Origin of the sequence: Pseudomonas sp. PDM17 (genome assembly GCF_014851985.1) — a bacterium.
In the GTDB taxonomy this organism is placed as follows: domain Bacteria; phylum Pseudomonadota; class Gammaproteobacteria; order Pseudomonadales; family Pseudomonadaceae; genus Pseudomonas.
Map to the genome: position 1 here is coordinate 399,990 of NZ_JACVAT010000006.1, position 54,045 is coordinate 454,034.

Below are 54,045 nucleotides of genomic sequence, written 5' to 3' on the forward strand. Positions count from 1 at the left end.
AGAAGCTCGCCGTCCTGAACCCGTCGCTGGGCACCACCCTGGTGGAAATCGCCGAGGCCACCCCGGCCCAGGTCGACGCCGCCGTGCTGGCCGCCGACGCCGCCTTCGACAGCTGGTCGCAGACTGCGCCGAAGGACCGCTCCCTGCTCCTGCTGGCACTGGCCGACGCTATCGACGCCAACGCCGAGGAACTGGCCCGCCTGGAATCCAACAACTGCGGCAAGCCCTACTCCGCCGCGCTGAACGACGAACTGCCGGCCGTGGCCGACGTGTTCCGCTTCTTCGCCGGCGCCTGCCGCGTGATGCAAGGCTCCGCCGCCGGCGAATACCTGCCGGGTCACACCTCGATGATCCGCCGCGATCCGGTGGGCGTGGTCGCCTCCATTGCGCCGTGGAACTACCCGCTGATGATGGTCGCGTGGAAACTCGGCCCGGCCCTGGCCGCCGGCAACACCGTGGTGCTCAAGCCCTCCGAGCAGACCCCCCTGACCGCCCTGCGCCTGGCCGAACTGATGGCCAGCATCTTCCCCGCCGGCGTGGTCAACCTGGTCTTCGGCCGTGGCCCGAGCGTCGGCGAGCCGCTGACCACCCACCCGAAAGTGCGCATGGTGTCCCTGACCGGCTCCGTCGCCACCGGCAGCCGCATCATCGCCGGCACCGCCGACACCGTGAAGCGCATGCACATGGAACTGGGCGGCAAGGCCCCGGTGCTGATCTTCGACGACGCCGACATCGACGCCGCCGTGGAAGGCATCCGCACCTTCGGCTTCTACAACGCCGGCCAGGATTGCACCGCCGCCTGCCGCATCTACGCGCAGAAGGGCATCTACGCCAAGTTCGTGCAGAAGCTCGGCGAAGCGGTGGCCAGCATCCAGTACGGCGAGCAGGACGACCCGAACACCGAGCTGGGCCCGGTCATCACCGAGCAGCACCTGGAGCGCGTCGTCGGCTTCGTCGAGCGCGCCCGCCAGGTGCCGCACATCGAAGTGGTTACCGGCGGCAAGCGTGCCGACCGCGCAGGCTTCTTCTTCGAACCGACCGTGCTCGCCGGCGCCCGCCAGGACGACGAAGTGGTCCGCCGCGAAATCTTCGGCCCGGTGGTTTCGGTCACCGAGTTCGAGGACGAAGCACAGGCGCTGGCCTGGGCGAACGACTCCGACTACGGCCTGGCCTCCTCGGTGTGGACCAGCGACATCGGTCGCGCCCATCGCCTGTCCGCCCGCCTTCAGTACGGCTGCACCTGGGTCAACACGCACTTCATGCTGACCACCGAGATGCCCCACGGCGGCATGAAGCTGTCCGGCTACGGCAAGGACATGTCCATGTACGGCCTCGAGGACTACACAGCAATCCGCCACGTAATGATCAAACACTGATTGGTAGTACGCCCTGCTGCGCGTCGGCGGAGCTGCGTTGGAAGGTGGTTCGTGCCCAGTCATTTGCTACTCGTAAACTCCTGGGCCCGAACCACCTTCCGCCTTGCTGCGCTCTAGCTCGCTAGGCCCAGTAGTTCAGTGAAAAGCAATCGCCGGACCAAGGTCCGGTGGTTCTGCGGCCCCCGCTCGACCGGGACCGCCGCGCGGCCACGCATGCCGCACTCCCTTCCGGATGGAAGGGCATAACCATGACAGCCCGTGCCCCGGGTCATCACCTTGCAAGGACTTCCCATGACCATCACCCGCCGCGACTTCCTCAACGGCGTTGCCCTCACCATCGGCGCGGGCCTCACCCCGCTGCAACTTCTCCAGGCCGCCCCCTCCGGCCGCTACTACCCGCCCGCCCTCACCGGCATGCGCGGCAGCCATCCCGGCGCGTTCGAGGTCGCGCACCAGATGGGCTGGGAGAAGAAGGTATTCGACACCGATGGCCTGAAGATCGAGGAGCAGTACGACCTGGTGGTGGTCGGCGGCGGCATCAGCGGCCTGTCCGCGGCCTGGTTCTACCGGCAGAAACACCCCAAGGCGCGCGTGCTGATCGTCGAGAACCACGACGACTTCGGCGGCCATGCCAAGCGCAACGAATTCCAGGCCGGCGGGCGGATGATCCTCGGCTACGGCGGCAGCGAAGCCTTCCAGTCGCCCAAGCACCTGTACAGCGACACGGTCAACAACCTGCTCAAGCAGCTCAACGTCGACGTGGACCGTTTCGAGACCGCCTTCGACCGCGACTTCTACCCGAACCTGGGCCTGTCGCGCGGCGTGTTCTTCGACAAGGCCGGCTTCGGCGAAGCGAAGCTGGTGTCCGGCGACCCGACACCGATGGTGGCCGACGACATCGCCCCGGAAAAACTCAACGCCCGCAGCTGGCGCGCGTTCATCTCCGACTTCCCGCTGCCCGAGGCCGACCGCCAGGCGCTGATCGACCTGCACGAGGCGCCGAAGGACTACCTCGCCGGCAAGACCCGCGAGGAGAAGGAAGCGCACCTGGCCAAGACCAGCTACCAGGACTTCCTGCGCAAGGACGTGGGCCTGAGCGAAGCCGCCACCCGCTACTTCCTCAGCCGCACCAACGACTTCTCGGCGCTGAGCATCGACGCCGTTTCCGCCGACTCGGCCTACTCCGTGGGCTTCCCCGGTTTCGGCGCCATGGACCTCTCGCCCATCAGCGAGGAAGCCAAGGCGGAGATGGAAGAGCCGTACATCTACCACTTCCCCGACGGCAACGCCTCGCTGGCGCGCCTGCTGGTGCGTGGCCTGATTCCGGGCGTGGCGCCGGGCAAGGACATGAACGACATCGTCCTGGCCACCTTCGACTACGCCAAGCTGGACCAGCCGAAGAACGCCGTGCGCCTGCGCCTGAACAGCACCGCAGTCAGCGTGAAGAACCGCGATGGCGGCGTGGACGTCGGCTACAGCCGCGCCGGCGCCCTGCATCGCGTGCGCGCCAAGCACTGCGTGCTGGCCTGCTACAACATGATCATCCCCTACATCCTGCGCGACCTCTCCGCCGAGCAGAGCCACGCCCTGGCGCAGAACGTGAAGTTCCCGCTGGTGTACACCAAGGTGGTGATCCGCAACTGGCAGAGCTTCATGAAGCTGGGCGTACACGAGATCTACGCGCCGAGCCAGCCGTACAGCCGCGTGAAGCTGGACTACCCGGTGGACATCGGCGGCTACAGCCACCCGCGCGATCCGAACCAGCCCATCGGCCTGCACATGGTCTACGTGCCCACCAGCCCCAACGCCGGCATGGACGCACGCACCCAGGCCCGCGTCGGCCGCGGCAAGCTCTACGCCATGAGCTTCGAGCAGATGGAAGCGATGATCCGCGACCAATTGCAGGCCATGCTCGGCCCGGCCGGCTTCGACCATCAGAAGGATATCCAGGGGATCACCATCAACCGTTGGTCGCACGGCTATTCGTACTTCTCCAACAGCCTCTTCGATGATGAGGAAGAGAGCGAAAAACTGATGAACCTGGCTCGTACCAAGGTCGGCAACGTCACCATCGCCAACTCCGATGCCGCCTGGGACGCCTATGCCCACGCAGCCATCGACGAGGCCTGGCGCGCGGTGGGCGAACTGGCCTGAAGAATCCGGCGCCGCGTACCGCGCGGCGCCGCACTTAACGGCCGTCCGGCCGACAACCCGCGGGCACGCCCGCAACGGAGGCAAGCATGCGTCACCTCGTCAGAGCGTTCTACCTGCTGTCGCTGTTCACCTTTGCCGGCCTCGTACAGGCAGCAGAGTCGCCCAAACAGATCGTCGATGCCTACATGGCCGCGTGGAACGCCCACGATGCCGAGAAGGCTGCCGGCTACCTGGCCAAGGATGCGGAGTACTTCGACGTCACCGTCGGCACCCCGCAGAAGGGCCGCGATGCCGCGCGCGACAACGTGATCAAGGTGTTCGTGGGGGCCGTTCCGGATCTTACGTGGAAGATGAACGGCAAGCCGATCGTCGACAAGGACGGCATCGCCTTCCAGTGGACGTTCAGCGGCACCAACACCGGCGCCTGGGATGCACAGACCCCGGCGACCAACAAGCCGCTGTCGTTCGACGGTGTGAGCTACGTGAAGGTCAAGGACGGCAAGATCGTCTACCAGGGCGACTACTACGACGCCCTGGGCCTGCACAAGCAGCTCGGCTGGTAAGCGGCATCCGGTAGCGCCTTTGTAGGATGGTGTGGAGCGCAGCGATACCCATGCTGTACGCAAGGAGCGATGGGTATCGCTGCGCTCTACACCATCCTACGACCTGCGCCTGCCACAGATTCGCCTCTCGGGGGTGCGTCTGCCACAACAAGAAAACGATCCTTCGCCTACCTCTGCCCTCCTCCGCCACTGCAGTGTCCCAAGCCATGTCAATCACACTCGAACCACGGCCCGCCAAGGCCGAAGACAGCTCCAGCACCCGCTCCACCATCGACCAGGTCAAGCAGCTGATCGCCGACCTCAATGTGCGCTGGACCGAGATCAGCAAAGTCTCCGAAGTCATCAAGCAGATCGCCAAGAACACCAACCTGGTGGCCCTCAACGCCGCCATCGAAGCCGCCCGCGCCGGGGAAAGCGGGCGCGGCTTCGCGGTGGTCGCCGATGAGGTACGCCGCCTGGCGACCCAGTCGGCCAACGCCACCGCCGACATCGGCAACGTCGTTGCCTCGATCAAGAACGAGAGCGCCCGCGCCCTGGCCGACGTCGAACAGGCCGAGCACTCCAGCCTGCTGGACACCGCCCGCGTGGTGCTCGCCAGCCAGACCCAGCGACTGGAGGCGCGCTTCGCCGTGATGGCCACCGCGCTCTATGGCCTGAAGCATTTCATCCTCGGCATGAAGAGCCGCAACCTCGGCCCGCAGCGTGAGCAGATCGACGCGGTAATGCACGAGTACCTGACCCGCAACCCCGAGCTGCTGGCCTTCGCCTGCGGTTGCGAACCCAATGCCTTCGACGGCCGCGACCGCGAGTTCATCGACGCCCCCGGTCACGACGCCAGCGGGCGCCTCATGGCCTACTGGCACCGCGGCAGCGGCGTGGCCCAGCGCGAATGCCTGGTCGGCTACGACAAGGCCGACGGCAGCGGCGACTGGTACCAGATTCCCCGCGACAAGGGCCGCGACGTGTTCATGGAGCCCTACGAGTACAGCGTCGGCGGCAGCACCGTGCTGATGACCTCGTTCATGTCACCGATGTATTCCAACGGCCGCTTCCTCGGCATCCTGGGCGCCGACTACACCCTGCACCAGCTGCAGGAAAGCCTCGGCAAGCTGAGCCCCATGGGCAACGGCCATTACACGCTGCTGTCCAACGCCGGCATCTATGTCACCCACCCGGACGCCAAGCGTCTGGGCGACAAGGCCGGCGAGCTGCCGCAGGAAGCACGCAACGCCATCGCCCAGGGCCGCTGCTGGGAACAGGTGAAAGGCCGCCGCGTGCAATTGCTGCAACCCATCCGCGTGGGCGACAGCGATGCGCCCTGGGCGCTGATGATGAGCTTCGAGCTGGCGCAGGCCGGCGACTAGGGCATCAACCTGCAGGAGCGCGCCATGCGCGCTCCTGCAGGGGAGTTCGGATCACGTCCGCTCGGGCAACTCGGTGATGTGGATTTCCGTCACCAGCGACGGCTTCACCAGCGGCGTGCGCGACAGCAGCGGGCAGAAGCGCGCCAGCGCGCCGATCAGCTCCCACTGGGTGTCCAGGGATTTCGCCAGCACATCCACATCCGCCAGCACCCGCTGGCCGACACGTTGCAGGTGCGGATCGGGACTATGGCCGAGCTCCACCGACAACTGGGTGATCAGCGTGCTGAGGTTGGACATGTTGCGGGTGGCGAGGGCGAGGATATTCGCCAGCAGGGCGATTTCCGATTGCGGAATGACAGCAGGCGTTGCAGAAGCGTCCATGCGTGCTCCAGTGGTGCTCTGAGGGGTAGTGGCGCAATCCTTGCGCGAGCGCGGTGAGAGTAGCATCACAGCGCCACTGTGCGACAGATATCACATTTCATTTCTTTTCCTGACCTCTCGGTCACACCTCCTGGAGCGGCGCTCCGGAATCTGCCGCAAAGCGCGACCTGATCCTCAAATCCCCACGCCGGCGACGGAAACCACCCAGCGCATTTGAGCCGTGGAAATCGGCTTTCTATGATCCGCGGCCATTTTTCGAACATTGAATGCCTGCTTCTCGTCGTGCACGGCAACACGCTACCAGCACGAGGGCCAGGCCTCTTCTTTACCCCCTTGAAGATGCCGCCCGATGGAATCCACCTCGAAAGCTTCCCGCCCCCATGACACCCGGACGCCTTCGGGTACTGAGCGCGCTGGCTCGGCTCCCGTCGAGCCCCTGAGCTCCTGGGACGGTCCGGGTACCGCGTACACCGTGATGCCGCGCCCTGCGGTTTCTTCACCGCCCCCCGCTCGGCCATCTGCTCAGACCTCGCCGCAGGAGCCACCCCAAGCTATGCCAGCGGCCAGCGCCCCCCGGCGCATACCGGGACCAATCGCGAGCGGGTTGCTGATCGTCGGCGTTGCCGCCTGTGCGCTGCTGGTGGCGCTGTGGAAGGCCGGAGCATTCGACGACACCGTCGTCCCTCCCACAGGCCACGAGGCAAGCCACCGGACTCCTGCGCAAACGCAGCTCACCGACAACCCGGCGGAAAGCACCGTGTCCCTTACCCAGGAGCCCATGGAGGACGAGCCGGAGCTGTCTTCAATCGCTGGCCAACTGCCCGACCCAGCGGCTTATGACCGTCAGATCTCACCCGACACCTTCAGGCAAGCAGCGCCCGCCACGCAGAGCGTTGCAGCACCGCCTCCTGCACCTGCAACCAGCCCCTCTCCAGCAGCGATTCCGGCTCAGAAACACGCGGAGCACAAGCGGCCAGCGCCCGCTTCGTCTGCGATCAAGGAGCAGAAGGCTTCCCCGGTGCTCACCCGCGCCGTGACCATCACCGGCGCGAAACCGGCCAGCCCAACCAAACCGCGCAGCACACTGGCGCCTGTCCCGGTCGGCACGCTGATCGTCGCCGTGCAGCCGTGGGCTGAAGTCTGGATCGACGGCCGCCAGCGCGGCATCAGTCCACCGCTGTTAAAGCTGCAACTGCCACCCGGTATCCACACCGTCGAACTGCGCAACCCCGACCTGCCCAGCTACAGCCAGAAAGTGCAGATAGTCACCGGTCAGTCGGTGACGCTGCAGCACAGCTTCCAGTGAGCGCCGGCAGGCTCCTTTTTCCGTGTACGGACAGCCCCATGAAGACTCTGCACACTCTGTCGGCCCCACTGCTGGTCGCTTTTCTGGCGCTGGCATCAGGCTGCCGAAGCCACCTCGATGTACTGCCTGCGCCACCCGTGAACGACACCCAGGCCAACGCCGAGAGCACATTCGCCGACGGCCTGCGATTGTATGAGACGGGACACTACTACCTGGCCGAGGAACAGTTCCTCTCGCCGCCCCTCTGGGCCGGCGATACCCAGGTACAGCTGAAGGCGCTCAAGTACCTCGCGTTCAGTTACTGCGTCACCGAGCGGCCGATCCAATGCCGCTTCGCCTTCGACCGTGCCCTGCAGATCGACCCGACCTTCCACCTGGGAACCGCCGAAGCGAGCCATCCCCTCTGGGGCCCGGTGTTCGTCCAGGCGGCGCGCCGTTGAACCTTTCCCCCGATCGCGAGCCCCCCATGTCCTTCACTCACTGGTCAGGCCGATTGTGCCTGGCGCTTTCCCTACTGGGCGCACTGCCACTCGCCCAGGCCGCCCCCCATGAAAGCCTGAGCGCTGCCGTCGAGAGTCTCTGGAGCGGCGAACAGGTTTCCATCAGCGTGCTGAGTTCCAGCTTCACCCAGCAGGCGTCGAAGACCGGGACCGAGTACCGCAGCGAGCTGAAGAACGCGCCGGTCTACCTGCAGACCGCCGGGGAGTCCGCCTGGGTAGTCTCGGGCCGGACGCGTTTCAATGCGGTCGCCACGCCCTGGGGCAACTTCCCCCGGCTAGACATGCGCAACGCCCGGCTGCTGGCCATCGACCTGCCGAACAAGCATTACCAGGTACTGGCCAGCCCCGGCGCCGGCCTGTTCGGCGTCGGCGACTGGCAGCGCTATGGGTTTCTCCAGGTGATCGACCTCAGCACGCCGTCCTCCCCTATCCATTACCCGCTCTACACCGACGCCGAGCTGGGTGAGCACGCACTGGGCCGTCTGGCAGACTCCCCGGTGCTCAACTATGCACGCCTGGTACCTGCCAGCCGAGGCGAGAGCGGAGAGATCGACACCTATGAAGTCTCCCTCTACGCACTTGGCCGCAAGGGCCCGGAACGTGTTCTCAGGGGAGGCGTTCCGTTGGCCTACCTGCTCAGGCACGAAGCCGGCGGCTGGAACATCGACAGCGTGGAGCGCACGCCAGTGACGACGGAGCGGGACGAAGAGCATCGCCCGTTCACCACCCCGCTCCGTCCGGCGCTGTTCTCGGCAAAAGGAAGCGATCAGCCGTAAGCCCGCGCGCTGGCGCCTGTCTCATCGGTGGGAGGGAAAGGTAGGGGCACGCGGTGCTGGCCCGCGTGCCCCGCTCGGGCGTCAAACCTGCCCATAGGCCTTGCGCTTGGGCGTACCGCGTTGCGCGGCGCGCAGGTACTGCGCCGGCCACGGCACCTGCTGGCCACCCAGTTCATCGGCGGCATGCAGTGGCCAATAGGGATCGCGCAGCAGTTCGCGGGCCAACAGGATCAGGTCGGCCTGCCCGGTGCGCAGGATGTGCTCGGCCTGCACTGGCTCGGTGATCATGCCCACGGTGCCGCTGGCGACGCCCGCCTCCTTGCGCACCCGCTCGGCGAACTGCGTCTGGTAGCCCGGCCCCACGGGAATTTCGGCGTTCACCGCGGTACCGCCGGAGGACACGTCGATCAGGTCCACGCCCAGGTTCTTCAGGCGGCGCGCCAGCTCCACGGTCTCATCGGGGTTCCAGCCATCCTCCACCCAGTCGGTGGCGGACAGGCGGACGAACAGCGGCAGCTCCTGCGGCCAGACCGCGCGTACGGCTTCGGTGACTTCCAGAAGGAAGCGGATGCGGTTCTCGAAGCAGGTGCCGTACTGATCGCGGCGCTGGTTGGAAAGCGGCGAGAGGAACTGGTGCAACAGGTAGCCGTGGGCGGCATGCACCTCGGCGATCTTGAAGCCGGCGGCCAGGGCGCGCTCGGCGCCGCGCACGAACTGGTGCTTGATGGTAGCCATCTGCTCTTCGCTCAGGGCGATGGGCGCGGTGTGCTGCGGGTCGAAGGCGATGGCCGAGGGCGCCACCGGCGTCCAGCCGCCTTCACTGATCGGCACCGAGCCGTGCTTGCCCAGCCACGGCGCCCAGGTGCTCGCCTTGCGTCCCGCATGGGCCAGCTGCACGCCGGCCACCGCGCCCTGGGATTCGATGAAGCGGGTGATGCGCCGTAGCGGCTCGACCTGCTCGTCATTCCAGATGCCCAGGTCCTCGGCGCTGATCCGCCCTTCCGGGGCGACCGCCGTGGCCTCGACTATCACCAGACCCGCGCCGCCCACGGCGCGGCTGCCCAGGTGCACCAGGTGCCAGTCGTTGGCCAGGCCGTCCTGGGCGGAGTACTGGCACATGGGGGAAACGGCGATGCGGTTGGACAGGGTCAGCTGGCGCAGGGTCAGGGGCTCGAACAACTGGCTCATGGTGGCACTCCCTCTCTGGTCTTCAGATCTTGTCCTACAACTGTAGACCGGGATCGCCTAAGGATAGGCCCAGATGATAGGTGGCTCCGTCGCAGCCGGGCCCCCTGCAAGCGGACGGAAACGCCAGCCCCCTTGTAGGAGCGCGCCATGCGCGCGATCGCGGGCATGGCGTGCTCCTACAGGGAGCATCGCCGCTGTCAGTGCAGCTCGTTGGACTTTCCCATGGCGGCCACGGCGCCGGGGGCCAGGCTGTAGCGCTTGCTCGCGTCGCGTTCGAGCAGGCCGGAGAGGTGCAGCCGACGCAGGGTCTGGCTGACGCAGCTGAGGGAGATGGGCAGGCCCGGCTCCTCCAGGTAGGCGTGCAGTTCGACCGCGGTCGCCTTGCCGCAGATCACCAGCGCATCGAGGATATTCAGCCGTGGCAGGCTGCTGCGCAGGCCGGCGTGCTCCAGCAGTTGCCGGGCCGGGCGCGGCAGACGCGGCTGTGGCGGGGTACTGACCTTCATCGCAACTCTCATGGGCGCACCTCGAAAGACAGTGTGGAAACATGGATCACGCTGTCATAGCGCTTGCCCTCGATGCTGGCGCCGCCATTGACCTGGGCGGAGACCTCCAGCACGTAGCGCGCCGGGAACGGCGTGATCAGGGTCACCGTGGCGTCCGCCGCCGGCTTCAGGCTGCGGGTCCACTGCTCGGAGGTGTACACGTTGACCTGCGAGGCCGGCACCACAGTGCCTTTCCAGTGCAGGGCGAAGGTGTTGCCGCCGGGCGTGGTGGGCACCAGTTCAAGATCATTCTGCGCCCGGGTTTCGGTCCTTCCCTCGCGCGCCTGATAGATGGTCAAAGTGCCACCCTCGGCCCGCTGGGCGGCGACCCGAATGTCGCCCGCCGGAGCGCCGCCGATCTCGAAGGAGTCGATGCCGGCCTGCATTGGCGCGGTCTTGCCCTCACCAAGAACGACGCGGGGGTTCTGCAACTGGGCCACCGGCAGGTGCTCGCCGGGCTGCACTTCGCTGAAATAGCTTCTCGCGCTCTGGCCTGCATTGCGCTCCAGCCACAGGTAGTCCGCGTTGGCCAATGGCGCGCAGCTCAGCGCCAGGGCCAGCAGCACGGGCTGGCGAAGGGAAACGTTCATGCGGGGGATTCTCCTGTCTGGGGCACTACTCGAAAGAAACGTCGCTCGCATCCGTTGCGAATCGATCGCTTTCACATAACAAGACGGATGAGCCGCGAAAAACACGCACAGAAATTGTGTAAAGAAATCGAAAAGGCCGGGAAACCAGCGCCGAAACATTTATTTGCAACTGCACATGGCCGGTTTTTCGATCTCATCCGTCCTTATTCCTAGAACACCGCTGCTCCTTTGGTGTCTTCGCGCCTCGTCGGCCCTGTCCGGCGGGGGGCCTTTTCCTTTGTCCCCTTTTGTGTGGCCGTGATTCCCATGTCCAAGAAATCCCGCTCCAGGCTCTGGTTCCTGGTCCACAGCTGGCTGGCCCTGCCCATCTGGTTCTTCGTGTTCCTGGTGTGCATCACCGGCACCCTGGCCACCGTGAGCCAGGAAATCATCTGGCTCGCCGACCCCTCCGTGCGTGCAAACCCGCCAGACGATGACGCCCAGCGCCTGGGCTACGACCAGGTGCTCGCGGCCATGGCCCAGCAACAACCGCAGGCCGCCGTGCGCATCATCAGCGCGCCCTCCGAAACGCATTTCGCGCTGCGGGTCAGCGTGACCTATCCGGACAGCGCTACCGCCATGCTCTACGTGAACCCCTATACAGGGGTCATCCAGGGCAAGATGCCGCTGTTCGACTTCCGTCAGTTCACCCGCGCGCTGCACGGCTGGTGGCTGGTGCCGTTCAGCCACGGCTTCAGCTGGGGCTGGTACCTGGTCTCGTTGCTCGGCCTGCCGATGCTGGCGTCGCTGGTCACCGGTCTTGTGGTGTACAAGCGCTTCTGGCGCGGCTTCCTCAAACCGACCCTGCGCCTGCGCCAGGGCGCGCGCATCTTCTGGGGCGACATGCACCGGCTGATGGGCATCTGGTCGATCTGGTTCATCGCGGTGATCTCCATCACCGGCACCTGGTTCCTGATCCAGGCGACGCTGTTCGACAACAGCATCTCCATCTCCAGCGAGGGCGTGCCGACCATCATCCAGCGCGACAGCATCCCCGTGAGCGCAGACGGCAAGGCGCCGCCGCGCATCGGCCTGGACGCCGCCGTGCTGGTTGCCCAGCAGCGCATTCCCGGCTTCGAACCGAACTTCTTCCGCCTGCCCTCCAGCGCCTACGACCCGGTGACCATCTTCGGCAAGGCCTGGTATCCGCTGATGTTCGAAAGCGCGCAGGTGAACCCCTATGACGGCAGCGTGGCCTCGACCCGCCTGCTGGGCGACCGCTCGGGCCTGGAGTTCGTCACCGAGTCCATGCGCCCGCTGCACACCGGCGATTTCGGCGGCGTGTGGGTCAAGCTGATCTGGTTCGTGTTCGGCCTGATCCTCAGCATGATGGTACTCAGCGGCCTGATGATCTGGAGCAAGCGCACCTTGATCGCCACCGCCAAGGAACTGAAAAAGCAGAAGGCCCGCGAGCGGATCCGCGTCGCAGCCACCCCGGAGGCCAGCCAATGAGCGGCAACAGCAAGCTGCGCCGCCAGTGGCTGCGCTGGCGATTCCACCTCAGTGCCCTGCTGGTGCTGATCCCGCTGGGCTTCATGCCGCAGTACTTCCATGACGCCAGACTGGACCGCGGTTCGCGCGGCCTGGGCGAGCGCGAGATCGGCGCCGTACAGGTCGGCCCGTGGACCGCGCGCATGGCCGAATGGGAAGTGGGCGAGCCTGAGGACGAAGGCCGCGCCGGCTTCGTCAAGGCATTCACCCTGGTCTTCTGCGACAGCTGTTACCCCCAGGTGAAAGCCGCCTACCTGCGCATCGGCCAACCACGCAGCCTGCGCGCCGCCGGCGGGCTGTTCGCCGGTGCGCGCCACCAGCAGTTCGCCGAGGTCACAATCCCCGCCCGAGTCACCCCGGCCGATGAGCTGTGGCTGACCGTGGAAGGCTGGGACGGCGCCGTGCACCAGGCGCAGATCCCCCTGGACAAAGCCTCGCCCTCGCTGGTGGCCTGGCTGGAAGAGACCCGGAGCAACCGATGAAAGCGATCCTCAAGTTCACTGCGGTGCTGCTCGGCCTGAGCGCCAGCGCCAGCGCCCTGGCCCACGCGCCCTTCTGCGAATGCACGGCACTGGATGCGCAGACCATCCGCTGCGTCGGCGGCTTCACCGACGGCAGCGCCGCGCCGGGCGTGACCCTGGACGTGATGAGCAGCGACAACCAGGTGCTGATCCCCGGCAAGCTGGGCGCGGACTCCAGCCTGACCTTCAAGCGGCCGAGCGGGGATTTCTACATCCTCTTCGACGTCGGGCCGGGGTACATGGTCGAGGTCGATCCGAGGGAGATCAAAGGCATCTGAGCTGCGCTTTTGATCCTGAGAGCATCCAGAGAAACGTCCGCGCACTCCGGACGGCCCCGTTCAGGAGGCCTCGTTGAAGCGCAGTTTCAGGGGTTGAGCGACATGGATGTCGCGAGAGCCGCGATGGGCCAGGGATGGCCCTTCGTGGGGGGACGCCTAGTTCGGGCCCCTGAAACTTCGGTTCAACGAGGGGATTTTTCGCCCCAAGCGAAAAACCGGATGTCCGGGGCAAGACCTTTTGGTTCCTTTTGGGAGGGCGGCTATCCGACGTTTGCCAAAAGGGGCTCGCCCGAGGGGGCGAAACCAGAAGCTCGCGCGTACGCCGAAGCGACGCTGGAATACCGAAGGCGAAGCACCGAAAGCTCCTAACCAGCCCGAGTGAGAGCAGTTGAGCGCGCAGGCTTGAAGCCGGATCAACGCGGCGCGATATGCGCGACCATCAGCTGCACGGTCTCGTTGCCGCGGAACTCGTTGACGTCCAGCTTGTAGGCCACTTCCGCCCAGCGCACGGTAGGGTTCGGCCAGATTTCGCGGTCGATGTTGAAGGCGATGGCGTCCAGTTGCAGCGAGCCGCATTCGGTCTTGAGCACCAGCTTCAGGTGACGTTCGCCGACCACACGCTGCTGGACGATCTGGAAGATGCCGTGGAACAGCGGCTCGGGGAAATGCTGGCCCCAGGGCCCGGCCTGGCGCAGGGCGCGCGCCAGTTCCAGGTGGAACTCCTCGGCGCCCAGCTGGCCGTCGGAGAGCAGGCGGCCGGTGAGGTCTTCTTCATCCAGCTGGCGGCGCACCTCGGCGTCGAAAGCGGCGGCAAAGGCACCGAAGTTCTCCTGCGGCAACGACAGGCCTGCAGCCATGGCGTGGCCACCGAACTTGCTGATCAGCCCCGAATGGCGAGCGGCCACGGCGTCCAGCGCGTCACGGATATGGAAGCCCGGCACCGAACGCGCCGAGCCCTTGAGCGTGCCGTCTCCAGCATCGGCGAAGGCGATGGTCGGACGGTGATAACGCTCCTTCAGGCGCGAAGCGAGAATGCCGATCACGCCCTGGTGCCATTCCGGGTCGAACAGGCACAGGCCGAAGGGCATCTCCTCCACCGGCAGTTCCTTGAGCTGGGCCAGCGCCTCGCGCTGCATGCCCTGCTCGATGGCCTTGCGGTCCTGGTTGAGCTGGTCGAGCTGCACCGCCATGTCGCGGGCGACGCTTTCGTCCTCGCAGAGCAGCAGCTCGATCCCCAGGGACATGTCGTCCAGGCGTCCCGCGGCGTTCAGGCGCGGGCCAAGGATGAAGCCCAGATCCGTGGAGGTGATCCGCCGGCAATCGCGCCCGGCCACTTCCAGCAGCGCACGCAGGCCAGGACGGGCGCGGCCGGCACGGATGCGCGCGAGGCCCTGGTGCACCAGGATGCGGTTGTTGGCATCCAGCGGCACCACGTCGGCGACACTGCCCAGGGACACCAGGTCAAGCAGTTCGGCGAGGTTCGGTTCGGCGATGCCGCGAGCCGCGAACCAGCCGCGCTCACGCAGGCGGGCGCGCAGGGCGAGCATCACGTAGAAGATCACGCCAACGCCGGCCATGGCCTTGCTGGGGAAGTCGCAGCCGGGCTGGTTCGGATTGACGATGGCGTCGGCGGCGGGCAGTTCCGCCCCCGGCAGGTGGTGGTCGGTGACCAGTACGCGCAGGCCGGCGGCCTTGGCAGCGGCGACGCCGTCGATGCTGGAGATGCCGTTGTCCACGGTGACCAGCAATTCCGGGCGTTTCTCCAGTGCCACCGCGACGATTTCCGGGGTCAGGCCGTAACCGTACTCGAAGCGGTTGGGCACCAGGTAATCGACCCATGCCGCGCCGAGCATGCGTAGCGCCAGCACGCCGACGCTGCTGGCGGTGGCGCCGTCGGCGTCGAAGTCACCGACATAGAGAATCCGCTGGCCCTTTTCCAGCGCATCGACCAGCAGCTCCACCGCCGCGTCCACGCCCTTGAGCTGCTGGTACGGGATCAGCCGCGCCAGCCCCTTGTCCAGCTCGGCGGCGCTCTGCACGCCACGGGCGGCGTAGAGACGGGTCAGCAGCGGCGGCAGGTCGCCCAGGTTGGGCAGGGTTGGCGGGAGGGGGCGGGATTCGATGCGCATGGGTGTTCCAGTCGATTCATTCAGGCGCCGATCCCGGCGCCCTGGTTACAGCAGGTACAACGAGCGATCAGCGCTCGCCCATCAGCCATTCCACCTGGAGCTCGTGCTGGCCGCGTTCGTCGGTCACGAAGATGGTTCCTTCGCTGATCATCACGGTCCAGTTGATCGAGCGCGGCAGGTCGCGGGAGATTTCCTCCAGCGCCTCCTGGGGCATGGCGACGACGTTGAGGTTCTTCAGGTGGCGCACCGTGTCGAGCACCTTGGTGGTCCACACGCGCAGGTTGCCGTAGGCGACCAGGGTCAGCTTCTCGCAGCGGCGCGAGCACCAGGTCAGGCGGTCGGCGTCGGGCTGGCCGACTTCGATCCAGTGCAGCACGCGGTCGTCCAGGCTCTTTTCCCAGAGCGAGGGTTCTTCCACGTCCGACAGGCCGCGGCCGAAGGCCAGCTGCTCGTTGTACCAGATGACGTAGGCGAGCAGGCGCACCGCCAGGCGCTCCTCGGTTTCCGAGGGATGGCGGGCGACGGTGAAGCGCAGGGTCTCGTAGACCCCCCGGTCGAGGTCGGTCAGGCTGATATCGGCTTTGTAGGGCGTGGCGGACAGGGCCATGGGGGTTCCCGGCGAATTTTCGAAGGCGGCAAGTCTACCGCGAAAGCACGAGCGCCGTGCCTTATGTCCGTGGACGCCGGTCGGCTCCCGGCTCCGGCGCGGCCAGTTCGATGCGATTGCGGCCCTTGGCCTTGGCGGCGTAGAGCGCCTGGTCGGCCAACGACAGCAGGCGCAGCAGGTCATGCCCGGCCTCACGCGTGGTGGCAATGCCGATGCTGACGCTGAGCTGGCCCTCGGCCATGAACGGCAGTTCGGCGAACTCGCGGCGCACCCGCTCGGCGACCTGGCAGGCGCCTTCGGTATCGGCGGCCACCAGCAGGCAGGCGAACTCTTCCCCACCGATGCGGGCGAACTGGTCGTGCTTGCGCATCCGCGAGGCGGTGATGCGGCTGAACTCCACCAGCACGCGATCGCCGGCAGGATGGCCGAAGGAATCGTTGAGCCGCTTGAAGTTGTCCAGGTCGCAGAGCAGCAACGAGGCCTGTTCGCCGCGCTCGACGCACAGGCGCAGCAGGCGCTCGCCGGTCTCCATGAAGGCACGGCGGTTGCCCACGCCGGTCAGCGGGTCGCTCAGGGCGGCGCTGCGGAACTGCAGCTCGGCGCGCTCCTTGACCATCGCTAGGGTGGCGAAGGCAATACCGATGGCGAACAGCATGGTCTCGAAGACCAGGAAGGTGAAGAAGGTCGAGCCCTGGCCATTGTCCGCCACGCTCTGGAACGGCATGCCGCGATCCACCACCAGACGCACGCCGTAGACCAGCGTGTGGAAGATCAGCAGCGCCAGGGTCGGGCGCAGCTCCACTTCCAGCTTGAGGCGGCTGCGCCAGAGTTCGGCGATGGACGCCAGGCAATAGACGATGGTGATCGCCGTGCTGACCAGCACCCGCGCCGCGAGGGATTCATAGAAGGCCGGGACGAGGCAGAGCAGCGCCCAGACCACCGCGCCTGCGCCGATCAGCGGCCAATTCGGCTTGCGTCCGGCAAACACCCGCATGGCCGTCCAGGTCATGGCCGAACACAGGTGCAGGACAACGTTGCCCAGCAGGATCGCCACCCAGTCGATGCCCATGCCGCGCAAAGTAGCGAGCAAGGTGCCGACGGCTCCCAGCAGCAGCGCGGCGCTCATATAGCCCAGGGTGGGGTCGCGGCGGCCGCTGTGCCAGGCGAAAGCCATCAGCACACCGACCAGGGTCAGCACATATAGGTCGACGACTACCAGCGTCGGCAGGTTCAACGTCATGCAGCCCCCTCGCCACCCGCCTGCGCGCATTCGTCGGGGAATGCCGCCAAGCCAAGGGGCTGTCTGGAAGTGGGCGAGCGCATCACGGTATACCTGTCCGAAAACCGGCGGGCTGAAGTCAGAAACATCCTTGAATGTCGCTACTCTACGCGCGCCAAAGGTCGGCGCAAAGCACCGTTGCCAGGCGTCTGCCCGGCGGCCTGTTCGAAGCGGCGCACAAGCGTTAGAGTCCGGCGATTCCTCTCTGATCGGACAGACCGATGAACAGCACCGCCAAACCCCTCGCCGGCCTCAAGGTCATCGAACTCGGCACCCTGATCGCCGGCCCCTTCGCCTCGCGCTTGTGCGCGGAATTCGGCGCCGAAGTCATCAAGGTCGAGTCGCCCGATGGCGGCGACCCGCTGCGCAAGTGGCGCAAGCTCTACGAAGGCACGTCGCTGTGGTGGTTCGTGCAGGCGCGCAACAAGCGTTCGCTGACCCTGAACCTCAAGCACGAGTCCGGCCGCGAGGTGCTGAAGAAGCTGCTGGCCGAAGCGGACATCCTGATCGAGAACTTCCGCCCCGGCGTGCTGGAGAAGCTCGGCCTGGGCTGGGACGTGATCCACGCGCTGAACCCGAAGCTGGTGATGGTGCGCCTGTCCGGCTTCGGCCAGAGCGGCCCCTACAAGGACCAGCCGGGCTTCGGCGCGGTGGGCGAGTCCATGGGCGGGTTGCGCTACATCACCGGCTTCGAGGACCGCCCGCCGGTGCGCACCGGCATCTCCATCGGCGACTCCATCGCCGCGCTGTGGGGTGTGATCGGCGCGCTGATGGCGCTGCGTCACCGCGAAGTGAACGGCGGCACCGGGCAAGTGGTCGACGTGGCGCTCTATGAGGCGGTATTCGCCATGATGGAATCCATGGTTCCGGAGTTCGACGTATTCGGCTTCATCCGCGAACGCACCGGCAACATCATGCCCGGCATCACCCCCTCCTCCGTGCACACCACGGCCGACGGCAAGCATGTGCAGATCGCCGCCAACGGCGACGCCATCTTCCGCCGCTTCATGACCGCCATCGGCCGCCTCGACCTCGCCGAAGACCCCACCCTGGCCAGCAACGACGGCCGCGACGCACGGCGCGACGAGCTGTACGGCATCATCGACCGCTGGGTGCGCTCCGAATCGCTGGATACCGTGCTCAAGGTGCTCACCGAAGCCGAGGTGCCGGCCAGCCGCATCTTCTCCGCCGAGGACATGTTCGCCGACCCGCAATTCCTCGCGCGGGAGATGTTCCTCTCGGCCAAGCTGCCGGACGGCAAGTCTTTCCGCATGCCGGGGATCGTCCCCAAGCTCTCCGACACTCCCGGCAGCGCCGAGTGGATCGGACCAAAGCTGGGCGAGCATACGGATGAGGTGCTGAGTGGACTGGGTTACGACGCAGCGGCCATCGCGGCGCTGCGCAAGGATGGGGCGGTCTGATTTTTTGCTTCTTGCGGGAGCGGAGCTTCTCCGCGAAATCCCGTCACAGCCGGGGTAGGAGCGCCGGCCTATTGCCGGACCGTGGATAAGAGTCGAAGTCCCGTGCAGGCGGATAACCCGTTCCGGGTTATTCGCCCTACGGGTGGCCCCGACATCGGAGCCGAACCTGTAGGAGCGTGCCATGCACGCGGTCGCGGGCGTGGCCCGCTCCTACAGGGAGCAATAAGGCTCAGCCCGCTTCCTGCTCCGGCTCTTCAGTCTGAGCAATGAACTCCAGCATCTTCTCGCTGCCATCCAGCAGGTCCGCATGGATCGCCTCGCGGGCCGCGGCGCCGTTGCGTTCGCGCAGGGCGCGCAGGACGTCCCAGTGGTGTTCGATGGCCATGCGCTCGCTGAAGTCGGCGTAGGCCTGGGCGATCAGCGGGCCAGTGCGCATCCACAGGCTGTCGAGGAAGGCGCGCAGCAGCGGCATGCCGGCGATATCGGCCAGGGCGAAGTGGAAGGCCTGGTTGAGCTTGAGCGCCAACTCCAGGTCATCGGCGTGGATCGCATCGAGGTTCTCGCGGATGTTGGCTTCCAGCTCGTCCAGTTGCCCGTCGCTCGCGCGCTCGGCGGCGGTCTCGGCGGCCAGGCCTTCGAGCGCCACGCGGATGCTGCGGATTTCCAGGTACTGCTCGCGGGTGAGCAACGGCACGCGGATGTCGCGCGGGGTCTTCAGTACCAGCGCCTGTTCCTTGGCCAGTTGCAGAATGGCGTCGCGCACCGGGGTGACGCTGGTGCCCAGCTGCTGGGCCAGGTCGCGGATACGCAGGCGGTCGTCCGGCTTGAAGCGACCGGTGATCAAAGCCTCGCGCAGCAGCGCGTAGACGCCGCTGCCAAGGTAGGAGTGATTCAGGCCTTCGATCGGGTAGTTCATCGCTTTCTCATCGCGTGCTGCGGCATTTCCGGCGCGCATGATGCGGATTGAGCGCGCTGGATGCCAGCGGGATCACACATGCTGGCCGCCGTTGACGTGGATTTCCGCGCCATTCACGTAGGACGCGCCGCTGGTGCAGAGGAAGTGGATCAGCGAGGCGACCTCCTCCGGCTTGCCCAGGCGGTGCATGGGAATGTCGCGTTCGACGATCAGCTCGGTGCCCGATGACAGTATCGCCGTGTCGATCTCCCCCGGCGCGATGGCGTTGACGCGCACGCCGTGCGGGCCGAAGTCGTGGGCCATCTCGCGGGTCAGCGCCGCCAGCGCGGCCTTCGAGCAGGCGTAGGCGGCACCGGCGAACGGATGCACGCGGGAGCCGGCGATGGAGGTGACGTTGATCACTGAGCCCTTGGCCGCCTTCAGTTCGTCGAACAGCCCGCGCGCCAGCAGCGCCGTGGAGAACAGGTTGACGTTGAACACCTTGAGCCAGGTGCCGTAGTCGCTGCCCAGTACGCCCAGGCGCTCGCCTTCCGGGCCCTTGGGCGAGATGCCGGCGTTGTTCACCAGCGCATGCAGGCTGCCACCGAGCTTCTCGCGGATCATCGGCAGACTGGCCTGCACGCTGTCGATGTCTTCAAGGTCCAGGTGGATGTGGTTGATCAGCCCTTCGGCCCAGGGGCATTCGGCGCTCCAGTCCTGGCGCGAGGCAGTGAACACACGCCAGCCGGCGGCGTTGAAGTGCTTCACCGTGGCATGGCCGATGCCCCGGCTGGCGCCGGTGAGCAGCAGGGTGCGGGTCTGGTTCATGGTGCTTCCCTCTCAAGTCTGAGCCGCTGTCTGCGCCATCCATCGGGGCGCGCGATCTGTGAACATCCGTGAAGCGATGGCGCCAATAAAAACATGATGCATCATGTTTTGGAAGGTGTTTTAATCGGCTCAGCTTGGTCCTACATCGAGCTATCCGAACAACAACAAGAAACGGAGCACATTCCCATGATCGACCTCACCCATTCCGCCCGTTCCTCTCCCTGATGTCCGAGGGCGTATCAGCCGGCCCTTCAGCTTGGCCTGGCGCAGCGCCCCACTCTTGAAGCTGCCCTCTTATTCATGGGCCGGATTGGCCCGCTCAGGAGTCATCGCATGTTCAAGAAAGCCATAGCACTGATGATGCTGGCCGGCGGCGCCGCCCAGCTGCACGCCGAAACACTCACCGTGGTGTCCTTCGGTGGAGACAACAAGGTGGCCCAGGAAAAGGCCTTCTACAAACCCTTCGAGCAGCAGGCCAAGGTCACCGTCCAGGGCGCCGAGTACAACGGCGAGATGGCCAAGATCAAGGTCATGGCCGACACCGGCAAGACCAGCTGGGACGTGGTCGAGGTGGAATCCCCGGAGCTGATGCGCGGTTGCAGCGAAGGCCTGTTCGAGCAGCTCGACTGGTCGAAGCTGGGCAAGCGCGAGGACTTCCTCGACGCCGCCGTGAGCGACTGCGGCGTGGGCATCTTCATCTGGTCCACCGTGCTCACCTACGATGCCAAGAAGCTCGCCAGCGCGCCTACCGGCTGGGCCGATTTCTGGGACGTGAAGAAATTCCCCGGCAAGCGCGGCCTGCGTCGCGGCGCCAAGTTCACCCTGGAGTTCGCCCTGGAAGCCGACGGTGTGAAACAGGCCGACCTGTACAAGGTGCTGGGCACCAAGGAAGGCGTGGACCGGGCGTTCAAGAAGCTCGACGAGATCAAGCCGTACATCCAGTGGTGGGAAGCCGGTGCGCAACCGCTGCAGTGGCTGGCCGCCGGTGACGTGGTGATGACCAGCGCCTACAACGGCCGCGTCGCCACCGCGCAGAAGGAAGGCCGCGACTTCGCCATGCAGTGGGACGGCAGCATCTACGACCTGGACCACTGGGCCATCGTCAAGGGCAGCCCGAAGAAGGAGCTCTCCGAGCAGTTCATCGCGCTGGCCAACAAGCCCGAGCACCAGAAGGTCTTCGCCGAGAACATTCCCTACGGCCCGACCAACAAGAACACCATCCCGCTGATCGACCCGGCCATCGCGCCGAAGCTGCCCACCGCGCCGCAGAACCTGGCAAACGCGCGCGCCATGGACACCGAGTTCTGGATCGACCACGGCGAGGAACTGGAACAGCGCTTCAACGCCTGGGCGAGCAAGTAACACCGGCGACTCCCGCCCGGCCCCGCGCCGGGCGGGAGCAACCACCTCACTGAAACACCGCAATACCGTTGTACCGCTGAACCCCGTTGGACCTGTTATCGCTGCTGGACCTGTTATCTCTGCTGGAGAAGTACCCGTGCCCCTCAATACCGCTCCCGTCCACGACCACCTGCTGGAAGCGGCCCCCGCCCAGGTGAGCGACGCCCAGGCCGCTGCCATCGCCGAGGAATACTTCGGCCAGCACGGCACGCTGCACCGCCTCGCCGGCGAGCGCGACCTGAACTTCCACATCGCCCACGGCCATGGCGACGACCGCCTGCTGAAGCTCTCCCACCCGCTGGAAGACCCGCAGGTCGTGGACTTCCAGACCCGCGCCCTGCTCCGCGTCGAAGCGCAGGACCCGACCCTGGCGGTACAGCGCGTCTACCCCTCGCTGAACGGCGAGCACCAGATTCCCCTGGTCGTCGACGGTCAGCCGATGATTGCCCGGCTGTTCTCCTTCGTCGACGGTGTCCCGCTGCACCGTGTCGCGCAACGCAGCCGTGCCCTGCGCGAGAACCTGGGCGACGACCTGGCCCGCCTGGGCCTGGCGCTCAAGGGTTTCGAGCACCCGGCCACCGCCGGCCACGAACTGCTCTGGGACCTCAAGCACGCCTCGCGCCTGCGCAACCTGCTGGTCTACATCCAGGATCAGGAACAACGCGCTCTGGTCGAGCGCTTCCTCGACAACTTCGAGCGCCACGCCCAGCCCCGCCAGGCGACGCTGCGCGCCCAGGTCATCCACAACGACCTGAACCCGCACAACGTCATCGTCGACGCGCGGCACCCGGACCAGGTGCGCAACATCCTCGACTTCGGCGACATGGTTCACGCCCCTCTGATCAACGACCTCGGCGTCGCCGCCGCCTACCAGGTGGGCGAGCCGGACGCCCCGCTGGCCACCGCCTGCGAGATGATCGCCGCCTACCATCGCCGCTGCCCGCTGCTGGCCGAGGAACAGGAAATTCTCCCCGACCTGATCGCTACGCGGCTGATCATGACCCTGAGCATCACCGCCTGGCGTGCCAGCCTGCACCCCGAGAACCGCGACTACATCCTGCGCAATACCCGCCACGCCTGGCAGAGCCTGCAGGGCCTGGCCGGCCTCAGCCGGGAACAGGCGCAGGAACAGATCGCCGACGCCTGCAATCCCTCCCGCGCGAATCAACAGGAGCCCCGCCCATGACCATGCCCAACGGATTCAGCGCCGCCGACGCCGAGCGCCTGAGCGAACAGGAGCGCCGCCTCATCGAACGCCGCGCGCGCCTGCTCGGCCCGGCCTACCGGCTGTTCTACGAGCGCCCGCTGCACACCGTGCGCGGCGAAGGCGTGTGGCTCTACGACAATCAAGGCAACCGCTACCTCGACGCCTACAACAACGTTGCCTCCATCGGCCACTGCCATCCGCGTGTGGTGCAAGCCATCGCCAGCCAGGCGGCAGTGCTGAACACCCACACGCGCTACCTGCAGGAAGGCATCCTCGACTACGCCGAAGACCTGCTCGCCACCTTCCCCGACGGCCTGGACCAGGTGATGTTCACCTGCACCGGAAGCGAGGCGAACGACCTCGCCCTTCGCATCGCCCGCCAGTACACCGGCGGCACCGGGGTGATCATCACCCGCTTCGCCTACCACGGCGTCACCGGCAGCATTTCCGAGCTGTCGCCGTCCCTCGGCGCCGGCATCACCCTCCCCGCCCACGCGCGCACCGTGATTGCACCAGACGCCTACCGGCTGGGTGCGGAAAACGTCGGCAAGCGGTTCGCCGATGACGTGCGCGCTGCCATCGCCGATATGCGCGCCCACGGCATCAAACCCGCTGCGCTGCTGCTCGATGGCATCTTCGCCAGCGACGGCGTGCTGGCCGGCCCGGCCGGCTTCCTCGCCGAAGCCGTGAAGGTCGCCCAGGACGAGGGCCTGCTGTATATCGCCGACGAAGTGCAGAGCGGCTTCGCCCGCACCGGCGACGCCATGTGGGGCTTCCAGCGCCACGGCGTGCAGCCGGACCTGGTCACCCTCGGCAAACCCATGGGCAACGGCCAGCCCATCGCCGGCGTGGTGGTGCGCCCGGAAATCCTCGAAAGCTTCGGCCGCGAGGTGCGCTACTTCAACACCTTCGGCGGCAACCCGGTGTCGTGCGCGGCGGCCCAGGCAGTGCTCGACGTGATCCGCGACGAAAAACTGCAGGAGCGCTCTCAGCGCATCGGCGCCTTCCTCGCCGACGGCATCCGCCAGTTGGCCGAGCGCCATGAACTGATCGGCGACGTACGCGGCGCGGGCCTGTTCCTCGGCGTCGAACTGGTCACCGACCGCGCGTCGAAGTCTCCCGCCGCCAACCAGACCCGCCAGGTAGTCAACGGCATGCGCGAGCGCGGCGTGCTGATCAGCGCCGCCGGGCCCCTGGAGAACATCCTGAAGATCCGTCCGCTGCTGGCCTTCGAGCAGGAACATGCCGAGCTCTTCATCGACTGCCTGGACAAGTCGCTGAAGGACGTCACTGCCTGACGCTTTCTTCCTTCAGAAACGACGCGGGCCGCGATGAACACTCATCGCGGCCCGTTGCATTTCGGCTGTCGGAAGTATCAGAAGCGTAAGCCAACGTTGACCATCGCGGCGGCGTTGCCCAACACCACGAGTTCGGCGCCGACCGGCCCGAAGTGCGCGCCGACCGAAGGAATGATCGCCGGTGCGACGCCCAGGTGGTTCAGCGGGATCTTGTCGCGGTACTCGCCGCGATAGCCCTGCAACGCGCCGCCGGTGACCTTGGCGTAGAAAGGCGTGCCTTCCCAGTCGAAGCGCTTGCCGGCGTAGACATAGTTGGAACGCTGACTGAAGGAGTTCTTGAAGGTCGCACCGCCCCAGACCACGCCATCGGCACGGTTGCGCTCCAGGCCAATCAGCTCCTGGTGGTTGTTGTGGTCCGGATCGTGATTCCAGTGGGTGGTGTAGACGCTGGTCTGCAGGTACCAGAAGCCCCCGTCGTCGGCCATGGCGATGCCACAGCCGAGCAGGGCCAGCGCGGCGATCAACAGGCGGCGCATGGGGCGTCCTCCGTTCAGAGGGTGACGCGGCTGGCGCCGTTGACGGTCATGATGCGAACGCGATCACCGATGCGGAACTGTTGGTTCGCATCCACCGCCTGGACATAGGCGCGGGTGCCGCCGTCATCCTCCCGAACCACGATTTCAACGCCCTGGGTGCGGGTGATGCCCTCTTCCACCGCAGAACCCGCCGCGCCGCCAGCGACGCCGCCGAGAATGGTGGTGATGGCCTTGCCGCGACCGCCGCCGATGGAGTTGCCGGCGATGCCGCCGACTGCCGCGCCGGCCAGGGTGCCGATGGGCGTCTTGGTACCTTCGATCTGTACCGGGCGCAGCGATTCGATGGTGCCCATGCGCACGTTCTGCACGGCGCGGGCGTCAGCACGGGAGTAGGAAGAACCCGACAGGTTGGAAGCGCAGCCGCTCAGCAGAGCGGCGCTGGCAAACAGGGCAGTCAGAAGCAGAGTGGGACGGTTCATGGTGTTGACCTCGGAAGGCTCTCAAAAGTGATGGTGAAAGCCTAACGATCGGTCCCTGAACTCCCCCTGAACCCTCTCTGAACCAATGCTGAACGAAGCTGAACGACTGAATGAATTTACTGAAAGCCGTCAGCCTTCCAGGGCGACCAGTTGCATCCGGCTGCGCTCGAACCAGCGCAGCAGGTAGTCCGCCAGCAGCTGCGTGCGGCGTGGCAAGCGGCTCTGGTAGGCGTGAATGAGGAACACTGGCTGGCTCCGGGTCTGGTAGTCGCGCAGCAGCCAGACGAGACTGCCTTCAGCCAATTCCTGCTGAATCATATAGGAGGGCAGCCGGCTGATCCCCGCGCCCGCCAGCGCCGCCTTCTTCAGCAGGGTGTAGTGGTTGCTAGCCAGCAGGCCGCTCACCGTCACGCGGAACAGTTCGTGGTGGCGCTGGTAGAGCCAGACCTCACTGTCCTGATAATGGGTGTTCTGCAGGCAGGAATGCCCAGCCAGCTCCGCCGGCACTTCCGGTACGCCGTGCTCGGCGAGGTAGTCCGGCGTGGCGCAGGTCAGCTCCTGCAGGGCGAACAGCGGCCGCGCCACCAGGCGCTCGTCCGCCGCCAGGCTGCCGGAGCGGATCGCCAGGTCGAAGCCGTCGGCCACTAGGTCGCGGCGTTCGTTGGACAGGTCCAGTTCCAGACGGATGTCGGGGTACTGGCGGGAGAACTCCATCAGCCAGGCATCGAAGAAGGTCTCACCCAGCGACACCGGCACGCTCAGCCGCACCTTGCCCTGCGCCTCCTCCTGCAATGCCAGCACCGCCTGCCGCGCCCGCGCAGCCTGGGCGTTGAGCGCCTGGGCCTCGGGCAACAGCGCGGCACCCGCAGCGGTCAGTGACAGACGTCTGGTTGTGCGGTGCACCAGCGTCGCCCCCAAGGCTTGCTCCAGCGCGGAAATCCGCTTGGACAGCTGGCCCTTGCTGCAGCCGAGCTTCTCCGCTGCGCGGGTGAAACTGCCGCATTCGAGGAGCACGGCGAAGGCGGAGAGGTCTTCCAGGTCGCTGGCGATTGTTTCCATATGAAAACCAAAGGTTATCGATTGGCGTGATTATCTAAACAGGAGACCACTCTACTCTGAAGCCGTCTTCAGCCAAATCCCTTCGGAGCCTTCATGAAAATCATCTTGATCGGTGCCAGCGGCACCCTCGGCCAGGCCGTCGCCAACGAACTGGGCCAGCGCCACGAAATCATCCGCGTCGGCCGCAGCAGCGGCGACTATCGCGTGGACATCACCGACAGCGCCTCGATCCGCACACTGTTCGAACAGGTCGGAGGCTTCGATGCGCTGATCAGCGCCGCCGGCAAGGTGCATTTCGGCGCGCTTGCGGAAATGGGCGAGGCGGAAATGGCCGTGGGACTGAAGGACAAACTGATGGGCCAGGTGAACCTTGTGCTGATCGGCAGCCAGTATGCCAACGACGACGCCTCCTTCACCCTCACCACCGGTATCCTCAGCGAACAGCCCATCGTGCTGGGCAGTTCGGCCAGCCTGGTCAACGGTGCGGTCGAGGGCTTCGTGCGCAGCGCTGCCCTGGAACTGCCGCGCGGCCAGCGGATCAACGCGGTGAGCCCGAACGTGCTGGTGGAATCGATGGAAGGCTACGGCCCGTTCTTCCGCGGCTTCAAGCCGGTGCCGGCCGCCGACGCCGCGCTGGGCTTCGCCCGCAGTGTGGAAGGCAAGCAGAGCGGGCAGGTGTACAAGATCTGGTAACGGGACGCCCTCGTAGGGCGGATAACCTGGAGCAGGTTATCCGCCCTACGACTCCGGTGACGATTTCGCTTGGCTCGCGAGCAAGCCCCCTACTCGGTCTTGCCGGCATAGCAGACCGGGGAACTGCCCTCGCCCTGCTTCTCCAGCTCGTCTTCCAGAAACTCCGCCAGCACCTGCGCGTTGTTGTGTTCCTCGTCCTTGGCCGCATAGAGCAGCGTCAGCGGGCCCTTGCGTGCCAGGTCCAGCAGACCCATCCAGTGTTCCGGATGGGCATTCAGCTCGCTGTGGTAAGCCTTGCGGAAGTCCTCGAACAAGCTCGGATCGTGGTGGAAGCGCTGGCGCAGTTCGTTGGACGGCGACGCCTCCTTGGCCCACTGTTCCATGTGCAGGTCTTCCTTGCGAATCCCCCGCGGCCACAGGCGGTCCACCAGCACTCGCGGGCCGTCTTCCTTCGCCGCCGGTTCATAGGCGCGCTTGCAACGAATCATCCGAAATCCTCCGTGTCAGCTTGAGGTGGCCGGCTTCGCTGGGTAACGTGGGCGCACTTTCGAGGGAGCCCGTTCCATGCGATCCAGCCGTTTCATTCTGTTCAGCCTGCTGCCCCTGTTCGCCGCCTGCCAGGTGTGGACGCCGAACAAGACCGATCTTAACGCCTCCACTCGCCTGCAGGGCGAACTGACCCGCCAGGACGGCAAGCTGGTGTTCCGCAGCTGCACCGAGCAACGCCGCTTCAGTATCGAGGACACCGGCAATACCGGCCTGCCCCGCGATGCGCTGGAAATGTTCAACGACGGCGCGACCTCGCTGTACGCCGACCTGCGCGGCAGCTTCAGCGGCAGCAGCGCCCAGGGCACCGACGGCAAGCTGGAAGTGGCCAAGGTCTATCGCCTGCAGAACGAAGGTTCCGGCTGCGACGACCCGAACTTCAAGCGCGCGGTGGTCCGCGCCCACGGCAACGAGCCGGGCTGGAGCGTGCTGGTGAACAGCCAGGGCATGTTGATCGAGCAGCCGGGCAAGGAGTCGCTGGCGCTGCCGTACATCGCCGAAGGCGTGCCTGACGGCAGCACCAGTTATTCCAGCGAGGCCAACGGCGAGAAGGTCGAGCTGTGGGTCGCTCCGGCACGCTGCCAGGACAGCATGAGCGGCGCACTGAGCAACCTGTCCGCCGAGCTGCGCCTGGACAACAAGGTCATGCGCGGCTGCGCCTATCCGGGCGGCTCCAGCGGCGACTGATCGCCGCCGGTGAGGCTCAGACCGCAGGGCGGATAACGCTGGCTCGTTATGCGCCCGACAGAGCGGCGTCAGACCAGTAAACCCGCCGCCACCAGCCGCGCCTTCAGCACGGCGAATTCCCCGTCGTATTCCCAGTACGCCAGCCGGCCATCGCTGGCGGTCACCAGCACGTACTTCTCGCTGATCGACTGGATGCGCTCGATGCGCACCAGCTTCTCGACGAAGTCCGGGTCCGCGACCTGCTCGATCACCTCGCGGTTCTGCTCGTCGTAGCCGTGCATGATGAACGCCGCACGCACCCTCAGGCTGATGAAGCTCATGCTGTGAGTTCTCCTCAAATGGCCGCGTCGGCCGCGTGCAGGGCATGCAGTGCCGTGGTGTCGAACAGCGGCACCGAGGCGTCCGCCGGACCGACCAGCAGGGAAATCTCCGTGCAGCCGAGGATCACCGCCTCCGCGCCCTGCTCCACCAGCGCAGCGATGATGCGCCGGTACTCTTCCCGCGACTCGTCGCGAATCCGCCCCAGGCACAGCTCCTCGTAGATGATCCGGTGCACCACCTGGCGCTCGGCTTCGTTCGGCGTCAGTACCTTCAGCCCGAACTTCTCCACCAGGCGATCCTTGTAGAACGCCTGCTCCATGGTGAAGCGCGTGCCCAGCAGGCCGACCGTGGAAACACCGGCCGCGCGGATCGCCTGGGCGGTCGGGTCGGCGATGTGCAGCAGCGGGATATCCACCGCCGCCTCGATGGCCGGCGCCACCTTGTGCATGGTGTTGGTACAGAGCACGAGGAAGTCCGCGCCGGCCGCCTTCAGCGAACGGGCCGCGTCAGCCAGCACACGGCCGGCGGCGTCCCAGTCGCCGGCGTGCTGCAGGCGCTCGATCTCGTGGAAGTCCACGCTGTACAGCGCGACCTTCGCCGAGTGCAGGCCGCCCAGGCGTTCCTTGATGCGTTCGTTGATCTGCCGGTAGTAGGGAATGGTCGATTCCCAGCTCATGCCGCCGATCAGGCCGATGGTTTTCATGCGTCCCTCCATGGGCTCAGTCCAGTCCGATGCAGGGCAGATCGCCGGGCAGCGCCGCGCCGTGCTCGGCGCACTGACGCACGGCCTCGATCAGCGGGTCGAGGTCGAAGCCCTGGGAAATCAGCCACAGCGGGTTGTAGTAGGTGGTCTCGTAGCGCTCGCCGCTGTCGCAGAGGATCGCCACCACCGAGCCGCTCTCGCGCCGCGCCACCATCTGCCGCGCCACCAGCAGCGCGCCGATCAGGTTGGTGCCGCTGGAGCCGCCGACATGCCGGCCCAGGCGCCGGGCCAGGTAGTGCATGGCCGCCAGCGACAGGTCGTCCGGCACCTTGCAGCAGGCGTCGAGCACGTTGGGCAGGAAGGACGCTTCCACACGGGGGCGGCCAATGCCTTCGATGCGCGAGCCGTAGCTCAGGGTCAGGTCGCGGTCACCGGTCTTGTAAGACTCGAAGAACACCGAGCGTTCGGCGTCGGCGCAGAGCACGCGGGTGTCATGCCGGCGATAACGGGCGAAGCGCCCCAGGGTCGCCAGGGTGCCGCCGGTGCCGGGGCTGGAGACCAGCCACGAAGGCTCGGGGAAGCGCTCGTGACGCATCTGCTGGAAGATCGACTCGGCGATGTTGTTGTTCGCCCGCCAGTCGGTGGCGCGCTCGGCGTAGGTGAACTGGTCCATGAAGTGGCCGCCGGTTTCCTTCGCCAGGCGCTCGGACTCGGCGTAGATCTGCGTCGGGTCATCGACCAGATGCGCCTGGCCGCCGTAGAAGGCGATCTGCGCGATCTTCTCCTTCGAGGTGCTGGCCGGCACCACGGCAATGAAGGGCAGGCCGAGCAGTCGCGCGAAGTACGCCTCGGAGATCGCCGTCGAGCCGCTGGACGCCTCGATCACTGGCGCGCCCGGCTTCAGCCAGCCATTGCACAGCGCATAGAGGAACAACGAGCGTGCCAGGCGGTGCTTGAGGCTGCCGGTGGGGTGGCTCGACTCGTCCTTGAAGTACAGGTCCACGCCCGGCAGGCCGGGCATGTCCAGGGGGATCAGATGGGTATCGGCGCTGCGCTGGAAATCCGCCTCGATGATGCGGATCGCCTCACGGGTCCAGTTGCGTTCCTGGGTGGCCATCGTGTCGTTCTCCTGGCAGGGCAAGCGGTTCAATGGGTTCAGTCCAGCACACCGGCGGGCGATGTGGGCGGCGCACTGCGCCACTGGCTGAAGGCGACGCCGATGAACACCAGGCCCGCGGCCAGCGCCTGCTGGCCGCTGAGCACCTCGCCCAGCAGCAGCGCGGCGAAGATCAGGGTGAACACGGGGATCAGGTTGATGAAGCCGGTCGCCTGGCTCGCCGGCAGGCGGCTGACGCCGAAGTTGTACAAGCCATAGGCACCAACGGTGACCACGCTGCCCAGGTAGACCAGGGCGAACCAGCCGGTCGGGCCGGGCGCCGGCGGCAGGCCGGAGGTCGCCAGCGCCAGCGGCAGGAAGAACAGCGAGCCGATGAATGCCTGCATCGCGGTGAGGATAAAGGGCGAGTAGCGCGCCGACAGGTGCTTGAGCAACAGGGTGTAGCCGGTGGCGCAGAGCATTGCCACCAACTCGTAGAAATTACCCAGCAGCGGGTTGGGCGCATGGCGGTCCGGCTCACTGGCCAGCGTCAGCCAGAGCGAGCCAAGCACCGCCAGGGCGAAGCCCAGCCAGGTGTTGCGGGCGATCTTCTCATGCAGCAGGAAGAACGCGCCGACCGCCACCAGCAGGGGCAACAGCGCGGTGATCATCCCGGCTTGCGCAGCGCTGGTCTGCTGCAGCGCCAGAGACTCGAAGATGAAGTACAGGCAGGGCTCGCAGGCGGCCAGCGCGAGCAGCCACTTCCAGTCGCCGGGGCGGTAGTCGATGCGTCCGCGCCAGCGCCAGGCGGCGAGGAAGATCAGGCTGCCCAGCGCCATACGGGCGAAGATCACCCACATGGCCGGCATTTCCTGGAAGGCGAACTTCAGTGCGATGAAGGAACTGCCCCAGAGCGCCATGGCCAGCACCAGGCACGCGAGGGCGAACGGCCGGGATTGCTGCACGGGACGCTCCAGTCAAAAGGTCCCCGGAGTATAGGAGGCGCGCACCGGCGGCCGACAGGTACAGAATCGTGGCGAAACTGTATGGGCGATCCGATGTTTCCGGATCAGTCCCAGGGCTTGCCCTTGGTTCCCCGCTCCACCGGCACGCGCTGCTGCATCGCCGCCTTGGCCAGCAGGTGCGCGCTCACCGGCGCGGTGATGAAGAGGAACACAGTGATCAGGATCTCATGCAGGCTGACACCCTCGCCGCGCGTGCTGAAGTACAGCAGCGAGGCCAGCACCACGCCGCCCACGCCCAGGGTCGAAGCCTTGGTTGGCGCGTGCAGGCGCGTGTAGAAGTCCGGCAGGCGGTACAGGCCGATGGCGCCAAGTAGCGCAAACAGGCTTCCCGCCAGCAGCAGCACGCAGACCAGCGCTTCCACGATCATTTCGCCATTCATTCGATGATGTCTCCGCGCAGCAGGAACTTGCACAGGGCCACGGTGCTGACGAAGCCCATCACCGCGATCAGCAGGGCCGCCTCGAAGTACAGGCCGCTGCCTTTCCAGATACCGAACAGCACGATCAGCGCGATGGCTTCCACCGACAGGGTGTCCAGCGCGAGGATGCGGTCCGCCACCGACGGCCCGCGAACCAGTCGCACCACGGTGAGCAGCACGGCGATACCCAGCAGCGCCAGGCAGATCGGGATCACGATACCGAGCACGGGAACACCTCCTTCAGCGGCGCCTCGTAGCGCGCCTTGATGTCTGCCACCAGCGCCTGCGGGTCCGGCACGTCGATGCCGTGGACCAGCAGCGTGCGGCGATCAGCGGAGAGGTCGGCCGAACAGGTGCCCGGGGTCAGGGTGATGACGCTGGCGAGGATGCTGATGGCCAGATCATCGGTCAGCTCCAGGGGAATCTCGACGAAGCCCGGCTGCAGCTTCGCTTTCGGCCCCAGCACCAGTTTCGCCACCTGCAGGTTGGCGACCACGATGTCGTAGAGCACCAGTCCGATGAAGCGCAGCAGCAAGCCCGGCCGCTGGATACGCGGCGCGGCCAGCAGCAGGTTGCGGCACAGCAGCGGGATGCTCAGGCCGAGGAAGGCGCCGAGCAGCCAGTGGCCGAGGGAGAAGTCGTTGACCAGCAGCAGCCAGCTCAGCAGGAGCACGCCGCTGAGCAGCGGGTGCGGAAGGATGCGCCGGATCATGCGCCACCTCCCAGCAGGATCGCCTGACGGTAGAGCCCGGCGTTCAGTAGCTGCACGGCCGTGGCCTGTGCATAAGTGATCAGCGGCCGCGCGGCGACCACCATCAGCGGTGCGCTGGCCAGCAGGCCGAAGCACGCCAACATCTTCACCGGCTCCCGATTGGCGCTGCCCAGCACACTCAGGCCGGTGCGCCAGAACAGCGTGCTGCCGGCGCGACTGAGCGCGACGATGGTGACCAGCCCGCTGACCAGCACCACGCTCCACAGCGCGAAGGCCTCACTGCCCCCGCTGACCGAGCGCAACAGCATCAGCTTGCCGAGGAAGCCCGACAGCGGCGGCAGGCCGGCAACGGCAATGGCGCCGAAGAAGAACGCGCCACCGAGCAGATGCGGTTGCAACAGCGCCGGGCCCTGCACCAGTCGGCCGCCCTTCTCACCGCGCTGGCGGGCAATCAGGTCGGCCAGCAGGAACAGGCCGCCAGCCACCCAGATGCTGTGCAGCAGGTAGTAGAGCGCGGCGGACAGCGCCTCCGGTGTGCCCAACGCGATAGCTGCCAGCAGCGTGCCAGCGGAGACCACCACCAGGTAGGACAGCAGGCCTTGCAGTGTGGTCGCCGCCAGCGCGCCCAGCGCACCGGCGACTATCCCGGCCAGCGCCAGCGGCCACAGCCAGGTTTGCGCGAGGTTCGCCAGCTCGCCGGCCTGCTCGCCGAAGATCAGCGTGTAGACCCGCAGGATCGAGTAGATGCCCACCTTGGTCATGATCGAGAACAACGCCGCCACCGGCGCGCTGGCCTCGGCATAGGCTTTGGGCAGCCAGAAGTACAGCGGCAGCAGCGCCGCCTTCAGGCCGAACACCACCAGCAGCAGCAACGCCGCCGCCCGCACCAGCGGCGCCTGCTCGGCGCTCAGCTGGGCCACGCGCTCGGCCATGTGCGCCATGTTCAGGGTGCCGGTGATGCCGTAGAGCGTGCCCACCGCGAGGAGGAAGAACGCCGAGCCGACGAGATTGAGCACCACGTAATGCACACCCGCGCGCACCCGCCCTGCCCCGCCGCCATGCAGCAGCAGCGCGTAGGAGGCGATCAGCAGGATCTCGAAGAACACGAACAGGTTGAACAGGTCACCGGTGAGGAACGCCCCGTTCAGACCCAGCAACTGGAACTGGAACAGCGCATGGAAGCGCTTGCCGCGCCGGTCATCCCCGCGCACCGCGTAGATCAGCGACAGGCTGGCGAGCAGCGCGGTGGCAGCGATCATCAGCGCGCTGAGGCGGTCCAGCACCAGGATGATGCCGAACGGAGGCTGCCAGTTGCCCAGCGCGTAGAACTGCACCACGCCGCTGTCGGCCTGTTGCAGCAGCACGGCGGAAAGCGGCAGCAGCGCCAGGGTGGCGAGCAGTGACAGGCCGCGCTGCAGGCGCTCGCCCACGAGCAGCAGTGCGCAACCGGCGAACAGTGGCAACAGGACCGGAAAGATCAGCCAGTGGTTCATCGACCGTCCTCCCCTTCGCCGCCATCGACATGATCACCACCGGTATCCGCCAGCCCTCGCAGGGCCAGCACGATGACGAAGGCCGTCATGGCAAAGCCGATGACGATGGCCGTCAGCACCAGCGCCTGGGGGATGGGGTCACCGGCGTTGGCGACCTTGCCGATCACCGCCGGGTCGCCGGCCAGCCGGCCCATGGCGAAGAGGAACAGGTTGACCGCGTAGGACAGCAGGGTCAGCCCCAGCACCACCGGGAAGGTGCGCGCGCGCAGCAGCAGGTAGACGCCGCTGGCGGTCAACAGGCCGAGGGCGATGGCGAACAGCGCTTCCATCAGGGCGCCTCCTTGGACAGCAGCGGCTCCGGCGGTGCTGTGACCGAACCGAGGCCCGAGAGGATCAACAGCGTCGCGCCAACCACAGTGAAGTAAACGCCAAGGTCGAAGAGCATGGCCGTGGCCAGTTCGATGTCGCCCACCAGCGGAATGTGGAAGTGACCGAATGCCGAAGTCAGGAACGGGAAGCCGAAGAACCAGGCGCCCAGCCCGGTCAGCCCGGCGATCAGCACGCCGAGGCCGGCGAGACGGCTGTAGTCCAGCGGCAGGCGCGTGCTCACCCAGCGGCTGCCACAGGCGATGTACTGCAGGATCAGCGCCACCGAAGTGATCAGGCCGGCGATGAAGCCGCCGCCCGGCAGGTTGTGGCCGCGCAGGAAGATGAACACCGAGACCAGCAACGCCAGCGGCAGCAGCAGTCGCGACAGCGTGGCGAGGATCGGCGGGAAGCGGTCTTTCGCCCAGGCGCGACCTTCGTCGTCATTCTCGCGGCGCAGCAGGCGAAGGCCGTCGAGCAGTGCGAAGATGCCGACGGCGGCAATCGCCAGCACGGTGATCTCACCGAGGGTATCGAAGCCGCGGAAGTCCACCAGGATCACGTTCACCACGTTGTGCCCGCCGCCACCGGCGACGCTGTTTTCCAGGTAGTAGCCGGCAATGCTGTCGTAGGGGCGCGTGAGCACGGCATAGGTCAGCAGCGTGACCATCACGCCGGCACCAATGGCGATCACGAAATCGCGCAGGCGGCGCAGGCTGCTGGAGGTCTTCGGCGTGCGTGCCGGCAGGTAGTACAACGCCAGCATCAGCAGGACCATGGTCACCACTTCCACCGACAGCTGGGTCAGCGCCAGGTCCGGCGCGGCGAAGCGGGCGAAGGCCAGCGCCACCAGCAACCCGGCGATGCTGAGGATCACCAGCGCGGTCAGGCGCTGGCGATGGAACCAGACGGTGAGCGGCCCGGCGATGGCCAGCAGGATCAGCCCCAGCGCGGTGATACCATCCAGCGGCGTAAGCGCCCGATCACCGGCAATGCCCGGCAGCGGCGCGAGACCGGCGAACACCACCACCACAGCGGCCAGCACCAGCAGCATGGCGTAGCGCTGCTGCGAGCCGTTCTCCAGGTAGCCAGTCACTCGGGTGGCAAAGCGCACCACACGCTGCACCTGCTGCTCGAACACCAGCTTGGCGTCCATCGCCGGCAGCCCGGCGTACCAGTCGAACAGCGGCTTGCGCAGCACGTAGAGCAGCACGCCGCCGGCAGTGGCGACGAAGCTCATTGCCAGCGGCGCATTGAAGCCGTGCCAGATTGCCAGGCTGTACTCGGGCAGCGCGCCATTCAGGCTCGATGCGGCGGCACCGGCCAGCAGCGGGCCGACGATAACCCCCGGCATGACGCCCACCAGCAGGCAGATCAGCACGAGGATTTCCACCGGCACCTTCATGTAGCGCGGCGGCTCGTGGGGATGCGGGTTAGGCAGGTTGATCGGCTCGCCGTTGAAGAACACGTCGTGGATGAAGCGTACCGAGTAACTCACCGAGAACAGCGCGCCCACGGTCGCCAGCGCAGGAATCACCCAGTTGAAGCTGCCCATCATGTTCTGCGCCAGGGTCTCGCCGAAGAACATTTCCTTGCTGAGGAAGCCGTTGAGCAACGGCACTCCGGCCATGGACGCCGACGCCACCATCGCCAGCACGGCGGTATGCGGCATGTACTTCCACATGCCGTTGATGCGCCGCATGTCGCGGCTGCCGGTCTCGTGGTCGATGATCCCGGCAGCCATGAACAGCGAGGCCTTGAAGGTGGCGTGGTTGATGATGTGGAAGATCGCCGCGACGTTGGCCATGGGCGAATCCAGGCCGAACAGCAGGGTGATCAGGCCCAGGTGGCTGATGGTCGAGTAGGCCAGCAGGCCCTTGAGGTCGTTCTGGAACAGCGCCATGAAGGCGCCCATCAGCAGGGTCGCAAGACCCGTCAGGCTGACCAGGTAGAACCACAGGTCGTTGCCCGACAGCAGCGGGTAAAGGCGCGCCAGTAGGAACACGCCGGCCTTCACCATGGTTGCAGAGTGCAGGTAGGCCGACACCGGCGTCGGCGCCGCCATCGCATGGGGCAGCCAGAAGTGGAACGGGAACTGCGCGGATTTGGTGAACACGCCCAGCAGCACCAGGCACAGCGCCAGCGGGAACAGCGGGCTGGCCTGCAGCACCTCGCGCGCGCCGAGCACGGTGGAGAGTTCGAAGCTGCCGACCACATGGCCGATCAGCAGGATGCCGGCGAGTAGCGCCAGGCCGCCACCACCGGTGACCGCCAGGGACATGCGCGCGCCTTTGCGCGCATCCGAGCGATGGCCCCAAAAGCCGATCAGCAGGAACGACGACAGGCTGGTCAGCTCCCAGAACACCAGCATCAGCAGCAGGTTTTCGCTCAACACCACGCCGAGCATGGCGCCCATGAACAGCAGCAGGAAGGCGAAGAAGCGCCCGGCGGGCTCCCGCTCGGACAGGTAATAGCGGGCGTAGAGGATCACCAGCAGACCGATGCCGAGGATCAGCAGGGCGAACAGGAAGCCCAGGCCGTCCAGGCGCAGGCTGAGGTTCAGGCCCAGCTCTGGCAGCCACTCCAGGCGTTGAACTTGAGGGTCGGCGCCCAGCACCGAGCGCTGGCCCAGCAGCAGGAGCAAACCCAGCAGCGGAACCAATCCGGTGGCGGCGGCGCAGGCGGTTCGGCCGAATCGCTCGGCCAGCAGCGGCAGCAATACCCCGAAGAAAGGCAGCGCGATGATCAGCGCCAACGTCATGACCCACTCCTTTTCACCGCCGGACGGCGTTCAGACAGGCAACACCGCGCACAGGCGGCCGGCTTGCAAGGACGACGATTATCCATATCTATCGATTACGCGTCATGGATTGAATTATTACGAAATTGCAGACTTGTACCGCCGCCGCAGTGGGTTGCGGCGGATTTTCCTAACCCCCAAACGATAGCGCGCGACAGCCGGGTCGACTGTCGCGCGCTGGGTTTCGCTGGCTGCCACGAACCGGGCAGCCGGTAGCCGGTCAGTGAGCGACGCGGCTGGTACCGTTGACGGTCAGGATGCGTACGCGCTCGCCAACGCGGAACACGGCACCTTCATCGACCTGCTGGACGTAGGCGCGGGTACTGCCGTCGTCTTCGCGGACGGTGATTTCCACACCCTGGGTGCGGGTCAGGCCTTCTTCGGTGGCTGCACCGAGCAGGCCGCCGGCCACGGCACCAATGATGGCGGTGACATAGCTGCCCTTGCCGCCACCGATGGCGCTGCCGCCGATGCCGCCCACGGCGGCGCCGGCAACGGAGCCGATGGGAGTCTTGGTGCCTTCGATCTTCACTGGGCGCAGGGCCTGGATGGTACCCATGCGAACGTTCTGTACGGTACGTGCTTCTTCACGGGTGTAGGTGTCGCCGGTCAGGCTGGACTGGCAACCACCGAGGGTCATGGCCAGGGCCGCGAAAGTCACGGCGATCAGGGCAGTTTTACGCATTAGGGAACCTCCGAGTAGGGCTACGGCTATTAGACTCCGACGGCAGCCCGCCTGTCACGCCAGGTCATGAAACATGCTGATCTCGATTCAGCTTTCGTACAGTTTGTGCCAGATCGTCGGAAAACGCCTGCCCTGGCTCAGTTTTTCGTGCAGCTCGATGGGTTAGCCTTGCAGCCGCAGAAGGAGCAGCCGTTCATGGACTATTTCATCATCGTCGTCACCACCGCCGCCGGCCTGTATTTCCACTGGTGGATCTACTGGCGCATCCGCCGCTGGATGGACCGCGACCTGGCGCTGTCGCTGGCCGGCGATGATCCGCAGAAACGTATCTATCTGTTGCAGCGCCTGGCCGATGCCAAGCGCGAAAAAGTGAAACGCCGCGACCTGCCCGACTGGCTGCAGCGCGCCGCCGACGCCTACCGCGAGGCCTGAGCCAGCGACCAGAAGCGCGCCAACGCCTCGGCGCGGTTTTCCAGCTCCTGCGCCGCCCGTGCGCAGGCATCGGCCAGGGTGATGGGCCCAGGCGCCAGGCTGAACGCCGCCTCGATCCCCGCTTCACGCAATTCGGCCAGCCCTTCGCCGACGCTGCCCGCCAGCGCGATCACTGGCACGCCCACGCGCCGGGCGACATGAGCCACGCCCACCGGCGTCTTGCCATGCAGGCTCTGGCCATCCAGCCGCCCTTCCCCGGTGATGACCAGCGACGCGCCAGCCAGCGACGCCTCCAGCTCCGACAGTTCGGCAATCAGCTCGATGCCCGGACGGAAGCGCGCCTTGAGGAAAGCCCGGCAGGCGAAGCCCAGGCCACCCGCGGCACCGACGCCGGGGAACAGGCTGTGATCCTGCCCGAGTGCGAGCGCAGCGACTTCAGCGAAGCGTTTGAGTGCGGCATCCAGCTGCTGCACCTGCGCCGGGTTCGCACCTTTCTGCGGGCCGAAGACGGCCGAGGCGCCGTGGGGGCCGCAAAGGGGATTGTTCACGTCGGCGGCTACTTCGACCTCGACTGAGGCCAGTCGCGGGTCGAGGCTCGACAGGTCGATGCGCTCCAGGTCCGCGAGCCGCGCGCCGCCGGCGCCCAGCTCCTTGCCCTGGCCATCGAGGAAACTCACGCCCAGCGCTTGCAGCAGGCCCAGGCCGCCGTCGTTTGTTGCACTGCCGCCCAGGCCGATAATGATCTTCTTCGCACCCGCATCCAGCGCTTCGCGGATCAGCTCGCCGGTGCCGCGGCTGGTGGTGCGGGTGGCGTCGCGCTGCCCTTCCGGGACCCAGTGCAGGCCACTGGCGGCAGCCATCTCGATCACCGCGGTGGCGCCCTCCAGCCAACCCCAGTGGGCTTTCACGGGCTGCTCCAGCGGGCCGCAGACATCCAGCTCGCGGCGCTCGCCGGGCCGCGCCGCCAGCACCGCGTCCACCGTGCCTTCGCCGCCGTCGGCCATGGGCCGCAGCAGGGCTTCGTCGCCGGGCCGCGCGCGCAGCCAGCCACGGGAAATGGCCTCGGCGACCTCGGGGGCGGAGAGGCTTTCCTTGAAGGAGTCGGGAGCGATGACGACTTTCATGGGGACAGGTCCGTTGTGCGGGAGGATGGAGGGCATCCTACACCGCGCAACAGACAGACATGGTTCTGTAGGAACGAGCTTGCTCGCGAACCGCCTCAGCGAGACCAAGTTCGCGAGCAAGGACTGAGCGGCCCCTCGGTCCTACAAAAAGCGCATCGGCACAACCAGCGAATCAGGGCGCCAGGCGCTCGCGCAACCAGGCTCCATTCTCGTGGCGGTAGTTGAGGCGGTCATGCAGGCGGCTCGGGCGGCCCTGCCAGAACTCGATGCGGCTCGGCAGCAGGCGGAAGCCACCCCAGAAATCCGGGCAGGACGGCGCCGTGTCGGCGAAGCGTTGTTCGGTCTCGGCCAGCAATTGCTCCAGCTCGCCACGGCCGTCGATTACCCGGCTCTGCGGCGATGCCCAGGCGCCCAGACGGCTGCCCAGCGGACGCACACGGTAGTAGGCAGCGGACTCTTCGCTGGAGACCTTCTCGACCCGTCCCTCGATGCGCACCTGGCGTTCCAGGGCCGGCCAGAAGAAGGTCATGGCCGCGCGCGGGTTTTCCCCGAGCTGCTGGCCCTTGGCGCTTTCGTAATTGCTGAAGAAGGTGAAGCCGCGCTCGTCCAGGCCCTTGAGCAGGAGCACGCGGCAGTGCGGCTGGCCGTCGGCGTCCACGGTGGCGAGCATCATCGCGTTGGGCTCGACCGGCAGTTGCTCGGTCTTCACCGCGTCCTCGAACCACCGGTTGAACAGGCTGAACGGTTCGGCGGGCGCCTGGGTCTCGGTCAGTCCGTCACGGGTGTATTCGCGGCGCATATCGGCCAGGGTCTGGGCCATCGGAAATCTCCTGCAGAAGAAGTCCTTAAGCTTATCCAGAGTTGCGCCTTCGCGCTTGATCCACGACAAGCGTCATTCCAGCCGGAATGACGCTTGTTGCACAAGGGATCAGTTGGCCTGGGCGAGTGCCAGCAAGCTGGTGCGCTGGGTCACCAGCACTTCGACGCGGCGGTTCAGCGCGCGGCCTTCGGCGCTGGCGTTGTCGGCGCGCGGCAGGCTGGAGCCTACGCCCTTCAGGCGCAGGCGGTCGGCGCCCAGGCCGCTCAGGCGGAAGATCGAGGACACCGCCTGGGCACGCTGCAGGCTGACCTTGTCGTTGAGCGCCTTGTCGCCCGAGCTGTCGCTGTGGCCGAGCACCAGCACGCCGCTTTCCGGATCGTTCTGCAGCATCTTCGCCACGTTGCCCAGCGGCGCCAGGGTGATCGGCAGCAGCAGTTCAGGACGCTTGGGGTTGAAGGAGCCTTCCACCGGCGCGATCAGCACCAGGGCGTTCTCGCGGCGCTCGACGGTGAACTTGCTGCCCGCGACAGCGGCACGCAGGGACTGCTCATGCTGGTCCAGCCATTCCTTGCTGACCTTGGTGTCCTGCGGCTTGGCCGCCTTGTCGGCGCCCGGCTTGCTGTCGCTCACGCCGAACGGCCACCACCAGTGGCCGCCGGGCTGCTGGCTGCCAGCGGCAGCGACCTTGGCCGCTTCGACGGGCTTTTTCTCCGGCGCGGGGGCCGCAGCGCTCACTTCCTCGTCACCACCGAAGGGCCACCACCAGTGGCCGGTGCCGGGCTTGGCGGCAGCTGCAGCGCTTTCCGTGGTTTTCGCCGGGTCCTTGGCCTGATCCTGGGACTGGAACTGGCTGCAGGCGGAAAGACCGACGCACAGCGCAAGGGTGGAGACTTTCAGCGAATTCGAGAACAGCAGGTTCATGGGAGCGATTCCATAAAGTCGGAACATGAAGAGAGGCCGGGTGCAGCTGGCAGGCAGCGGCACCCTGACTTCAGCAATCAGCTTAAGAGTTGTACATAACTTACTCAGTTGGAACGAGATTTTAATCCCGAACTGACGAGCGGCGCATAGCTGTGCGCAGGGGAAGGCCGTCGCGGCCAGCGCGCCGGCAATTGCGGACGACCTTAAGAAGGCGCAGCGGGAGGAAGGTTCCTCCCGCTCGTCGTTACAGGCAGTCGCCGGCGAGGCGGGCCAGGCGCTGGGCGCGCGGGTCCATCAGCACATAGGGGCCGAGGGTGTTGGCGACGAAACCCAGCGCCAGCTCGCGCTCGGGGTCGGCGAAACCGATGGAGCCGCCGGCGCCCGGATGCCCGAAGGCCTGCGGGCCAAGGCCGTAGGTGGCGTTGGCCACGCTCGGTTGGTCAAGCATGCAACCCAGCCCGAAACGCGTACAGGTCAATAAAGTTCGATCCTCTCCAACGGCATGCTCGCGGGTGAGTTCGGCCAGCAGCGCTTCGTCCAGCAATTTGCCCTGCAGCAGGCCCGTGTAGAAACCGGCCAGCGAGCGCGCATTGCCGTGGCCGTTGGCCGCCGGCTGCGACATGCGCCGCCATTCGGGCTTGTTGGTGCTGGTGAGCACCGAAGGCGGATTGGTGAAGGCGCGGGTGGAGAGCGCGGCGGCGTCGGTCATCATGGTCCGCAACAGGCGTTGCGCAGCGGCGTCCCCCAGGTTGCCCTTGCCCCGCGCGATGTGCGCGACGCGGTGGAACTCGCTGTCATCCAGGCCGATATGGAAATCCAGCCCCAGCGGCTCGGCGGTGCGCGCGATGATGGCGGCGCCCGGCTCGCGACCGTCGACACGACGGATCACCTCGCCGATCAGCCAGCCGTAGGTAATGGGGGCGTAGCCGTGTTCGGCGCCCGGCGTCCACCAGGGCGTCTCGGCGGCCAGTGCGGCGGTCATGCTCGGCCAGTCATACAGCGCCTCGGGCGCCAGCGGCTCGCGGATCGCCGGCAGGCCCGCGCGATGGCAGAGGAGCTGGCGCACGGTGATGCCCTGCTTGCCGGCCTGCTCGAACTCCGGCCAGTAGCGCGCCACCGGGGCGTCCAGCTCCAGGCGGCCCTCGCCCACCAGTTGCAGCGCGGCGACGGCGGCGAAGGTCTTGGTACAGGAGAACAGGTTGAGCAGCGTATCGGCCTGCCAGTCCTGGCCCGGCTCCTTGCCCGCGCTGCCGGCCCAGAGATCGACCACGGTTTCGCCGCCAACCTGGATGCACAGCGCTGCGCCGCGCTCCTGCGGGTCTTCGAACAGGGCACTGAAGGCATCGGCAACGGGGGTGAAGCGCGGATCACAGTGGCCGTTCAGGGTCATTTCAGGCTCCGGAAATGCACATACTCAGGGACGGAAAGTGCGGAAGACGCCATTGTTTCAGCGCACTCCGCCCCTGGGAACCCTGCCGAAGGCAGGGTGTGGCTTCACGAATGACGGATCATTGCTCCGAGGCCTGTTCCTCGTCGTCGCTGTCGTCACCGGCGGGTGCGGCTTTGGGCTGCGGCTCCGGCGCCACCTTGGCGGCGGCGCGCGCCTGTTCGTCGATGCCTTTGAGCGTCTGCTGGTTGGCCTTGCGCACGGCGTCGACGAAGCCGGTGAACGGCAGGTCGGTGATGCCGACCAGGCCGATGTGACCGTTCTCGCCGTCGAGCAGGCGGCCGGTCACCGGCTGATCAAGGTACTGGAACCAGTGCGCGCCGACGATGTTCGGCTCCTTCGCGGCCTCCGCGAGGAATCGCTGGTACGCCTCGCCACGCTGCTGCTCGTTGTACACCTCGGCGACACCGCCCCAGAACGGTCCGCGATCACGGGAACCGAAGTGAAATTCGGTGATCAGCACCGGCTTGTCCAGGCTGCGCACGTAGCTGGCGTCGAAGCCCTGCTGCGGTAGCGGCACGTAGAGGTTGAAACTGAGGATGTCGCAGTACTGCGCACAGGAGGCCAGTGCTTCCGGTGTGCTGACGGCGAAGCGCGGGCCGAGCAGCAGGTGGTTCGGCGCGTGCCACTGCAGCGAGTCCTTCAGGGTCTTGAAGTACTGGTCGGCGTACAGGCGCAGGAAGGCACTGTAGTCCTGGGCGATGGCCGGGTGCGCCTCGCTCGGGACCGGAGCCTGGTAGCCCGGCGCGTCGAGGTCCTCCCAGGAGCCCAGCTGCACGCCCCAGGCCTCGGCGAGCTGCTCGTGATCCTCGTACTTGTCCTTGAGCTGCTTGATGAAGGCGCGCTTGGCCGGGCTGTCGGTGGACAGCTTGAGCGCGCCGAAAGCCAGGGCGAAGTGCGCCTGGTCATCGTCGCCACGGCCGGCCCAGGCCAGTTCGTTGTCGGCGTAGTACCCCAGCAACCAGGCGTCCTCGCGGTGGTCGCGGGCGGCGATGGCGATGGCGCGTTCGGCGGCCATGGCGAAGCGCGGGTCGAACGGATCGGGCATGGCGCCCCACCAGTCGTAGCCGGTGCTGACCGTGGCGTAGTCACCGCTGATCGACAGCGGCACGCTGTACGGCATGCGTGGCTCGTCGGCAAAGGCCGGATCGCTCCAGTCGCCCAGGGTGTTGAAGCCCCAGGAACCGAGACGCTGCACGGTGCGCTCGCGCCAGGCGACCGCGGCGGCTTCAGCGCTCAGACCACCGTCGGCACGGAAGCGGTTGGCGGCGTAGAAGTCGAACCAGCGGCCGTTGCCGAACGCGCGGCCCTGCTGGGCGCCGACGCCACTGCGGTCATCGCGCTGGCCATAGAAGGCGGCCAGCGGCTCGTCCTCTTTCGGCAGGCTGGCGAACATGTACTCACGGCCTTCAACGTAGGTCTGGCTGCTGTCGGCGTTCACCGCGTTGACGCCCATGGACCAGAACGAATGCCCTTCCGGCGTCACCAGCCACCAGCGGCCGTTGCGCTTTTCGGTGCGGAAGAAGCCGGTACCCTCGAAGGCAGGGCCATCCAGCAGGCCACCAAAGGCGTCGCGGCCAGGCGCCGGCTGCCACTTCTTCAGTTGCTCGCCTTCGGCTTTCCAGGCGCTGGCCAGTTGTTCGGGGCTCTTCACCTTCTCCGGCCAGTCGCTGCGGGTGGACTGGCCGAAAGCGTCGACGATACCGGTGTACGCCTTGTGGTATTCGTCATTGCCGGCACGGGTGCCGAAGCGGCCGACGAGGATGTCCTGCGCCGCCTTGGGCGAGGTGAGGAACAGCTTCACCGCGCCGACCTGGCTGCGGTTCAGCTCGCCCGTGACCTTGCTCGCCAGCAGCAGGCGCTGGCCGTCCTGGGTGACGGGCATGGGGACGCCGGCACGCATGCCGAAGTCCTCCGGGGCGATGGCGTGCAGCGGGATCACCAGGGTCTGCGCCGGGCCCGGCGGCAGGGCGATGCTCGCGCGCAGGCCGGGAGCGCCGGCGACGCCTTCGATTTCCACTTCCAGGGTGATGGCCCAGTCCATGGCGTTCTGCAGGCGCAGGCTGACGCTGTCAGCCTGGGACCAGTCCCAGCTACCAGTGGAAGGTGCGAGGCGCAAGGTCGGTTGCGGCGCAGGGTTGAAGTTCACCCGGCGGAGGATTTCGCCTTCGGGTGTGGCCTCGGCGGTGGAACTGGGCAGGTCGGCGTTCTGCGTGCTGACGCTGACCACGGCCATCGGCTTGACGAAGTTGAACAGGGTTTCATTGCCGCCTGCCGACCAGGCCGGGGCACTGGCGATGGCCAGGCTGAGCAGCAGAGGCAGATGCCAACGCATCGATGTCATGGATTCGAGTCCTTGCAACACGCCCGCCGGGCGGCGGGCGTTCGTTTGACAGCAAGCGCGGGAGCTCGCTCCCGCACACTCAAGCGATTTCTCGGCGGAATGGGGGTAACGCGTTCAGGATGGCCTTGCCGTAGCGCTGGGTCACCACGCGGCGGTCCAGCAGGGTGATGGTGCCGCGGTCCTGCTCGGTCCGCAGCAGGCGGCCGCAGGCCTGCACCAGGCGCAGCGAGGCGTCGGGCACGGCGATTTCCATGAAGGGATTGCCGCCTCTCGCCTCGATCCATTCCGACAGTGCCGCCTCCACCGGGTCATCCGGCACGGCAAAGGGAATCTTGGCGATCACCACGTGCTCGCAATAGGCGCCGGGCAGGTCCACGCCTTCGGAGAAGCTGGCCAGGCCGAACAGCACGCTCGGTTCGCCATCGTCGACCCGCGAGCGGTGCTTGTTCAGTGTTTCCTGCTTGGACAGATTGCCCTGGATCAGCACGCGCTTGCGCCAGTCGCGGTCCAGACCGTCGAAGACTTCCTGCATCTGCTTGCGCGAGGAGAACAGGATCAGCGAACCGCGCGAGCCTTCGACGATCTCCGGCAGCTCGCGGATGATCGCCGCGGTGTGGGCGGCGGCATCGCGCGGGTCAGCCTTGAGGTCGGGCACGCGCAGCACGCCGGCGTCGGCATGGTGGAACGGGCTCGGCACCACGGCGGTGACGGCCGCGCGCGGCAGGCCGGCGCGCATGCGGTAGCGGTCGAAGGTGCCCAGCGCCGTGAGGGTTGCGGAGGTCACCAGCACGCCGTAGGCCACGTTCCACAGGTTGCGGCGCAAGGTCTGGGCGGCCAGGATCGGGCTGGCGTTGGCCTCGATGTCATAGAAGGTGCCGCTCTCGGCGAGGGTCAGCCAGCGCGCCATGGGCGGGCTGTCTTCCGGGTCCTCGCAGGTGAAGGCAGTCCACAGTTCCCAGTTGCCCTGGGCGCGGGACAGCAGGCTGCCGAACAGCGGGTACCACTCCTCGGCCTGGTGGCTGGCGATGCCGACGCTGCCCTCCCCGTCCATGGCTTCCTTGAGCAGTTCGGTGAGGCGGGTGAAGAGGTCGGTGAGCTTGGAGAAGCCCTTCTTCAGCTCGATGCCCATCTCGCGGATGTGCTCGGGGATCACCCCGCCCTCGAAGCGATGGCGCGGCCGCTCGCGGCCTTCCATGTCCTCGCCGGCGCGGAAATCGCCGACCTCCTCACAGGCGGTGAACATGAACTGCTGGTGCGTGCGCAGCTCGCGGGCCAGCTCCGGCACCTGTTCGATCAGGCGGCCGAGGTCCCCCGGCAGCGGGTTCTGCGCCAGCAGCTTGGTCAGGTTCTTCTCCACCTGGCCCAGCCAGTCGGCGGTGGCGCGCAGGCGGGTGAAGTGAGCGAAGTGGCCGATGGCCTTGTCCGGCAGGTGATGACCTTCGTCGAACACGTAGAGGGTGTCGCGCGGGTCCGGCAGGATCGCGCCGCCGCCCAGGGCGAGGTCGGCCAGCACCAGGTCATGGTTGGTGACGATCACGTCGACCTTGGTCATGCCTTCGCGCGCCTTGTAGAAGGCACACTGCTGGAAGTTCGGGCAATGGCGGTTGGTGCACTGGCTGTGGTCGGTGGTGACCTGCGCCCACTGCGCGTCCTCGATGGCCTCGGGCCAGGAGTCGCGGTCGCCGTCCCAGCGGTTGCCCGCCAGGCGCTCGATCATCTGGTTGAACAGCTTGGTGGAAGTCTCGTCCACGTCGATGCGGAAGCCTTCCTCCTCGAACAGCTGGGCAGTGGCGCTCTGCGCCTGGCCTTCCTGCAGCAGGTGGTCGAGCTTGGACAGGCACATGTAGCGCCCGCGTCCCTTGGCCAGGGCGAAGCTGAACGACAGCCCGGAGTTGCGCAGCAAGTCGGGCAGGTCCTTGTGGACGATCTGCTCCTGCAGGGCAACGGTGGCGGTGGCGACGACCAGGCGCTTGCCGGCAGCCTTGGCGCAGGCGATGGCGGCGAGGCTGTAGGCGACGGTCTTGCCGGTGCCGGTGCCGGCTTCCACGGCGACCACGGCGGCATCGCCCAGGCGATGGCCTTCCTCGTCGCTGGCGATGGTCCCCAGGACCTTGGCGACTTCGGCGATCATCAGGCGCTGGCCGTAGCGCGGCTTGAGTTCCTTGGCCTCGAGAAAACGCGAGTAGGCGCCCTGGATCGTGGCCTTGAGTTCGGTGCTGAGCATGGACTTCCCGGGCCCCGGAGCGTGCCGTGAGGACACATCCGGATGCTGGATAAATTTTCAGTGGTTCGAATCGGCGGCTATGATAGCGCGCTTGACTTCAATCGCCAGCGGAGATCGTCCGAATGACACCCTTTGCCTTCATCTACGCCCTGCACGTCCTGGCCGCCCTGGTCTGGGTGGGCGGCATGTTCTTCGCCTGGATGATCCTGCGCCCGGCCGCCGTCGTCGCGCTGGAGGCGCCGCCCCGGCTGAAGCTGTGGCTGGAGGTGTTCCCGCGCTTCTTCCGCTGGGTGTGGGCCGCGGTGATCCTGCTGCCGGTGACCGGCGTGGGCATGCTGCACCTGAGCTTCAACGGCATGGCCGGCGCGCCGCGCTATGTGCAGGTGATGATGGGCCTCTACGTGGCGATGCTCGCGCTGTTCCTGCGCATCCAGGCGCTGCAACTGCCGGAGCTGCGCCGCGCGGTGGGCGCCGAGGACTGGCCGGCCGGCGGTGCCGCGCTGGGCAAGATCCGCAAGACCGTGGGCCTGAACCTGCTGATCGGCATGGCGCTGGTGGCTTTTGTCGCCGCGCGTCCGCACTGGTAAGACCCGCACCGGCAAGAAAAAAGCCCGCCGGTTGCCGGGCGGGCTTTTTCTCAGGCACGTCGTTTCAGAAGCGTTTCACATCCAGGCGGCCTTCGCTGCCCTTGGAACCTTCCGCGCCGCCCTGACCTTCGGCGCCGGGTTTCTCGCCCGCCACCGAATAGAACCAGCAGCCCTTCTCGCTGCTGCGCGGGCCGGCCTTGCCGGGCTTGCCGCCGGCTCCGCCAGCGCCGCCTTCCAGGCGTACCCTGACCTTAGCGACATCGAACTGCTCGGGTACTTCCAGACGCACCACGCCGCCGGACGCGCCGGTCTGGCCGTCGGCGCCGTTCTGGCCGTTGCCGGCGGACTTCCCGCTGCCCCACAGGCAACCGGACGTCTGCGCGCTGCCGCCATCCAGGCCGTCATAGCCCGGCGCGCCGACACCACCACGGACGTCGATCAGCAGGTTTTCCACCGCCACATCCTGTAGCCGCAGCACCAGGTTGCGGCCGCCGCTGGCAGGCTTCTCGAAGCTGCCGGAACTGCCTTGCGCGGCGATCACGCTGCCGTCGGCGAGGCTGCCGTGCTGCACTTCGATCTGCAGCGCATCGTTGCCGGGGAACACGCCGATCCGCGCATTCTTCGCCAGATCCAGCTCGCCGATCTTCAGCTCCTTGACCCGCGAAGGGATCAGCAGCGCGCCTTCCGGGCCGACGCTGATACGGTCCAGGCTCAGGCTCTCGCCCTTCACCGGCAGGCGCAGCACGGTATTGGCCTCCACCGAGACGGTGCCGGCGGCCGAACACGCCAGCGGGGCGAGCAGCGCCAGGCCCAGCAACGACTTACGCATGGGTATCTCCTTCTACTTTTGCGGATGCCGGCTGCGGCAGGGTAGCGAAATGGAAGACGCCGAACAGCAGGATCTGCAGGCGGTCCATGCCCGGATGCGGGCGGCCCTGCAGCCGCTTGCGCAGCGCCACGACTTCGAGAATGTGGATCAGCAGGATCAGCGCGCCCGCCGCATTGAGCAGCAGCGCGAAGGGATGTGAGAAGGGTTGGATCAGGTTGGCCAGCACCGCCAGCCAGAACAACAGGGCAATCAGTTTGCCCAGCCCCAACAACGCTTTCATGAAGTGCCCCCGTGTTTTTCTTTGCCGGGGAACATACGCCTCTGCTCCGCCCTGTGCCAGTGGCAACCGGGAATGACAAAGGGGGCCACGAGGGCCCCCTTTGCACAGATCACGCCGGACTTACTGACGGGTGATCTTGATTTCCACGCGACGGTTCTCGGCGCGGCCTTCCTTGGTCTTGTTGTCCGCAACCGGCTGGCTCTCGCCATAGCCGACGACCGACTTGATGCTGCTGGCAGGTACGCCAGAGTCGACCAGGTAGTTGGACACGGCGTTGGCGCGGCGCTCGGACAGTTTCTGGTTATAGGCGTCGGTACCGATGCTGTCGGTGTGACCGCCGATGTTCAGCTCGGTGCTCGCTGCCTCACCCTTCAGGCGGGTAGCGATGGTATCGAGCTTGTCCTTGTCCTGCGCATCGATCTTCGACGAGTCGAAGGCGAAGTGCAGGTCACGCACCACGATGGTCTCTTCCTTGGGCAGCGGAGCCGGAGCAGGCTCAGGAGCCGGTGCAGGCGGCGGAACTTCGGCCACTTGCTCTTCGGCGCCATGCACCCAGCAATAGGACGCACCCAGCACGCCACCAATCAGGGCCCCCCAACCGGCCCAGGCGCTGCTTTCGATGGAACCCAGACCGGCGCCGCCGACACCGCCAACCACGGCGCAGGTTGGCCAATCGGACTTCTGCAACCCTGCGCAGCCGGTGAGCAACGTGCTTACCAGCAGCAGGGGTAAAGCGGTCCTTGTGATGCTCATAAAGTTATGTCTCCTCTAATGATCGGGTCTTGACCGACAATTACCGAGTAAAGACGTGACTGACAGAATGCGCCAGCACTAGGCCATATGGGTGTCACACGCTAGTCTTCGTTCATTATTTTTCGCCTTCGACGAGCCTCATGATTTCGACACGCACGCCGCAACAAGCCTTGGCCGCCCTGCTCGATCGCTATGCGCCACAGCGCCTCCTGCTGGTGGGTGCCAGCCAGATTCCGGCAGTGGACGCCTTCCTCGCGGCGCATCCGGATTGCGAACTGTTTCACGCTGACGCCGGCGCCCTGCCGGCGGAACTCGCCGGCCAGCGCTATGACCTCGCGCTGCTGGCCGACTGCCTGGAACACCTGCCGCGCCGCGAAGCGCAGCAACTGGTGGGCGGCATCCGCAACCTCAACAGCAGCCGTGTGGCCGTGCTGGTCGACCTCGACGCCGCCCAGGCGCAGGACGCCGACTTCTACGCCCTGGCCATGCAGGCCAGCGAGCGCTTCCAGCGCGACGACCAGGTGATCACGCTGTTCACCTACGATCTGCATGAATACAAACAGGTCCCGGACTGGCTCAATGCGAAGTTCTGGGCCAACCCGGAAAACTTCGGCAAGTACTGGTGGTGACCATGATCGAACCGACCTGCCCCTGCGGCAGTGGCCGCCCATTGCCCGACTGCTGCGGGCGTTTCCATGCCGGCGTCGCGGCGCCCACTGCCGAGGCACTGATGCGCTCACGCTACAGCGCCTACGCGCTGGGCCTGGTGGATTACCTGCGTGACACGACGCTGCCCGCCCAGCAACAGGGCCTGGACCTCGACGCCATCCGCAACTGGAGCCTGGGCAGCACCTGGCTGGGCCTGGAGGTGGTGAGCCACGAAGTGCTCGGCGGCCAGCCGGAACATGCACGAGTGACTTTCATTGCACGCTGGCACGATGCTGGCGGCGAACACAGTCACCGCGAGTGTTCGGGGTTCGTCCAGCGCGACGGGCGCTGGTACTTCCTCGATCCCACCGTAGCGATGAAGCTGGGACGCAACGACCCGTGCCCCTGCGGCGCCGGCGGCAAGCTGAAGAAATGCTGCGGGCCCTGGATTGAGTAGGACAGGATCGAGTGAGGCGCGAACTCGCCCCACTTGGGGGCGTCCGGTGTCTGGGCTAGAATCCGCGCTTTTTTCCGGGGCGGCGGTGTTTCGCCGCACCGGCTACTCCTGCCGGACCTCGCCATGCTGCTGACCGTTCTCTATATCATCGCCATCACCGCCGAAGCCATGACCGGCGCGCTGTCCGCCGGCCGGCGGAGCATGGACCTGTTCGGCGTGGTGCTGGTGGCCTGCGTCACCGCCCTGGGTGGCGGTTCGGTACGCGACATGTTGTTGGGCCATTACCCGCTGACCTGGGTGCGCCATCCGGAGTACCTGGCACTGACGGCTGGCGCCGCGCTGTTCACCGTGTTCATCGCTCCGTTGATGCGCCACCTGCGCTCGATGTTCCTCGCGCTGGACGCCGTGGGCCTGGTGGCCTTTACCCTGATCGGTTGCCAGGTCAGCCTGGAGATGGGCCACAGCCTGCTGATCGCCGCCGTGAGCGGGGTGATCACCGGGGTGTTCGGCGGCATCCTGCGGGACATCTTCTGCAACGACGTGCCGCTGATCTTCCGCCGCGAGCTGTACGCCAGCGTGTCCTTCGCCAGCGCCTGGTGCTACCTGATCTGCCTGCAGATCGACCTGCCCAAGGAACAGGCCATGCTGATCACCCTGTTCTCCGGCTTCCTGTTCCGCATGCTGGCGATACGCTTCCGCTGGGAAATGCCCAAGTTCGTCTACAAGGACGACCCGCACCAGGGCGACTGATCAGTCCTGCAGCTTGAGGTGGCTGGTATCCGGCGCAGGCCCAGCAGGCTCGGGCCTGGCTTGGCCCATGTCGCTGCCCACCGGGGCGACGCTGAACTGGCTGAGGTCCACGCGCGGCGCCTGGGCGTCGGGCTTCTCGTCCTGCAGATCGGTGCCCACCGGAGCCAGGCCGAAGTCCGGCGCATCCACATCGGCGAAAGCGGCCATGTACTCGTCACGTGGCGCCACCTTCAGGCGCCCCTGCGACGCTGCCGGCTGTACCGGTGCGCTGACAGGCTCGGCGGGTGGCGGCGGGGCCAGCTCGATTTCCTCGATCTGCGCGTCCATGTCGACCACTTCGACGACAGCGCCGGCGCGCTCGATCACACTGCGGTACTTTTCCGCGGCCTCGGCATCGAGGTTGTTCTTGATCACCATGCGGCGACCGGAGAACAGCAGTTCGATGCGCTGTGCATCGGCCTGGAACAGCCTGGCCAGATTGGCTTTCACCGTCTCGAGCTGAGCACCCGGGACAGTCTGTCCCGAAAAGGCAATCTCATAGCGGCTCATCTTCACTCTCCTGTGTTAACCCGCCGGTTACATTCGGCCAGTATGGTGCAGCTTCTTTTAACGTAACAACAACTTGCGGCCGAGCAGGTGCTTGGTACACTGGGGCGTCTTGAGGGGTAGACATGAATTATCAGGCGCAAATGATAAGAATTTTCAGCCTGTTCTGGCTGTTCAGCCTCGTTTCGGGCTGCGGCTGGATGTCAGGCAACTTCGAGCAACCCGACGTGAAGCTGCAGAAAGTCGACGTCGTGAAAGCTCGTTTGCTGGAGCAGGAATTCGTCCTGCATTTCCGCATCGACAACCCGAACGACTTCAGCCTTCCGGTTCGCGGCCTGGCCTACAAGGTCAAGCTGAACGATATCGACCTGGCCGAAGGCGAGTCGAATAACTGGTTCACAGTGCCCGCCAACGGCCACGAAACCTTCGAAGTGCCGGTGACCACCAACCTGTGGCGGCACATGAAGTACATCGTCAAGCTGCTGGAAGACCCGGACAAGCCGATCCGCTATCGCCTCGACGGTGAAGTGAAGACCGGCCTGCTCTTCGGACAGAGCGTGCACATCGCCCGCAATGGCGAGATAATTCCCGGCGATTTCATCCCCGAGTGAGCGTCACCATGAGCCAGGAACCCCACGTACACGGTCCGAACTGCAACCACGACCACGATCATGACCACCACCATGATCACGGCCACGTGCATGGCCCGCACTGCAACCACAGCCAGGAGCCGGCGCGTAACCCGCTCAAGGACGTGGGCCGCAACGATCCTTGCCCCTGCGGCAGCGGCAGCAAGTACAAGAAGTGCCACGGCGCCTGACCCAGGCCCCGAGCACTGCGAAGAAGGCCCGCCCAGCGCGGGCCTTCTGCTGTCCGGCCCAACTATTCGTCGGCTGCTGAAAATCCCGTCGCGCGCGGCTTGCGCAGCTATCCTCGGCTCACTAACGTAGCGCCTTTTCCGCGACCTTCTTCGTGCAGGAGCACATCCTCATGGCCCCGCGAGCCTTCCGCCGGCTTCCCAGCTTCGGCCTTGCCGCCACCCTCAGCGCCGCTGTCAGCCTCACCGGCTGCCAGGGCTGGCTCAACGACCGCTATGCAGGCAGCCTGCCACCGAGCTACGGCGTGCAGCCAATCAAGGGCCTTGCGGACAACGTGTCGATCCGCCGCAACAGCCTGGGAATGCCGCTGATCGAGACCAGCACCTTCCACGATGCGCTGTTCACCCTGGGCTACGTGCATGCCAGCGACCGCATCAGCCAGATGGTCGGCCTGCGCCTGATGGCCCAGGGACGCCTGTCGGAGATGGTCGGCCCCGGCGCCCTGGAGACCGACCGTTTCATGCGCACGGTCAACCTGAAGAAGGCCGCCGATGCGCTCTACGCCGGTTCCTCGCCACGCCTGAAGCGCTTCTTCGAGACCTACGCGCGCGGCGTCAACGCCTACCTGTACCGCTACCGCGACAAGCTGCCGATGGACCTGGCCGAGTCCGGCTACCGTCCCGAGTACTGGAAGGCCGAAGACTCCGCACTGGTCTTCAGCCTGCTGAACTTCGGGCTGGCGGTGAACCTGCAGGAGGAGATCGCCTCCCTGGTGCTCGCGCAGAAGGTCGGCGCCGACAAGCTGCCCTGGCTGACGCCGATCTACCCGGACGAAGCGCTGCCCTTCGAGGAAGCCGAGAAGCTCAAGGGCCTGCGCCTGGACGGCAGGATCGCCGGCCTCGACGCTCTCGACCGCGCCGCCGGGCAAGTCGCCTCGCTGCAGATGATGGGCGTCGCCGCCTCCAACAACTGGGCCATCGCCCCGCAGCGCACACGCAGCGGCAAGAGCATCCTGGCCAACGACACCCACCTGCCGCTGTCCATGCCTTCGGTGTGGAACTACGTGCAGATCCGCTCGCCCAAGTACAACGCCGCGGGCGTCTCCATCGCCGGCGTGCCGGGCGTGGTTGCCGGCTTCAACGGCAAACTGGCCTGGGGCATGACCATGGTCATGGGCGACAACCAGGACCTGTTCCTCGAACAGGTGAAGCGCCAGGGCAGCAAGCTCTACTACCTCGCCGATGGCCAGTGGAAGCCCGCCATCGAGCGCAACGAGACCTTCTTCATCAAGGGCCGGAGCCCGGTCCG

The 54,045-nt window shown here is 66.4% G+C and carries 58 protein-coding genes and 1 pseudogene (2 of these 59 running past the window's edge); 25 read left to right on the top strand and 34 right to left on the bottom strand.

Translation table 11 applies throughout. The annotated features are described in order from the left end of the window. From IB256_RS22970 to IB256_RS30805, 5 genes and pseudogenes are all read left to right on the top strand, one after another. A protein-coding gene (locus tag IB256_RS22970) for a gamma-aminobutyraldehyde dehydrogenase (RefSeq protein ID WP_192404175.1) crosses the window boundary here: on the top strand, positions 1-1,376 show its 3' portion. 49 nt of this gene lie to the left of the window's left edge; the window shows 1,376 of its 1,425 coding nt (coding positions 50-1,425); its start codon lies beyond the left edge, outside the window; its stop codon occupies positions 1,374-1,376. 291 nt (positions 1,377-1,667) lie between these two features. After that, a complete protein-coding gene (locus IB256_RS22975; protein ID WP_192289506.1) occupies positions 1,668-3,530 on the top strand; it encodes an FAD-dependent oxidoreductase in 1,863 nt (620 codons plus the stop codon). 86 nt (positions 3,531-3,616) lie between these two features. Then, complete coding sequence (locus IB256_RS22980) at positions 3,617-4,093, top strand: ester cyclase (protein WP_024766936.1); 477 nt, start codon at positions 3,617-3,619, stop codon at positions 4,091-4,093. A gap of 206 nt (positions 4,094-4,299) precedes the next feature. After that, a pseudogene (locus IB256_RS31045) lies at positions 4,300-4,593 on the top strand (methyl-accepting chemotaxis protein); the annotation flags it as partial. Positions 4,594-4,680: 87 nt separating this feature from the next. Then, on the top strand, positions 4,681-5,457 hold the full coding sequence (locus IB256_RS30805; protein WP_405306971.1) for a cache domain-containing protein: 777 nt from the start codon (positions 4,681-4,683) through the stop codon (positions 5,455-5,457). A gap of 51 nt (positions 5,458-5,508) precedes the next feature. Here IB256_RS30805 and IB256_RS22990 read toward each other — a convergent pair whose 3' ends face one another. After that, complete coding sequence (locus IB256_RS22990) at positions 5,509-5,838, bottom strand: hypothetical protein (protein ID WP_138212580.1); 330 nt, start codon at positions 5,836-5,838, stop codon at positions 5,509-5,511. Between the two features lie 604 nt (positions 5,839-6,442). On the opposite strand from IB256_RS22990, the gene IB256_RS22995 reads away from it, so the two are divergent. The 3 genes from IB256_RS22995 to IB256_RS23005 are packed head-to-tail and all read left to right on the top strand — an operon-like array spanning position 6,443 to position 8,420. Then, positions 6,443-7,144, top strand: a complete 702-nt coding sequence (locus tag IB256_RS22995; protein WP_192404177.1) for a PEGA domain-containing protein — start codon at positions 6,443-6,445, stop codon at positions 7,142-7,144. Positions 7,145-7,182: 38 nt separating this feature from the next. Further along, on the top strand, positions 7,183-7,584 hold the full coding sequence (locus IB256_RS23000; RefSeq protein WP_192289511.1) for a TssQ family T6SS-associated lipoprotein: 402 nt from the start codon (positions 7,183-7,185) through the stop codon (positions 7,582-7,584). A gap of 26 nt (positions 7,585-7,610) precedes the next feature. Beyond that, on the top strand, positions 7,611-8,420 hold the full coding sequence (locus tag IB256_RS23005; RefSeq protein WP_192404178.1) for a hypothetical protein: 810 nt from the start codon (positions 7,611-7,613) through the stop codon (positions 8,418-8,420). Positions 8,421-8,501: 81 nt separating this feature from the next. Here the strand turns inward: IB256_RS23005 and IB256_RS23010 are convergent, their stop codons facing one another. The 3 genes from IB256_RS23010 to IB256_RS23020 form a co-directional block, all read right to left on the bottom strand. Next, positions 8,502-9,608, bottom strand: a complete 1,107-nt coding sequence (locus IB256_RS23010; RefSeq protein WP_081517775.1) for an NADH:flavin oxidoreductase/NADH oxidase — start codon at positions 9,606-9,608, stop codon at positions 8,502-8,504. A 197-nt stretch (positions 9,609-9,805) separates the two neighbouring features. After that, positions 9,806-10,114, bottom strand: coding sequence for a transcriptional repressor (locus IB256_RS23015; protein ID WP_192289515.1), 309 nt, complete (start codon positions 10,112-10,114; stop codon positions 9,806-9,808). An 8-nt stretch (positions 10,115-10,122) separates the two neighbouring features. Continuing rightward, complete coding sequence (locus IB256_RS23020) at positions 10,123-10,743, bottom strand: hypothetical protein (protein WP_192404180.1); 621 nt, start codon at positions 10,741-10,743, stop codon at positions 10,123-10,125. 306 nt (positions 10,744-11,049) lie between these two features. On the opposite strand from IB256_RS23020, the gene IB256_RS23025 reads away from it, so the two are divergent. Genes IB256_RS23025 through IB256_RS23035 form a run of 3 tightly spaced genes read left to right on the top strand, consistent with a single transcriptional unit; the run spans position 11,050 to position 13,072 of the window. Then, positions 11,050-12,234 (top strand): PepSY-associated TM helix domain-containing protein, encoded by a 1,185-nt coding sequence (locus IB256_RS23025; protein WP_192404182.1) that lies wholly within the window; start codon positions 11,050-11,052, stop codon positions 12,232-12,234. After that, positions 12,231-12,755 (top strand): thiamine pyrophosphate-binding protein, encoded by a 525-nt coding sequence (locus IB256_RS23030; protein ID WP_192289521.1) that lies wholly within the window; start codon positions 12,231-12,233, stop codon positions 12,753-12,755. The genes IB256_RS23025 and IB256_RS23030 overlap by 4 nt, the downstream gene beginning before the upstream one ends. Then, positions 12,752-13,072, top strand: a complete 321-nt coding sequence (locus IB256_RS23035; protein ID WP_192404184.1) for a hypothetical protein — start codon at positions 12,752-12,754, stop codon at positions 13,070-13,072. The genes IB256_RS23030 and IB256_RS23035 overlap by 4 nt, the downstream gene beginning before the upstream one ends. Positions 13,073-13,485: 413 nt before the next feature. Here the strand turns inward: IB256_RS23035 and recJ are convergent, their stop codons facing one another. The 3 genes from recJ to IB256_RS23050 all read right to left on the bottom strand — a co-directional run bounded on the left by recJ (position 13,486) and on the right by IB256_RS23050 (position 17,048). Continuing rightward, a complete protein-coding gene (gene recJ / locus IB256_RS23040; RefSeq protein ID WP_081517769.1) occupies positions 13,486-15,201 on the bottom strand; it encodes a single-stranded-DNA-specific exonuclease RecJ in 1,716 nt (571 codons plus the stop codon). Between the two features lie 67 nt (positions 15,202-15,268). Further along, a complete protein-coding gene (locus IB256_RS23045; RefSeq protein ID WP_192289527.1) occupies positions 15,269-15,808 on the bottom strand; it encodes a YaeQ family protein in 540 nt (179 codons plus the stop codon). Positions 15,809-15,869: 61 nt separating this feature from the next. Next, positions 15,870-17,048, bottom strand: coding sequence for a GGDEF domain-containing protein (locus tag IB256_RS23050; RefSeq protein WP_192289529.1), 1,179 nt, complete (start codon positions 17,046-17,048; stop codon positions 15,870-15,872). 260 nt (positions 17,049-17,308) lie between these two features. Here IB256_RS23050 and IB256_RS23055 point away from each other — a divergent pair, with 260 nt between their 5' ends. Further along, positions 17,309-18,508, top strand: coding sequence for a CaiB/BaiF CoA transferase family protein (locus IB256_RS23055; protein ID WP_192404186.1), 1,200 nt, complete (start codon positions 17,309-17,311; stop codon positions 18,506-18,508). Positions 18,509-18,737: 229 nt separating this feature from the next. Here the strand turns inward: IB256_RS23055 and IB256_RS23060 are convergent, their stop codons facing one another. After that, positions 18,738-19,424, bottom strand: a complete 687-nt coding sequence (locus IB256_RS23060) for a GntR family transcriptional regulator (protein WP_192289533.1) — start codon at positions 19,422-19,424, stop codon at positions 18,738-18,740. 72 nt (positions 19,425-19,496) lie between these two features. Continuing rightward, positions 19,497-20,231 (bottom strand): SDR family NAD(P)-dependent oxidoreductase, encoded by a 735-nt coding sequence (locus IB256_RS23065; RefSeq protein ID WP_045209895.1) that lies wholly within the window; start codon positions 20,229-20,231, stop codon positions 19,497-19,499. A 333-nt stretch (positions 20,232-20,564) separates the two neighbouring features. Here IB256_RS23065 and IB256_RS23070 point away from each other — a divergent pair, with 333 nt between their 5' ends. The 3 genes from IB256_RS23070 (at position 20,565) to IB256_RS23080 (ending at position 24,137) form a co-directional block, all read left to right on the top strand. Continuing rightward, the gene (locus IB256_RS23070) at positions 20,565-21,593 is read left to right on the top strand and encodes an ABC transporter substrate-binding protein (RefSeq protein WP_151186205.1); all 1,029 of its coding nucleotides are present in this window, start codon (positions 20,565-20,567) and stop codon (positions 21,591-21,593) included. Positions 21,594-21,729: 136 nt separating this feature from the next. After that, positions 21,730-22,818, top strand: a complete 1,089-nt coding sequence (locus IB256_RS23075) for a phosphotransferase (RefSeq protein WP_192404188.1) — start codon at positions 21,730-21,732, stop codon at positions 22,816-22,818. Beyond that, positions 22,815-24,137, top strand: coding sequence for an aspartate aminotransferase family protein (locus IB256_RS23080; RefSeq protein WP_192404190.1), 1,323 nt, complete (start codon positions 22,815-22,817; stop codon positions 24,135-24,137). Before IB256_RS23075 ends, IB256_RS23080 begins: the two co-directional genes overlap by 4 nt. Positions 24,138-24,214: 77 nt before the next feature. Here the strand turns inward: IB256_RS23080 and IB256_RS23085 are convergent, their stop codons facing one another. From IB256_RS23085 to IB256_RS23095, 3 genes are all read right to left on the bottom strand, one after another. Next, positions 24,215-24,673: a sn-glycerol-3-phosphate transporter gene (locus tag IB256_RS23085; RefSeq protein WP_081517760.1), complete on the bottom strand. Its 459-nt coding sequence runs from the start codon at positions 24,671-24,673 to the stop codon at positions 24,215-24,217. 14 nt (positions 24,674-24,687) lie between these two features. Beyond that, entirely contained in the window at positions 24,688-25,152 is a 465-nt protein-coding gene (locus IB256_RS23090) for a glycine zipper 2TM domain-containing protein (RefSeq protein ID WP_081517759.1), read from the bottom strand. Positions 25,153-25,281: 129 nt separating this feature from the next. Then, a complete protein-coding gene (locus IB256_RS23095; RefSeq protein WP_192404192.1) occupies positions 25,282-26,211 on the bottom strand; it encodes a LysR family transcriptional regulator in 930 nt (309 codons plus the stop codon). A gap of 93 nt (positions 26,212-26,304) precedes the next feature. Between IB256_RS23095 and IB256_RS23100 the strand changes: the two genes are divergently transcribed. Next, complete coding sequence (locus IB256_RS23100) at positions 26,305-26,904, top strand: short chain dehydrogenase (RefSeq protein ID WP_192404194.1); 600 nt, start codon at positions 26,305-26,307, stop codon at positions 26,902-26,904. Positions 26,905-26,993: 89 nt separating this feature from the next. Here the strand turns inward: IB256_RS23100 and IB256_RS23105 are convergent, their stop codons facing one another. Next, positions 26,994-27,392: a DUF488 domain-containing protein gene (locus IB256_RS23105; RefSeq protein WP_192289546.1), complete on the bottom strand. Its 399-nt coding sequence runs from the start codon at positions 27,390-27,392 to the stop codon at positions 26,994-26,996. A gap of 76 nt (positions 27,393-27,468) precedes the next feature. Between IB256_RS23105 and IB256_RS23110 the strand changes: the two genes are divergently transcribed. After that, a complete protein-coding gene (locus tag IB256_RS23110; RefSeq protein WP_017521068.1) occupies positions 27,469-28,137 on the top strand; it encodes a COG3650 family protein in 669 nt (222 codons plus the stop codon). Positions 28,138-28,205: 68 nt separating this feature from the next. Here the strand turns inward: IB256_RS23110 and IB256_RS23115 are convergent, their stop codons facing one another. The 11 genes from IB256_RS23115 to IB256_RS23165 all read right to left on the bottom strand — a co-directional run bounded on the left by IB256_RS23115 (position 28,206) and on the right by IB256_RS23165 (position 37,757). Further along, the gene (locus IB256_RS23115; protein ID WP_081517755.1) at positions 28,206-28,457 is read right to left on the bottom strand and encodes a hypothetical protein; all 252 of its coding nucleotides are present in this window, start codon (positions 28,455-28,457) and stop codon (positions 28,206-28,208) included. Between the two features lie 14 nt (positions 28,458-28,471). Continuing rightward, entirely contained in the window at positions 28,472-29,161 is a 690-nt protein-coding gene (locus tag IB256_RS23120) for an aspartate/glutamate racemase family protein (protein ID WP_192404196.1), read from the bottom strand. 16 nt (positions 29,162-29,177) lie between these two features. After that, positions 29,178-30,278: a PLP-dependent cysteine synthase family protein gene (locus IB256_RS23125; RefSeq protein WP_192210072.1), complete on the bottom strand. Its 1,101-nt coding sequence runs from the start codon at positions 30,276-30,278 to the stop codon at positions 29,178-29,180. Between the two features lie 38 nt (positions 30,279-30,316). Then, a complete protein-coding gene (locus IB256_RS23130) occupies positions 30,317-31,222 on the bottom strand; it encodes a DMT family transporter (RefSeq protein ID WP_192404198.1) in 906 nt (301 codons plus the stop codon). Positions 31,223-31,326: 104 nt separating this feature from the next. Beyond that, positions 31,327-31,662 (bottom strand): Na+/H+ antiporter subunit G, encoded by a 336-nt coding sequence (locus tag IB256_RS23135; RefSeq protein ID WP_192289554.1) that lies wholly within the window; start codon positions 31,660-31,662, stop codon positions 31,327-31,329. Then, the gene (locus tag IB256_RS23140; RefSeq protein WP_081517750.1) at positions 31,659-31,928 is read right to left on the bottom strand and encodes a K+/H+ antiporter subunit F; all 270 of its coding nucleotides are present in this window, start codon (positions 31,926-31,928) and stop codon (positions 31,659-31,661) included. The genes IB256_RS23135 and IB256_RS23140 overlap by 4 nt, the downstream gene beginning before the upstream one ends. Beyond that, a complete protein-coding gene (locus tag IB256_RS23145) occupies positions 31,913-32,413 on the bottom strand; it encodes a Na+/H+ antiporter subunit E (protein ID WP_192404200.1) in 501 nt (166 codons plus the stop codon). The genes IB256_RS23140 and IB256_RS23145 overlap by 16 nt, the downstream gene beginning before the upstream one ends. Beyond that, the gene (locus tag IB256_RS23150; RefSeq protein ID WP_192404202.1) at positions 32,410-33,906 is read right to left on the bottom strand and encodes a monovalent cation/H+ antiporter subunit D; all 1,497 of its coding nucleotides are present in this window, start codon (positions 33,904-33,906) and stop codon (positions 32,410-32,412) included. The genes IB256_RS23145 and IB256_RS23150 overlap by 4 nt, the downstream gene beginning before the upstream one ends. Continuing rightward, a complete protein-coding gene (locus tag IB256_RS23155) occupies positions 33,903-34,235 on the bottom strand; it encodes a Na+/H+ antiporter subunit C (protein ID WP_192289560.1) in 333 nt (110 codons plus the stop codon). The genes IB256_RS23150 and IB256_RS23155 overlap by 4 nt, the downstream gene beginning before the upstream one ends. Then, entirely contained in the window at positions 34,235-37,033 is a 2,799-nt protein-coding gene (locus IB256_RS23160) for a monovalent cation/H+ antiporter subunit A (RefSeq protein WP_192404204.1), read from the bottom strand. The genes IB256_RS23155 and IB256_RS23160 overlap by 1 nt, the downstream gene beginning before the upstream one ends. A gap of 259 nt (positions 37,034-37,292) precedes the next feature. Next, the gene (locus IB256_RS23165; RefSeq protein ID WP_045209875.1) at positions 37,293-37,757 is read right to left on the bottom strand and encodes a glycine zipper 2TM domain-containing protein; all 465 of its coding nucleotides are present in this window, start codon (positions 37,755-37,757) and stop codon (positions 37,293-37,295) included. 195 nt (positions 37,758-37,952) lie between these two features. On the opposite strand from IB256_RS23165, the gene IB256_RS23170 reads away from it, so the two are divergent. Beyond that, positions 37,953-38,189 (top strand): hypothetical protein, encoded by a 237-nt coding sequence (locus IB256_RS23170; RefSeq protein ID WP_192289564.1) that lies wholly within the window; start codon positions 37,953-37,955, stop codon positions 38,187-38,189. On the opposite strand, the gene IB256_RS23175 is transcribed toward IB256_RS23170, so the two are convergent. The 6 genes from IB256_RS23175 to dinG all read right to left on the bottom strand — a co-directional run bounded on the left by IB256_RS23175 (position 38,174) and on the right by dinG (position 47,069). Further along, positions 38,174-39,313, bottom strand: coding sequence for a glycerate kinase (locus IB256_RS23175; protein WP_192404205.1), 1,140 nt, complete (start codon positions 39,311-39,313; stop codon positions 38,174-38,176). The genes IB256_RS23170 and IB256_RS23175 overlap by 16 nt on opposite strands. Positions 39,314-39,485: 172 nt before the next feature. Next, positions 39,486-40,133, bottom strand: a complete 648-nt coding sequence (pdxH, locus tag IB256_RS23180) for a pyridoxamine 5'-phosphate oxidase (RefSeq protein WP_192404207.1) — start codon at positions 40,131-40,133, stop codon at positions 39,486-39,488. Between the two features lie 108 nt (positions 40,134-40,241). Beyond that, the gene (locus IB256_RS23185) at positions 40,242-41,054 is read right to left on the bottom strand and encodes an OmpA family protein (RefSeq protein ID WP_192210067.1); all 813 of its coding nucleotides are present in this window, start codon (positions 41,052-41,054) and stop codon (positions 40,242-40,244) included. 244 nt (positions 41,055-41,298) lie between these two features. Then, positions 41,299-42,444 carry a serine hydrolase domain-containing protein gene (locus tag IB256_RS23190; RefSeq protein WP_192404209.1) on the bottom strand — a complete coding sequence of 382 codons (1,146 nt, stop codon included), beginning with the start codon at positions 42,442-42,444 and terminating at the stop codon, positions 41,299-41,301. Positions 42,445-42,562: 118 nt separating this feature from the next. Beyond that, on the bottom strand, positions 42,563-44,845 hold the full coding sequence (locus IB256_RS23195) for a beta-galactosidase (RefSeq protein WP_192289574.1): 2,283 nt from the start codon (positions 44,843-44,845) through the stop codon (positions 42,563-42,565). Positions 44,846-44,924: 79 nt separating this feature from the next. Next, positions 44,925-47,069: an ATP-dependent DNA helicase DinG gene (dinG, locus tag IB256_RS23200; protein ID WP_192404211.1), complete on the bottom strand. Its 2,145-nt coding sequence runs from the start codon at positions 47,067-47,069 to the stop codon at positions 44,925-44,927. A gap of 122 nt (positions 47,070-47,191) precedes the next feature. On the opposite strand from dinG, the gene IB256_RS23205 reads away from it, so the two are divergent. Next, positions 47,192-47,656 carry a CopD family protein gene (locus IB256_RS23205; protein ID WP_192289576.1) on the top strand — a complete coding sequence of 155 codons (465 nt, stop codon included), beginning with the start codon at positions 47,192-47,194 and terminating at the stop codon, positions 47,654-47,656. A 64-nt stretch (positions 47,657-47,720) separates the two neighbouring features. Here IB256_RS23205 and IB256_RS23210 read toward each other — a convergent pair whose 3' ends face one another. The 3 genes from IB256_RS23210 to IB256_RS23220 all read right to left on the bottom strand — a co-directional run bounded on the left by IB256_RS23210 (position 47,721) and on the right by IB256_RS23220 (position 49,518). Then, entirely contained in the window at positions 47,721-48,485 is a 765-nt protein-coding gene (locus IB256_RS23210) for a collagen-like protein (RefSeq protein WP_192289578.1), read from the bottom strand. Next, positions 48,478-48,765: a DUF1145 domain-containing protein gene (locus IB256_RS23215; protein WP_192289580.1), complete on the bottom strand. Its 288-nt coding sequence runs from the start codon at positions 48,763-48,765 to the stop codon at positions 48,478-48,480. Before IB256_RS23215 ends, IB256_RS23210 begins: the two co-directional genes overlap by 8 nt. 120 nt (positions 48,766-48,885) lie before the next feature. Next, the gene (locus IB256_RS23220) at positions 48,886-49,518 is read right to left on the bottom strand and encodes an OmpA family protein (protein ID WP_081517735.1); all 633 of its coding nucleotides are present in this window, start codon (positions 49,516-49,518) and stop codon (positions 48,886-48,888) included. 140 nt (positions 49,519-49,658) lie between these two features. On the opposite strand from IB256_RS23220, the gene IB256_RS23225 reads away from it, so the two are divergent. The 3 genes from IB256_RS23225 (at position 49,659) to IB256_RS23235 (ending at position 51,373) form a co-directional block, all read left to right on the top strand. Further along, positions 49,659-50,147, top strand: a complete 489-nt coding sequence (locus IB256_RS23225; RefSeq protein WP_192289582.1) for a DUF6231 family protein — start codon at positions 49,659-49,661, stop codon at positions 50,145-50,147. Positions 50,148-50,149: 2 nt separating this feature from the next. Continuing rightward, positions 50,150-50,623, top strand: coding sequence for a YchJ family protein (locus IB256_RS23230; RefSeq protein ID WP_192289584.1), 474 nt, complete (start codon positions 50,150-50,152; stop codon positions 50,621-50,623). Between the two features lie 123 nt (positions 50,624-50,746). Next, a complete protein-coding gene (locus IB256_RS23235; RefSeq protein ID WP_138212538.1) occupies positions 50,747-51,373 on the top strand; it encodes a trimeric intracellular cation channel family protein in 627 nt (208 codons plus the stop codon). On the opposite strand, the gene IB256_RS23240 is transcribed toward IB256_RS23235, so the two are convergent. Then, entirely contained in the window at positions 51,374-51,922 is a 549-nt protein-coding gene (locus IB256_RS23240; RefSeq protein WP_192289586.1) for a hypothetical protein, read from the bottom strand. Between the two features lie 122 nt (positions 51,923-52,044). On the opposite strand from IB256_RS23240, the gene IB256_RS23245 reads away from it, so the two are divergent. The 3 genes from IB256_RS23245 to IB256_RS23255 all read left to right on the top strand — a co-directional run. Beyond that, on the top strand, positions 52,045-52,530 hold the full coding sequence (locus tag IB256_RS23245; RefSeq protein ID WP_081517731.1) for an LEA type 2 family protein: 486 nt from the start codon (positions 52,045-52,047) through the stop codon (positions 52,528-52,530). 8 nt (positions 52,531-52,538) lie between these two features. Beyond that, positions 52,539-52,739, top strand: coding sequence for an SEC-C metal-binding domain-containing protein (locus IB256_RS23250; RefSeq protein ID WP_045209858.1), 201 nt, complete (start codon positions 52,539-52,541; stop codon positions 52,737-52,739). Between the two features lie 170 nt (positions 52,740-52,909). Next, positions 52,910-54,045, top strand: partial view of a penicillin acylase family protein gene (locus IB256_RS23255; protein ID WP_192404212.1) — the 5' portion only. 1,405 nt of this gene lie beyond the right edge of the window; 1,136 of the gene's 2,541 nt are visible here — the first part of the coding sequence; the start codon lies at positions 52,910-52,912; its stop codon lies beyond the right edge, outside the window.

Bases quoted from the DNA above. Each gene is read 5' to 3' on its own strand.
- IB256_RS23160 (WP_192404204.1), bottom strand. From the start codon at position 37,033: ATGACGTTGGCGCTGATCATCGCGCTGCCTTTCTTCGGGGTATTGCTG.
- IB256_RS23245 (WP_081517731.1), top strand. From the start codon at position 52,045: ATGAATTATCAGGCGCAAATGATAAGAATTTTCAGCCTGTTCTGGCTG.
- IB256_RS23210 (WP_192289578.1), bottom strand. From the start codon at position 48,485: ATGCGTAAGTCGTTGCTGGGCCTGGCGCTGCTCGCCCCGCTGGCGTGT.
- IB256_RS23030 (WP_192289521.1), top strand. From the start codon at position 12,231: ATGAGCGGCAACAGCAAGCTGCGCCGCCAGTGGCTGCGCTGGCGATTC.
- IB256_RS23165 (WP_045209875.1), bottom strand. From the start codon at position 37,757: ATGCGTAAAACTGCCCTGATCGCCGTGACTTTCGCGGCCCTGGCCATG.
- IB256_RS22990 (WP_138212580.1), bottom strand. From the start codon at position 5,838: ATGGACGCTTCTGCAACGCCTGCTGTCATTCCGCAATCGGAAATCGCC.
- IB256_RS23235 (WP_138212538.1), top strand. From the start codon at position 50,747: ATGCTGCTGACCGTTCTCTATATCATCGCCATCACCGCCGAAGCCATG.
- IB256_RS23020 (WP_192404180.1), bottom strand. From the start codon at position 10,743: ATGAACGTTTCCCTTCGCCAGCCCGTGCTGCTGGCCCTGGCGCTGAGC.
- IB256_RS23065 (WP_045209895.1), bottom strand. From the start codon at position 20,231: ATGAACCAGACCCGCACCCTGCTGCTCACCGGCGCCAGCCGGGGCATC.
- IB256_RS23185 (WP_192210067.1), bottom strand. From the start codon at position 41,054: ATGAACCTGCTGTTCTCGAATTCGCTGAAAGTCTCCACCCTTGCGCTG.
- IB256_RS23230 (WP_192289584.1), top strand. From the start codon at position 50,150: ATGATCGAACCGACCTGCCCCTGCGGCAGTGGCCGCCCATTGCCCGAC.
- IB256_RS23080 (WP_192404190.1), top strand. From the start codon at position 22,815: ATGACCATGCCCAACGGATTCAGCGCCGCCGACGCCGAGCGCCTGAGC.
- IB256_RS23085 (WP_081517760.1), bottom strand. From the start codon at position 24,673: ATGCGCCGCCTGTTGATCGCCGCGCTGGCCCTGCTCGGCTGTGGCATC.
- IB256_RS23055 (WP_192404186.1), top strand. From the start codon at position 17,309: ATGAACAGCACCGCCAAACCCCTCGCCGGCCTCAAGGTCATCGAACTC.
- pdxH (WP_192404207.1), bottom strand. From the start codon at position 40,133: ATGGCCCAGACCCTGGCCGATATGCGCCGCGAATACACCCGTGACGGA.
- IB256_RS23110 (WP_017521068.1), top strand. From the start codon at position 27,469: ATGCGATCCAGCCGTTTCATTCTGTTCAGCCTGCTGCCCCTGTTCGCC.
- IB256_RS23190 (WP_192404209.1), bottom strand. From the start codon at position 42,444: ATGACCCTGAACGGCCACTGTGATCCGCGCTTCACCCCCGTTGCCGAT.
- IB256_RS23220 (WP_081517735.1), bottom strand. From the start codon at position 49,518: ATGAGCATCACAAGGACCGCTTTACCCCTGCTGCTGGTAAGCACGTTG.
- IB256_RS22980 (WP_024766936.1), top strand. From the start codon at position 3,617: ATGCGTCACCTCGTCAGAGCGTTCTACCTGCTGTCGCTGTTCACCTTT.
- recJ (WP_081517769.1), bottom strand. From the start codon at position 15,201: ATGCGCATCGAATCCCGCCCCCTCCCGCCAACCCTGCCCAACCTGGGC.
- IB256_RS23090 (WP_081517759.1), bottom strand. From the start codon at position 25,152: ATGAACCGTCCCACTCTGCTTCTGACTGCCCTGTTTGCCAGCGCCGCT.
- IB256_RS23025 (WP_192404182.1), top strand. From the start codon at position 11,050: ATGTCCAAGAAATCCCGCTCCAGGCTCTGGTTCCTGGTCCACAGCTGG.
- IB256_RS23150 (WP_192404202.1), bottom strand. From the start codon at position 33,906: ATGAACCACTGGCTGATCTTTCCGGTCCTGTTGCCACTGTTCGCCGGT.
- IB256_RS23145 (WP_192404200.1), bottom strand. From the start codon at position 32,413: ATGATCCGGCGCATCCTTCCGCACCCGCTGCTCAGCGGCGTGCTCCTG.
- IB256_RS23240 (WP_192289586.1), bottom strand. From the start codon at position 51,922: ATGAGCCGCTATGAGATTGCCTTTTCGGGACAGACTGTCCCGGGTGCT.
- IB256_RS23050 (WP_192289529.1), bottom strand. From the start codon at position 17,048: ATGACGTTGAACCTGCCGACGCTGGTAGTCGTCGACCTATATGTGCTG.
- IB256_RS23005 (WP_192404178.1), top strand. From the start codon at position 7,611: ATGTCCTTCACTCACTGGTCAGGCCGATTGTGCCTGGCGCTTTCCCTA.
- IB256_RS23155 (WP_192289560.1), bottom strand. From the start codon at position 34,235: ATGGAAGCGCTGTTCGCCATCGCCCTCGGCCTGTTGACCGCCAGCGGC.
- dinG (WP_192404211.1), bottom strand. From the start codon at position 47,069: ATGCTCAGCACCGAACTCAAGGCCACGATCCAGGGCGCCTACTCGCGT.
- IB256_RS23250 (WP_045209858.1), top strand. From the start codon at position 52,539: ATGAGCCAGGAACCCCACGTACACGGTCCGAACTGCAACCACGACCAC.
- IB256_RS23125 (WP_192210072.1), bottom strand. From the start codon at position 30,278: ATGGCCACCCAGGAACGCAACTGGACCCGTGAGGCGATCCGCATCATC.
- IB256_RS23170 (WP_192289564.1), top strand. From the start codon at position 37,953: ATGGACTATTTCATCATCGTCGTCACCACCGCCGCCGGCCTGTATTTC.
- IB256_RS23010 (WP_081517775.1), bottom strand. From the start codon at position 9,608: ATGAGCCAGTTGTTCGAGCCCCTGACCCTGCGCCAGCTGACCCTGTCC.
- IB256_RS23035 (WP_192404184.1), top strand. From the start codon at position 12,752: ATGAAAGCGATCCTCAAGTTCACTGCGGTGCTGCTCGGCCTGAGCGCC.
- IB256_RS23015 (WP_192289515.1), bottom strand. From the start codon at position 10,114: ATGAAGGTCAGTACCCCGCCACAGCCGCGTCTGCCGCGCCCGGCCCGG.
- IB256_RS23095 (WP_192404192.1), bottom strand. From the start codon at position 26,211: ATGGAAACAATCGCCAGCGACCTGGAAGACCTCTCCGCCTTCGCCGTG.
- IB256_RS23100 (WP_192404194.1), top strand. From the start codon at position 26,305: ATGAAAATCATCTTGATCGGTGCCAGCGGCACCCTCGGCCAGGCCGTC.
- IB256_RS22975 (WP_192289506.1), top strand. From the start codon at position 1,668: ATGACCATCACCCGCCGCGACTTCCTCAACGGCGTTGCCCTCACCATC.
- IB256_RS23000 (WP_192289511.1), top strand. From the start codon at position 7,183: ATGAAGACTCTGCACACTCTGTCGGCCCCACTGCTGGTCGCTTTTCTG.
- IB256_RS23115 (WP_081517755.1), bottom strand. From the start codon at position 28,457: ATGAGCTTCATCAGCCTGAGGGTGCGTGCGGCGTTCATCATGCACGGC.
- IB256_RS23215 (WP_192289580.1), bottom strand. From the start codon at position 48,765: ATGAAAGCGTTGTTGGGGCTGGGCAAACTGATTGCCCTGTTGTTCTGG.
- IB256_RS23045 (WP_192289527.1), bottom strand. From the start codon at position 15,808: ATGGCCCTGTCCGCCACGCCCTACAAAGCCGATATCAGCCTGACCGAC.
- IB256_RS23135 (WP_192289554.1), bottom strand. From the start codon at position 31,662: ATGAATGGCGAAATGATCGTGGAAGCGCTGGTCTGCGTGCTGCTGCTG.
- IB256_RS23060 (WP_192289533.1), bottom strand. From the start codon at position 19,424: ATGAACTACCCGATCGAAGGCCTGAATCACTCCTACCTTGGCAGCGGC.
- IB256_RS23205 (WP_192289576.1), top strand. From the start codon at position 47,192: ATGACACCCTTTGCCTTCATCTACGCCCTGCACGTCCTGGCCGCCCTG.
- IB256_RS23105 (WP_192289546.1), bottom strand. From the start codon at position 27,392: ATGATTCGTTGCAAGCGCGCCTATGAACCGGCGGCGAAGGAAGACGGC.
- IB256_RS23070 (WP_151186205.1), top strand. From the start codon at position 20,565: ATGTTCAAGAAAGCCATAGCACTGATGATGCTGGCCGGCGGCGCCGCC.
- IB256_RS23195 (WP_192289574.1), bottom strand. From the start codon at position 44,845: ATGACATCGATGCGTTGGCATCTGCCTCTGCTGCTCAGCCTGGCCATC.
- IB256_RS23225 (WP_192289582.1), top strand. From the start codon at position 49,659: ATGATTTCGACACGCACGCCGCAACAAGCCTTGGCCGCCCTGCTCGAT.
- IB256_RS23120 (WP_192404196.1), bottom strand. From the start codon at position 29,161: ATGAAAACCATCGGCCTGATCGGCGGCATGAGCTGGGAATCGACCATT.
- IB256_RS23175 (WP_192404205.1), bottom strand. From the start codon at position 39,313: ATGAAAGTCGTCATCGCTCCCGACTCCTTCAAGGAAAGCCTCTCCGCC.